This is a genomic window from Dolichospermum circinale AWQC131C, assembly GCF_000426905.1.
In the GTDB taxonomy this organism is placed as follows: domain Bacteria; phylum Cyanobacteriota; class Cyanobacteriia; order Cyanobacteriales; family Nostocaceae; genus Dolichospermum; species Dolichospermum circinale.
This window is the reverse complement of sequence record NZ_KE384592.1, coordinates 221-56919: the sequence shown is the minus strand read 5'-3', so window position 1 is coordinate 56919 and position 56699 is coordinate 221. Positions and strand designations below refer to the sequence as shown.

Genomic DNA, 56699 nt, shown 5'->3' with positions numbered 1-56699 from the left:
CAAGCCTCTGGAGTGGCAACTGTATAAACTGAGTGTTCAAACATCAGTAGATGATCGCCTACACCAATACCCAAAGCCCCACCGGATCCACCTTCACCAATCACTGTACAAATAATGGGTACGTCAAAGCAGAACATTTCTCGCAGGTTATAGGCGATCGCTTCTCCTTGTCCCTGGTGTTCGGCTTCTATGCCCGCCCAAGCCCCAGGAGTATCAATAAAGGTCAAAATTGGCATATTAAACTTATTGGCGTGTTCCATGAGCCGCAGAGCCTTACGGTAGCCTCCAGGCGCGGCCATACCAAAGTTTCGGGCAACGTTATCTTTGGTATCCCGACCTTTTTGATGTCCTAACATCATTACTGGTTGTCCAGCCAAACGGCCGACACCACCCACTAAAGCGGGATCATCTCCGCCACAGCGATCGCCATGTAATTCCATCCACTCATCACTGATAGACTGAATATAGTCTAAGGTGCTAGGGCGGCGAGGATGACGAGCTACTTGTAGTCGTTGGGATGGTGTCAGACTACTAAAAATCTCCTCCCGCAACTGCATAGCCCGTGCTTCCAGTTGGCGAATTTGTCCAGAAACATCAACGCCATTCTCTTCAGCTAGTTGGCGAATTTGTTCAATGCGAGTGGCCAATTCTGCTAAAGGCTTTTCAAAATCTAATAGTAGTGGTTTGCGCTCAGTTGTTGCCATATTAAGGTAATAGGGAATAGGGAATAGGGAATAGGGAATAGGGAACAGGGAACAGGGAATAGGGAACAGGGAATAGGGAACAGGGAATAGGAAAACGAGGAGAATATTTATCTTTGCTACTTGCCTCTTGCCTCTTACCTTTTGCCTTTTAACTAAACTACTAATGGTCTAAAACCGTGTTTAATAGACACTCGACCAATTTGCTCCATTTTGTCTACGGTAATCTGATTACGACCCCAAGAAAAGTTTGTATATAACTTCTCAAATTCCAGTAGCATTGATTCGGCAAAACAAGCAAATAATTGGCGGCCTGGTACATCCATATTGACAATTTTCATAATTTTCCAGTCAATATCTAGGGAATGCTCCACAATGCCACCATTTAACACATATACCCCCGGATGTTGGATTTTTGTGCCTAAGTTTTTAGGATAACCACCATCAATTAGTAGACAGGGTTGCTTTAATGTGGTTGGATCAATTTCTACGCCTTTGGGCATACTAGCCACCCAGACGACAATATCCGCTTGGGGTAGTGCCTCCTCTAACCGCATTATTTTACCCCGTCCTAGTTCTGCTTGTAGTTCTTGCAAACGTTCTTGATTTCTAGCAATTAATAGCAATTCTTGGACATCTGTTTTTTTATCTAACCAGCGGGTTACTGCGCTACCAATATCCCCCGTCGCTCCACACACGGCCACAGTTGCTTGGGATAATTCAATTCCTAGTTGTTTAGATGCTGCTTCTACTTGCTTGCAAATAATGTAAGCTGTATGAGTATTGCCTGTAGTAAAGCGTTCAAACTCTAGATTAATATTACGAACTTGTTTAAACTGTTCTAAATTGAAGTTTTCAAAGATAATTGAGGAAAATCCCCCCAAAGCTGTAATATCAATGCCATGCTTTTGTGCATGAGCCATAGCGTTCAGGATTTTGCGTGTTGCAGCTTTAATCCGCCTATTAGCCAGCATTTCCGGCAAAAAACAAGATTCTACATACTTTCCTTCTATTTTCTGCCCGGTAATACTGGTGACAGTGATATGATCAACTATTTGTGGCGGGGCGCTACACCAAAAGTCTAGCCCTTGATCGGCATATTCTGGATATCCCAATTCTTGAGCTACTGATTGAGCGTGTTCTAAACTAGTCAGATGTCCAATTAAACCAAACATGAATTGATATCTTAGGCGTGTGCTGTGGTGCAAAACTTGGGAATTATTCAGCAATCCTTTGGGGTAACGGAATTGTCACCCCTATGGTTAATATTTAAGCAGTTACGAGTCCGTAAGCAGAAAGACGCATGATGTCACGGGTGGTAAAGCCTATGTTACTTAATGCTTCACCATATTGAATCATGAAGTCTTCTACCAGAGCGTCTTTTTCCATTGCTAGAACTTTGGCATCATCTGCTACTTCATTCAGCATTTTCCAGACAATGGGCAGATTTTGACGGTTTGCTTGCTCTAATTCAGCTTTGAATTCTGTAAAGTTTTTTTGCAGCCACACCTCACCAAAGTTAAGATGACTGTATTCTTCTTTGACAACTCCTTCTGTAATTTTCTTGGCAAAGTCGTCAGCCACGGGAATATATATGTTATAGGCTGCGATCGCAAAACATTCAATAATTAAAGATTGAATTAGCAAACAAGTAACTATTTTACCTTCTTTTGCTGCGGTTTGGAAGTTTTTGTGCAATCCTGAGAAAAACTCCTTGGCAAATTCCAGATCTGGAGTTACTTTTAAATTCCTGCCACAGGCTTCAAATCCTTTTTTGTGACGACTTTCCATTTTTGACAGGCGAATTAATTCCTCTGCTTGTGCCGGTAATAGTTGAGATAATGTTATGTAATTTTCGTGAGCTTCTTGTTCCCCTTCAATGACGATAGCATTAATGCGGCTATAAGCATCTCTATATACTTCACTTTGGAAATCAATTTCTTTGACCTGGTCTAAAATCTGCTGCATAGTCTGTATTACTCCGTTAACCCTACTCATTGGATACAAAAACTTAACTTGCCCGATAAAATTGGGGATAATGATCACTGTGATTTAATTTAACTTAACAAGGAACTATAGTGATTAGATTAGTTTTTACTGATGTTTTAGTACCAGAAAAACAAATACATGAAGTCATAACCAATGTCCAAGCTAAATTGGAATCTCAAAAATGCCAATTTTTTAAGCCTGTTAGTGGTGCTAACAGGTGTATTTATCGTTTTCCTGCCGCTAATTGTCATTTTCTCCACATTTCTGGGAGGTTAGGTAACAAAAGCAGCGATTTTCCCCAGTAATTGGACTTTAGCCAATTATCGGGCGCTATGGAAAGAAAGTTTTGACTGGCCTTTACTAATTGTACCTTAGTAGCGATCGCAGTTTAAGTTAATTCGGATTTTATAGCCTTGACTATTTCAACTGCGATGTCAAAATAAGTAATTAAACGCAGATAAACGCAAATATGCGCGGATAAATCTGTATTTCAGCCAAATAGGAATTGACTAATTAGACATCTCCAGATCGGAGTTTTGATAAAAAATAGATTATTCTCTATACTGAGTTAAATATAATTTTATTTAAAAAAACATAAAATATGCAAAATCTAGGTTTAATTTTAATCATTATCTCATTTTCTCCCTGGTTAGCCATCGCTGTCATTGTACCATTTTTACCGATTTCCCTGGCTCAGAAAGCCCTATTAGTACCAGCTTTATTAGTCTTGGCCGAAGTTTTGTTTTGGCCAGGGGTGCTGTTGGTGGGAAAAGAAGTGGTGCGAGGGTATAGCCGTTATTTCAGTTTTCGCTATTTGCGAATATTACTCAAAAGATGGAAGCACAAAAATCGCCAAAGATGGTAATTAGATAGAATAGCGATTGATAAAATCCCTGTGTAGGTTAGGAAAATGGCAGCACGAAAATTGAACGAAACTGAACTAACACTAGCTCTCAAGAGTTTACCAGGATGGCAAATCAAAGATGGCAAATTGTACAAAGAATATAAATTTAACTCTTTTGCAACTGCCTTAGGTTGGATGGTTAGTGTCGGTATTTATGCGGAAAAAATGGGACATCACCCGGAATGGTTTAATGTTTACAACACTGTTATAGTTGATCTTACTACCCACGATATTGGTAATGCTATCAGTAATTTAGATGTTGAACTTGCTAAAAAAATGGATGAATTAGCAGCACCGCTGTTACCTTAAATAAGGAGAAATTGGTAACACCCGCAGCTAATTTGTTTCCTGAATTTGTAATCTAATTGTATGTTCTATTGCGCCACTTAATTGCAATTCCATCATTTCACCACCAAGGGGTTCTATACAAGTGAGGAGCGATCGCAGGTTAGGTGTACTTGCACCCGTATCTACGTACAATCTATCAGCTAAATTGCCAATTTTTTTCCAAGTCATATACAACTTGGCAATGTTTTGTTCAATTTGAGACGCTTGATTTACCAAGTCAGCAGCGATACTTAAACAACCGACTCTTTGGGCTTCTTCTAATGCGGTTTCAATATCTACATCTTCCGCTATTAACGCTTGTACCTGAGCAGCAGATTTGAGATATTTAGCTAATTGACGGGCTTCTGAAGTCGCTTGTTTAACAGTATCAACGTCAGGATTGGCGGCTATATCCCGTTGTAATGCCTTTTGGTGCAATTCGGGCAGTTTTTCCATTTCCTTGACTAGAGGGGCAATGTAACGCGGTGGGAGGCTGTTATCTGCGGCTTTTTCTCTCACCTCTTCTGGTAATAAATCTGATGTCATGGCAGTCCATTCGTCAGTAAGTTGACGGACTTCTCTCCGGGTAATGCGATCGCCTTTTTGCGCGGCTTCACTAACCATCTGTTGTACTTCTGGTACAGCTTTGGCCGTTTCCACAAAGGCCCGTTTACTAAAGTTATTAACTGTGTCTGGGTCGAGTTTGCCATCGGAAATCAGGGTATCAGCACTATTAGCTAATTGAATCCAACTGTAAGCCTGGGTTTTACTGATTTCCCGTTCTTTGAGCCATTTAAGAAAACCAGTACCGCGCCCATCTCCGCCTTTTTTTTCTCTGTCACGGATAGAACGTAAAATCCGGCCTCGCCAAATTTCTGTTTGCAAGTCAAAACGATCGCATACTTGCCATGCTACATCTAGTTGTTGTAAAAAGTCAGACTCAGGAATTTCCTCATCTTCTGGATCAGGTAGTTGAAAATCTAAATCTGCTGGCTGTTGCAGTGCAGCAGCTATGTCATTCATGGAGTCGGTATCTTGCACGATGGGTAAGTAGTTGGTGTATGCGATTTGTGCTTATATTCACATAACCTCCTATTGATTATTCTGGAAATTGGTGAATAAAGCAAGTTAGTATTTTACTGCAAAAAATTAAATTTTAGGGGACTGGGAAAATGAGAAAATGAATAAACAAAAGATCAGGATACAGACGAAAGATCAAAATCAAAACCTGTTACCTGTTTAGAGTTCCCTTCTTTATGAACAGACAAACAGCCAAAATCCTCGACGGTAAGGCATTAGCCGACAAAATTCAACAAGAACTGCGCCAGACTATTACCATAGCACAAGGCAAAATTGGCCGATGGCCTGGTTTGGCTGTACTCATGGTTGGTGATAACCCAGCTTCAGCCGCTTATGTCCGCAATAAAGAAAAATCCTGTGCTAAAGTTGGAATTACATCTTTCGGTAAACATTTCCCCACCCAAACCAGTCAAACTGAACTAGAGGAAGTGATTGCTGAACTTAACGAAGATGAAAGGGTAGATGGAATTTTGGTACAATTGCCCCTACCCAATCATTTAGATGCTGTTAGTCTACTACATCGAATTGCACCAGACAAAGACGCTGATGGATTACATCCGGTCAACTTAGGTAAACTTGTACGCGGTGAAATAGGTTTACGCAGTTGTACTCCCGCTGGTGTGATGCGGTTATTAGCGGAATACAAAATTCCTTTACAGGGTAAAAATGCAGTAGTGGTAGGGCGTAGTATTTTAGTAGGGAAACCGATGGCCTTGATGTTATTGGAGGCTAATGCTACAGTCACAATTGCTCATTCAAAATCTCAGAATTTACCGGATATTACCCAAAATGCTGATATTCTTATTGCAGCCACAGGTATTCCGGGAATGATTACCGCTGAGATGGTCAAACCGGGTGCGGTTGTGGTAGATGTAGGAATAAATCGAGTTACAGATAACAGTGGCAAAAGTCGTTTGGTTGGTGATATTCAGTTTGAAGCGATCGCTAATGTGGCAGAATATATTACCCCTGTTCCCGGTGGTATCGGTCCAATGACAGTTGCTATGTTATTACAGAACACTGTCTCTAGCTATTTACAAACAACAGGCAACTGATAAATAATTTTTATGAATGCAGGAGGATTAAAAATTTTGGACTGTGGATTTTAGATTTATTCCCCAAATGAATTTAGGGGCTTCAAACTCCTTGAGATTTTCAACTTGGAATCTCCAAGCCAAAATTTAAAATCTAAAATCTAAAATTCGGTGAGTGTTTCCGTCCCCAACCCCCGTAAAATTGTTATTGGGTTTGAATAACAAAAATATACAGATCGCAAACAACAGCCCCATATTTTGAACAGTGAAGAGGAATACAAAGCATGGTAGCAACGGATGAAAAATTGACAACCCCAAAAAAATCAGAGTCGGCTAGTTTTAACCTCGCTACCTATCTCAAAGAACGACAACAGCTTTGCGAACAGGCTTTGGATAATTCCATTACCGTCGTTTATCCAGAAAAGATTTATGAAGCCATGCGCTACTCCCTCTTAGCTGGAGGTAAACGAGTTCGTCCCATTCTCTGTCTAGCTACCGCCGACATGATTGGTGGTACTATAGAAATGTCCATGGCCACAGCTTGTGCAGTAGAAATGATTCATACCATGTCACTGATTCATGATGATTTACCCGCTATGGATAATGATGATTATCGTCGTGGTAAATTGACCAATCATAAGGTCTATGGTGAAGATGTGGCTATTTTAGCAGGAGATGGTTTATTGGCCTTAGCTTTTGAGTATGTGGCCGCCCAAACTCCTGAAAATGTACCCAAGGATAGGGTTTTACAAGTAATTATTCGTCTAGCTAAGGCCTTAGGTGCGGCTGGTTTAGTCGGTGGCCAGGTAGTAGATTTAGAATCGGAAGGTAAATCAGATATTTCCCTAGAAACTCTGAATTTTATTCATAATCACAAAACCGCAGCCCTGTTAGAAGCTTCCGTAGTTTGTGGAGGAATTATTGCTGGTGCATCTGCTCAAGATGTGCAAAAATTAACTCGTTATTCTCAAAATATTGGTCTCGCTTTCCAAATCATTGATGATATTCTAGATATTACTGCTACCCAAGAACAGTTAGGTAAAACCGCTGGTAAGGATCTGGCAGCTAAAAAAGTTACCTATCCTAGTTTGTGGGGAATTGAAGAATCTCGCGCTAAAGCTCAACAACTAGTTGCTGAAGCTTGTGCCGAATTAGAATTTTATGGTGAAAAAGCTATTCCTCTCCAAGCGCTCGCTCATTTTATCACCAGCCGCAATCACTAACCTCTATTTTGGATTTTGGCGGCTTGTATCCTCATTTTTCCTCCACACAACCACTACTCACACTTACTAACCTCACCAAAATACCATGCAGGACATAGGCATAGGCGAAATTATTAATAACCGGGTACTGTTGGTTGCGCTTGTAGCTTGTTTTGTGGCTCAAGGATTAAAGCTGATCGTTGAGTTAGTCAAACACCAAAAATTAGACGTGCGTGTCCTAGTCACGACTGGGGGTATGCCTAGCGCCCATTCAGCCCTAGTGACAGCCCTAGCAGACGGTGTAGGACAAACTTTAGGTTGGGCATCTCCAGAATTTGCTCTAGCTGCGGTTTTTGCTATTATTGTTATGTATGATGCTGCTGGTGTCCGTCAAGCTGCCGGTAAGCAAGCCCGGATACTTAATCAAATGATTGATGAATTATTTCATGAAAAACCGGACTTTTTCCAAGACCGTCTCAAGGAGTTATTGGGACATACACCGGTTCAAGTTATTGCTGGTTCGGTTCTGGGTGTAACTATTTCTTGGTTAGCTAGGGCAGCCTATTAGTCATTGGTAATTGCCCGGATTTCCCAGATGATCAACGTATTACAAATGGTGTTGGTTATGCTTTGTGATACAATAGTATGGCAAGTAGATACGCAGCAGATATGACAACCATACTTAGAGAAAAAGTATTAGTCCTTCTGCGTCAGGCGTTGAATAACCTAAACGCTGATTTTCGTGACGCACAATGGGAAGCTATAAGTAGGTGAACGGAAAAAAAACGACATCAGTAACGAAAAGTAAAGTTGCCCAAAACCTTTTCCCTGTTCCCTGTTCCCTGGTCATAAGGATTTAAGGATTGACACAATTTTATGGCATTTAGCAATTATAAAAGTATTAGTTCAGTCATTAAAAAATTTCAAATCAAGTATGTGCAATCTAATTTTATGTTGGAAGTAGAATTTCCGGCCAAGGAATCTTTTAAGGAGGAATTAGACTTGCTATTTACAGATGGAGTTATTGATAACTCCGAAGATGCTATTTGTGAAAATCTCATTTATCCAGTATTGAAAGAAGTATGGAAACCTTACCGAAGTAAATTAACTCTTTGGAGTCATGAAGCATTAGCTTATGATGAGGATTTATCAGGTATTCCTGATTATACTGTGGCACAGCGAAACTCTTTAAGTACAATTGTTTTTGATAAACCTTATTTTTTGATAGTTGAAGCTAAACAAGACAAATTTGAAGAAGGTTGGAGTCAGTGTTTAGCTGAAATGATCGCAGTTCAGAGAATTAATGATGATTTTGTTACTGATATTTTTGGAATTGTTTCTAACGGGAAAATATGGCAATTTGGAAAGTTGGTTGGTGATGTATTTACTCGAAATAAAAATCTGTATATGATTCAAGATTTAGATAAATTATTTGCTGCGGTGAATTATATTTTCCAACAATGTGAATTAAAAATCCAAAAACATTGATTATATTATACGAAATACCCCGAATTTCTCACCAAAGCATGGTGTTGGTTATCCTTTGTGATACAATAGTATGGTAAGTAGATACGCAGCATATATGACAACCATACTTAGAGAAAAAGCACTAGTCCTTCTGCGTCAGGCTTTGAATAACCTAAACGCTGATTTTCGTGATGCACAATGGGAAGCTATAGAAGAATTACTACTGAACAAATCGCGGTTACTGGTTGTTCAACGTACAGGTTGGGGAAAAAGTCTAGTTTATTTTTTAGCAACTCGCTTATTAAGAGATCAAGGTGCTGGTTGTACTCTGTTAATTTCTCCTCTTTTAGCATTAATGCGAAATCAAATTGCAGCAGCACAACGGATTGGAGTAAAAGCCGAAACAATAAACTCCAGTAATACTGATGAATGGAATCTTGTCAACACAAAGTTATTAACAAATCAAGTAGATGTTTTATTAATTTCCCCAGAAAGATTAGCGAATCAAGATTTTTATAATAATATTCTTTTACCATTATCTCAAAAAATCGGGTTATTTGTAGTTGATGAAGCTCATTGTATTTCTGACTGGGGACATGATTTTCGTCCTGATTATCGCCGAATTGTTAGAGTTTTACAGGGACTACCTCCCAATATTCCTGTTTTGGCCACAACAGCTACAGCTAACAACCGAGTAGTTGATGATATCAAAGCTCAATTGGGACAGAATTTGCGTATTTCTAGAGGTGATTTAACTAGAAAAAGTTTGCGCTTACAAAACATTTATCTTCCTAGTCAAACTACAAGGTTAGCTTGGTTAGCACAGCACCTCCCTCAGTTACCTGGAAGTGGTATTATTTACGCATTAACTGTTAGAGATGCTCAAAGAGTTGCTGATTGGTTAAACACTCAAGGTATTAATGCAAAAGCCTATTATAGCGAGTTAGATACTCAAGTTCGTATAGCATTAGAAGACGAATTACTCAATAATGAAATTAAAGCATTAGTCGCTACCACAGCTTTAGGAATGGGTTTTGATAAACCAGATTTAGGTTTTGTCATTCATTATCAAAGACCTGGTTCTGTTGTTCACTATTATCAGCAAGTAGGTAGAGCCGGTAGATCAGTAGAAACAGCTTATGGTATTCTCTTGAGTGGTGCTGAAGATGATCAAATTAATAATTACTTTATTAATACAGCATTTCCTCCAGAAATTCATACACAACAAGTTTTAAATGAACTAGAAAAAGCTGTTGATGGTTTTTCTGTTCCTCAATTAGAACAGCAACTCAATCTTTCCAGAGGACAAATTGATAAAGTTTTAAAAATTCTATCCCTTGAATCTCCTGCACCAGTAAGTAAACAAGGTTCAAAATGGTATGTCACAGCTATAAATTATCAATATAACAGGGAAAAAATTGAAGAGCTAACACAAATTCGCAGACGGGAACAAGAGCGAATGTTGGAATATATGAAAAGTCCACAATGTTTAATGGCTTTTTTAGCAACAGAATTAGATGATCCAAATCCACAAAAATGTGGTAGATGTGCAGTGTGTGTGGGTACACACTTATTACCAGAAACTGTGATCAATGCACGAGTAAATCAAGCAAATTTGTTTTTACGTCGTAGTAACCAAATTTTAGAACCGCGTAAACAATGGCCTTCACAAGCATTATTAACTTATAGATTTTCGGGAAACATCAGAACTAATTTAAGAGCAGAAACAGGAAGATCATTATCTTTATGGGGTGATGCAGGTTGGGGAGAATTAGTTAAAAAAGGAAAATATAGAGATAATCATTTTGATGATCAACTTGTACAAGCTACCTTGGAAATGATTCAAAATTGGAAACCTCAACCTTTTCCCACTTGGGTAACTTGTGTTCCTTCTTTAAATCGCCCCGAACTTGTACCTAACTTTGCCAAAAGACTAGCAGATAAATTAGGTTTACCATTTAAACCTGTTGTTCGCAAAATTCGTCACACTCAGTTGCAAAAAAATATGAGCAATAGTTATCAACAAGCTCATAATTTAGATGGAGCTTTTATAATTGAATCTTGGCAAGGAATGAGTGGTCATGTATTCTTAATTGATGATATGGTAGATTCCCGTTGGACTTTTACTGTAATTGCTGCACTTTTGCGTAATAATGGAAGTGGATTAGTTTATCCTCTAGCATTAGCTCTTAATTCATTGGGTCAAGAGGATTAGAAAATTATGTTTAATACTGTGTTTAATACTATGTCAAATCATATCCTACCACCAGATACTCAAGCAATTTTGCTATTGTGCGCTAGTTTTGGTCAAAATCGCCAAACTGAACCGTTACCTTTAACTCTAAGTGAATATAACTTGTTAACAGAATGGTTACGAGAAAATCAAATGCGTCCAGGATATTTACTGGAAACAACAGCCATAGAAAAAATAAAAACAATAACTATTAATAAACTTAATCCTGATAGACTTATAGCTTTATTAAAACGTAGTTTAATGTTAAGTCTGGCAGTAGAAAAATGGACAAGTCAGGGTTTATGGATATCAGGACGTAGTGATCGTGATCCTAAATATCCTAAACGTCTCAAGAAAATATTAAAAAAGTCATCACCACCAATTATTTATGGGGTGGGAAATGCAGAATTGTTATCTTCTGGAGGATTAGCAATTGTAGGTTCTCGTGATGTAGATGAGGAGATGATTCAATACACACAAAGAGTAGTAAAAACTTGTTCTCAACAAAATATACAAGTTATTTCTGGAGGTGCAAGAGGTATAGATCAAGAATCAATGTTAGGTATTTTAAATAATGGAGGAACTTGTGTTGGTGTATTAGCTGATAGCTTAACTAAAGCAGCAGTAAATAGTAAATATCGCTCTGGTATTCGAGAAGGTAGATTAACTTTAATTTCCAGTTATGATCCTGATGCTGCATTTAATAAAGGTAACGCAATGGGAAGGAATAAATATATTTATAGTTTAGCCGATTATGCTTTAGTTGTTAAGTCTGATTTAGAAAAAGGTGGGACTTGGAATGGTGCTGTAGAAGCATTATCTAAAATCAAAGAAATTCCTGTATTTGTCAACATGATATATCCAATTGCAGCAGGAAATCAAGAATTATACAATCGAGGTGCAAAACAGTTTCCTTTAGAATTTGATAATGGTAATTTGCAGGAAATGTTAGTAAAAACTATAGGTGATTTTGAAAGTATAAAAAAAGAAGTAATTACAACACAGCCAGAAGATAATGATAATACTATTTCACAAGGTTTAACCACTATTCCTAAAGATATTTATAATGTTGTTTTACCTGTAATTCTCAGTCATTTACAGCAACCAAAGGATGCAAAATCACTTGCGGACTCTCTACAAGTGAGAAAAGTACAAATGGATGATTGGTTAACAAGAGCTATAAATGAAGGTAAAGTAATAAAAACAAAAATAGAAAAGCGAGTTGCTTATGTGGTTAATCAAGCGGATACACAACTTTCTTTGTTGTAATATTAGCACCCCCAATTGACTGTCATATTCTCATTCTTTAAGAAAAATCCAGGTAGCTAGTTTTGGTCACTGATTAAAAAACAACTGACAACTGACAACTATCAACGCACAATTGAGCGCAGTAAGACCACTTTCCGACCATCTGCTAAAATGGCCACAAATCCGGTTTCACTGAGTTTTTTTAATGTATTGTATGCTTCCTTTTGATTGGTAGTATAAACTGCCAGTAAGTAAGGCCGTTGTCCATAGGATACAAAACCTACGTCACCTCCTACAGCCTTTCGCAAACTACTAACCATTTCTGGACGGTTAAAATAATCTACCAGAATTGCATAACCTTCCCCCAATATTTTGGGGTTGTAAGTGATTTTTGGAGTTTGTATATTTGGTATTGTTTGTGGTAGTTGGGTCGCTGGTTCTGTTACACGAGTGGTAATAGTGGCAGATAAACCAACTATATTTTGAATATACCTCGCCCAACGCTTGGCATCATCAATATTTGTAAAACCACCGACTCGCGTTACTATTTGGTTATTATCTTTACAAACAATTGTTTTTTGCTCGGTGGGTAATGCAGCACGCAACTGCTTTTGATTTTCCGGTGTCGGACTCAATACTAATAATAAATATTCGCCTACATTTGGTTGTTGACAATTAGCAAAATTTTGTTGAGCAATAACAGGATGAATATTGCTAATTAAGGGGGCAAATGCTAATAATAAAACACCCGATAAAGTTGGTAATTTTTGCATAATATCATAGATAATTGATAATTGGGGAAAAGGTGAAATTCTGATCTATTCCCTATTCCCTGTTCGCTATTAAGAAACGCTGCTAAGAGAGGCTATTGCATTAGGTATAGCCTGAGAAGGGGCTGAAAATTCTCCAGTAATGACATACTCTAATCGTAATTTTAGCCAGGTAATGAATTGGGCATTAGTGGAAATAATTGCTGCTGCTGGTTGAGGACATTTCTTTTTAATATCTTTCATTTCTGGTGCTTCTAAAAAAGCAGGTTGCTTAACTAACCAAAAATCAATTTCTTTTTCTTGTTCATGATAGTGACGAGTTCGTTCTTTGAGAACTTCATCTATTGGTTCTTCTTCTATGAGAAAGTGTTGACTGGCCAAAACGTAATAATATTTTTCCATTTTCTGTGTTTACTGACTAATTCATAATTCTATGGTAAGGCGTTAACATCCCCGACTTCTGGTATTGATTCATCATTCACTGACATCATGAAAAAAGAAGTCGAAGATGTAATAATGGTACAGTATTGACGCTGTACCTCGAACAATTAACTTTTCTTTAATCCCTGAAACCAAGAACCAAAGGGACAACCACTGCTTTTATTGTCACTATTTTCTATTTTGCCACCTGCTGTCAACTTTTCCAAGAACAGGGCATTATCAAAATAGTGTTCTAAGGAAACAATTTTTAAATCATCGGTAACATGGGCAACACTCATACCGATCATTTCTACTGTTTCCCCCGTTGGTGCATAATCTTTATATTTACCCTGAAAATGTCCCCAGTGTCGCCATTTGAATGTAACATGAGGCGGACCTGAATAAACTGCTAATACTTCCCAGGGAAATCCTTGGGGAAAGGTACTATGAAAGATATCATGGGATGATTCAAAACTTTCTTCAGAAGCTTTGTAATGTTCAGAGTCAGCCATAAATAAATTATAAGTACCTTTCGCGCCTAATTCAGCAGCGGTATATTCTTGGCCTCCATTGCTACTCACCCGGAATTTGTCATTAACGACAGATAACCACTGTTGGGGGTTGGTTTTCCATGAAACTTCCATTTCAAAGGTTCTGACTAGGTTTTCCACAATTGCTTCTAGTGTACCTTCTAAATGATGCTGAATACTCTCTTTAGCTAGGTTCTGCTGAGAACGGGTATAGTCAGGTGGCTTTTGATAGCGCCATTGAGCGTCTGTACTGGCTGCAATTACTTTAGCTCTGTCCTGTACCCATAGGGGTAAGTTATTCGGTGTAGAAGTCATAAAAGTTTCAAGTCTGACTTTAATTTAATTTACAGGATTTCGCAACTAATACTCCCCAGTAGCAACAGGTAAAAGATCAGAATTTTACCCAATTACCAATTACCTCCCATTGCTGCTTTCATTTCTCGAACTGCTCTTTCTATACCTACCAAAGCGGCTCGACTAATGATAGTATGACCAATATTGAGTTCTTCCATACCTGGAAGCGCGGCCACAGGGTAAACGTTCCAGTATGTGAGTCCGTGACCAGCATTTACCCTTAAACCGGCTTTAATGGCTTGTTCACAGCCTTGGGCTAATAAAGCTAGTTCCCGCTGACGAGTTGTTTCGTCTTTGGCTTCTGCATATTGTCCCGTATGCAGTTCAATAAATTTGGCTTTTACCTTGACAGATGCCTCGATTTGTGGTAATTCGGCATCAATGAACAAACTTACGGGAATGCCAGCATTTTGCAGTTTATCCACTATTGCCCCTATTCTAGCAGTTTGTCCGACAATATCTAAACCACCTTCTGTGGTCACTTCTTCCCGCTTTTCTGGTACTAGGGTAACATAATCAGGTTTAATGTCTAGGGCTATGGCTAACATTTCCTCGGTCGCAGCCATTTCTAAGTTTAGATGAGTTCTGACGGTTTGCCGCAATAGTCGCACGTCTCTATCTTGAATATGTCTTCTATCTTCGCGTAAATGGGCTGTAATACCATCTGCACCCGCTAGTTCTGCTAGTAATGCTGCTGCTATTGGGTCTGGTTCCACTGTGCGTCGAGCTTGACGGATAGTAGCAATATGATCAATATTTACACCGAGTGTAGGCACGTCTGGTTTCTCCTGCTTTACTGTCTTTTACTGTCTTTAAATGTTGATTTTAGCGGAAATACTAATAATTTTTAATTTTTTAATTTTTTAATTTTTTAATTCAATTCAGTCTTGACTCTATTTTATTAGACTAAAAGCTATGAAAAAGGAAATTTATTCCCCGGTGATTTATGGTAGAATTATAAAGCAAATTCACGCCCTAATTAAATAATTAGATCCCATCAAAAACATAAATTTATTTTTTTGAATCTTTCCCAAAAATAGTATATTATGTCATTGACCAATCATCCCACTATTTTCTCCTTTTTTTCCGGCTCAGGATTCCTGGATTTAGGCTTTGAAACCACAGGTTATAACATCGCTTATGTTAATGAAATTTTCCCACCATTTATGTCAGCTTATCGCTATTCACGGGAAATTCTTAAACTTCCCCAACCTGAATATGGATATCATCAAGGAGAAGCCGCAGACGTAAGCAAATTAGTAACAGGAACACCAGCACAACGACTAAATGAATTAGTCCAAGATTCCCGCAAATCAAATAATATCATAGGCTTTATTGGTGGTCCACCCTGTCCAGATTTTTCCGTTGGTGGTAAAAATAAAGGACATTTAGGGGATAATGGTAAACTTTCATCTGCTTATATCGAATTAATTTGTCAAAATTTACCCGATTTCTTTTTATTTGAAAATGTCAAAGGTTTATGGAGAACTACAAAACACCGTCTATTCTTTGAAGAGTTAAAAATCAAATTACAACAAGCAGGTTATATATTAACAGAACGTTTAATTAATTCCATAGAATACGCTGTACCTCAAGATAGAGAAAGAATTATTTTACTAGGTTTTAAAAATAATTTTCTCCAAAATATGAAAATCGAATATGAATTTACCTTTCCTTGGGAAAAATATATTTTATATCCTCAAAATCAAGTATTTGCTTATCCTTGGAAGCAATGGGAACTATTTCAAGAAAATTCCCTAATTCCTTGTCCCGAAAATATTCCTCAACAACTAACCGTTGAATATTGGTTTAGAAAAAATAACGTTATCAACCATCCCAATGCTCAACATTATTTTCAACCAAGAGCAGGTAAAATTAAATTTGCTACTATTGCAGAAGGAGATGATTCTAAAAAATCATTTAAACGTTTACATAGGTGGCGTTATTCTCCCACAGCTTGTTATGGTAATAATGAAGTACATTTACATCCTTATAAAATTAGGCGTATTTCTGTAGCAGAAGCTTTAGCAATTCAATCTTTACCCGCTAATTTTTCACTCCCAGAAAATATGTCACTTACGAATATGTTTAAAACTGTTGGTAATGGTGTACCATACTTAGCAGCAAAGGCATTATCTCAAACTATTATTGACTTTTTAAATACTGATTTTTCAGTCTAAAATACTCAGTTTCTCAGAGAAGTCGAGAATCTGGCAATATTATCATTTAAGATGACTATACATAGTCTAATATATAAGAAATACTTTAATTTTGATCATCAACTCTACACCAAAATAAAAACGATGGCACTAGACTATCCAAATATTGATATTGCACCATTTATTGACCACTCTCTGCTATTACCAATCGCCACTCCAGAACATATAAGTCAATGGTGCGATGAAGCATATAGATATAACTTTGCTTCCGTCTGTGTAAATCCCTGCTATGTCAAGCAAGCAGCGGAACTACTGTATAAAAAAAATCCTCGAATTTGTACGGTCATTGGCTTTCCCAATGGTGCAAATACCTCAGCCGTGAAATTATATGAAGCTAAAGAAGCAGTAGATAATGGCGCTACTGAATTAGATGTAGTTATTAATTTAGGGTGGTTAAAAGCCGGGAAAACAGACGAAGTTCACCAGGAAATTGCCACAATTTGCGAAGAAGCCGGACAGCCTGTTAAGGTAGTTTTGGAAACTAGTCTTCTTACTGATACTGAGAAAAAAATAGCAGCAGAATTGGCTATGGATGCCGGTGCAGCATTCTTGAAAACCAGTACAGGTTGGAATGGTGGTGCAACTGTAGCAGATGTTAAACTTTTAAAAGAGATAGCAAAAGATCGGGTAGGAATCAAAGCATCAGGAGGTATTCGTACACACAATGAAGCTTTAGAATTAATTATGGCTGGTGCGACTCGATTAGGCACATCCCGTGGTGTAGATTTACTTCGTCAACGTAATAACCCGGTCGAGGAATAGATAATATGAAAAATTTTTTACTAATGACCAGTAACTAATGAGTAAAACCTACAAAGCAACTGGTATCAATCTCAAAACTCAGCCCCTGGGCGAATCGGATAAAATAGTCACAATTCTTACCCAGGAATTTGGTTTAATTCGGGCAGTGGCGACGGGGGCGCGTAAACAAAATTCCAGTCTGGGCGGTAAAATGGGGATGTTTGTGATTAATGAATTACTAATTTCTCCAGGTAAAAATCTCGATATAATTATTGAGGCTCAAACTATTAAAAATTATCCGGGTTTATCTAAAAATTTGGGTAAATTAGCTGCTAGTCAATATTTAGCTGAAATAGTATTATGTCAATCTTTAAGCGAACAACCCCAAATAGAAATTTATGAATTATTTAATAAATATATTCAGCGTATAGAGGATATCCCCAGAACAGAGACGAAATGTGTAATTGCTTTTTTAGTTCAAGGTGTATTTCAGCTTCTAGATTTAGCGGGTCTAAGACCACAAGTAGAATTTTGTTGCTTAACACAGCGGTTTTTAACTCCAGACTGGAAAAATCCCCATTGGCAAGTTGGATTTAGTATTCCCTCTGGTGGGATAATTTGTTTAGAGGCCTGGAAAAATTTGCAACAGCAAATAGAGCAGGGAAAATGGGAAGATCGGAAAATGAACGGAAAAACAAAGACAAATGTTCCCAATACCCAATCCTTGGCCTCTGACCCTAGTGATAAAACGGTTTTCTATCAGCAGGAGTTACCAATTGTTTCTTACCTGTTGAACGGAAAGGAACTGTTTATGCTTCAACATCTCTCGGAAATAGAGATAATACAAATAGATGCAGCCGACTATTCTGGATGGTTAGCTGTTGAGCAAGTTTTACGTCAGTATGTCCAGTATCATTTAGGACAAGTTATTCACTCTGCCACTTTGATTGACTCTTATTTTGCCACTAACCATGATGCAATCGTCTGATTTAGATAGAAAAAGCCGAACTCACTCACCTAGCGAAGCTAAAAAAAACCATAGATCATCAGATCATAATGTTGCTTCTTCACCTAGACTGGGTCATATTCATAGTTCAGAAATGTCACTCAATAATATTTCTGAATCTGGAAATTTCACATCAGAAATTCCCTTGACTGATATCCCTAAATCACTAGAAATTACCCAGATAAATGATAAAATTAATTGTGATCAAGATCAGGACTCAGTAGCAACGGAAATAATACCAGAAACTCTACCATTAATGGATAGTGGTTCTGGAGGTCAAGATTCAGAAAATCATCAAAAATCGGGTTTTTTACCTGTATTAAAAAATCGGAATTTCCTCGCTCTTTGGGCAGGTCAAGTTTTTTGTCAATTAGCTGATAAAGTTTATTTAGTATTAATGATCGCTTTGATTAATAGTCAGTTTCAAGCTAGTGATCAAAGTATTAGCGGTTGGGTTTCCGCTCTAATGATGGCCTTTACAATTCCCGCCGTATTATTTGGTTCTCTGGCTGGGGTGTTTGTAGATCGTTGGTCAAAAAAAGTTGTTTTGGTAGCATCAAATATTTGGCGTGGTATTCTGGTTTTACTCATTCCTGCCTTATTATGGTTTACTCATAATTGGCAGCCTGTGGGAGTTTTACCAGTAGGTTTCTTGATTATTTTAGCTGTGACTTTTTTAGTTTCTACCCTAACACAATTTTTTGCACCAGCCGAACAATCCGCCATTCCTTTAATAGTAAAAGAACAAGATTTACTGTCTGCTAATTCTCTTTATACAACAACAATGATGGCTTCTGTAATTGTTGGTTTTGCAGTCGGAGAACCAGTTTTAGCATTAGCAGATAAACTGTGGATACAATTAGGTGGTAACGGTGGCTTGGGAAAAGAAATTTTGGTCGGTGGTAGTTATGCGATCGCTGGGTTAATATTATTATTAATCCAAACTAACGAAAAACCTCACCCCCCAGAAACAGAATTTCCTCACGTTTTCTTGGACCTACGCGACGGGTTACGTTATCTCCAAGAAAATCATCGCATCCGTAATGCTTTATTACAACTAATTATCTTATTTTCTGTCTTTGCAGCCCTCACTGTTCTGGCTGTTCGCATGGCGGAAATTATCCCTAATATCAAAGCCTCTCAATTCGGCTTCTTACTAGCCTCCGCAGGTGTTGGTGTTGCTGTGGGAGCGACAATTCTCGGCCAATTTGGTCAACGTTTTTCCTACAAACAACTCAGTTTTTGCGGTTGTATCGGCATGACAGCCTCTTTAATTGGTTTATCATTATTTACAACCCAACTCTTACCCGTACTCCTATTTATAGCCCTAGTGGGCGTATTTGGCTCTTTAGTCGGTATACCCATGCAAACCGCAATTCAAACCGAAACACCCCCAGCTATGCGCGGTAAGGTATTTGGACTGCAAAATAATGTGATTAATATTGCTCTATCCCTACCCCTGGCTTTAGCAGGTATAGCAGAAACTTTTATCGGTTTAAAAGCAGTATTTTTTACCCTAGCCGTCATCGTCCTATGCGGCTGTCTCTTTACCTGGTACAATGCTGGTACATCTGAGGATGCTAAATCATCAACAACTGCATCAAAATCATGAATTTATGCTATACTTAGTCCAGTCAAATAGAAAATATTTGCCTGGTTGAAAATAAACTCAATAATCAGTTGACTAAGTTGTGATAAAATAAATCTTTCATAACTTTTTAATATTTATCATCAATAAAGTTATTTATTGAATTTTTAATTTTACCGATTATTTAGTTTTTCAATTACCTGTAACTGAATTTTTATCATCACGAAAATTCTGTTATCACAACTGCATAATCAAAACAGTATAGTTGACACTCGCCTTTTTTATAGATAACCAAAAAATGCGTATAGCTTGGATTGGAAAAAAAACGCCCTTTTGTGGTAACGTCACCTACAGTCGAGAAATTACCAACGGCTTATTAGATAGAGGACATGAGGTTAGTTTTCTACACTTCGCTCAGGAAGAAGCCACCACGGACAACTGGCCGAATTTTCAAGAAGTTCCCCTACCATTTATCTACAAGTCCCAGGTTTACACTATTCCCTCTTTTAAAGCAACTAAAGTTTTGAAAGATTCCCTCAGAGAAATTAAACCCGATATAGTCCACGCTTCTCTGACTTTATCAACTCTTGACTTCGTTTTACCAGAAATTTGCGAAGAATTAAATTTACCCCTAATTGCAACTTTTCACACTCCATTTGCAGGTAAAGGAGCAAAACTATTATCTAGTACCCAACTCCTAGCTTATCAACTCTATGCCCCTTTTTTAGATCATTATGACCGCGTAATTATTTTTTCCCAAATTCAAAGAGAATTACTCTCAAATATGGGGGTACGAGAAAACAAAATTGCTGTAATTCCTAATGGTGTAGATACTATTAAGTATTCTCCAGGAGATTCCCAAATTAAAGCAGAATTTGGCGCTGAACGCTTATTTGTGTATCAAGGAAGAATAGCTCAGGAGAAAAACGTTGAATCTCTCTTGCGTGCTTGGAAACAGTCAGATATGGGAATTAATACAAAATTACTTATTGTCGGTGATGGTCCATTAAAACCTTCTTTAGAGTCATTTTATGGGATTGAATATGGGATCATCTGGTTAGGATTTATCGCTGACGAAAATCGCCGCATCGAAATTTTACGGGGATCTGATGTATTTATTTTGCCTTCTTTGGTAGAAGGTCTATCCCTATCCCTATTAGAAGCAATGTCCTGTGGTTTAGCGTGTTTAGCTACTGATGTCGGCGCTGACGGAGAAGTTTTAGAACAGGGAGCGGGTGTAGCAATTAATACTAGCAGCGTGCGATCGCAGTTAAAAACTCTCTTACCACTATTTCAAGATCATCCAGAACTAACAACATTGCTAGGACAAAAAGCCAGAAAGCGGGTATTGGAACGTTATACCCTGAATGATAACATCACCCAATTAGAACAGCTTTATTATCAAGTCCTCGCACAGCGACCTTTAACACTGAGTTGGGGTGTTTAGATAATGTCATTCATTATCCCCCCTTGACAATCAATAAACACCTCTAGCAGAGACGTTTCATGGAACGTCTCGACAATGGTTATAGAAAACTGCACCTAACTCTAGCTACTTCTAGAGGAGGAGGATATTTGTTATTTATTCATTTATGCTAAAAAACCATATTTAATCTATTTTGTCAAGTCGTAATTTCCATGTCTTTACAAAAATTAAGATTTCCGTTACATTACTTTACATAAAACCTAAGTTGATCATAAACATTTTTAACTTAAGTTTTCATAGCGACTAATAAACACATAATCTTGGAGATTCCAATTGTGGCATTAACTATCCAGTCTGCTCAAACTATTTTTTCTAATACTCAAGTTCCTAGTCCAATTCCCGCAACTATAGCCTTGTTTGATCAACTTAACGTTGATGATAAACTAGCTTATCTTTGGTACGCTTATACTGAAATGGGTAAAACTATTACTCCCGCAGCACCAGGAGCAGCACGTTTACAATTAGCCGATGGTTTGCTGAGTCAAATTAAGCAAATGTCCAGCGAAGAACAAACAAAAGTCATGCGGGATTTAGCTAGTCGCGCTGATACTCCTATTAGCCGTTCCTATGGTTTCTTCAGTGTAAATACTAAACTAGCATTCTGGTATGAATTAGGAGAATTGATGAAACAGGGAATTATTACTCCTATTCCCGTTGGTTATCAAATGTCTCCTGGTGTAAAATTTGTATTAGAAGCTACACAAAAACTTGATCCAGGTCAGCAAATTACCGTATTACGGAATACTGTAGTAGATATGGGATTTGATACTTCTGACCTCGGTCCTAGTAGTTATCCCAAAGCAGCTACAGAACCTGCTTTCCAACGCACAACTCCAGTCATTTCCTCGGTGAAAATTGACGGTATTACAGAACCCGCTGTGTTAGGCTATATTGAAGCCATGAATGCAGATAATTTTGATGCTGCTATTGCGCTATTTACTACCGACGGTGCGCTACAACCACCATTCCAAAAGCCCATTGTTGGACGGGAAGCGATCGCTAAATATATGCGCGAAGAAGCACAAGGACTAAACATGATGCCGCAACAAGGTATCTGTGAAGTGCAACCAGACGGTTCTAAGCAACTGAAAATCACAGGAATCGTTCAAACTCCTTGGTTTGGTGTTACTGTCGGTATGAATATTTCTTGGCGGTTTTTGATCAATCCTGAAGGAAAAATATTCTTTGTAGCCATTGATATGCTGGCCTCTCCTCAAGAACTCATGAACCTACGTCGAGTTTAATCAAATCAAGAGGCTGTTGACAATGAAGTTTGCACTAAACAGTTTTAACAGCCTCCAAACTGGCAAATTGTCAAGTATAAGGTATTGACACTAAGCGAAAAATCTGTTATCATAGAACCGACGAGGAAGAACTATCTTATAATATTCAATCTTTCCCCACAACAGACCAACCCAGGCCTGTAGATTGTTCATAAATCCGTTTCAAAGTATTTACATCCCTTACAGAAATCAACGGTGGGTTACGAACTTGAGAAAAATACATAGTATCAGTTGGTGACAAACTATGACCCCAAATTCCCAAAGCATGGCCAAGTTCATGACGGGCTGCGGACAATACATAATCACCAGTTTGACTAGGACTCAACAAAATTGTAAACCTGTGAGATAAAATATTATTTGCAGTATATAAATCAAAAGTCGTTAAAGCCGAACGCGCCCGTAATATCTTACCATTAGGTTCACGTTGTAAAGGTGGCACTTTACGAATAATTTTAATATCAGCAATATCAGATTTTTCTACTACCTGTAAAGGTAAATAAATACTCCATTCTTCAACTGCTTTTAAAACATTATTAACCCATATTTGTGATTGTTTTTCACCAATATCTTTTGGTGTTTCTATATTCACCTTCACCGGAAAACTTGACCAAATTAAATAACCAACTTTAGTAGATTTGACTTGATCAAAATAATCACCACTATTTGTTTTATCGTGCCATTTTACCAGAGTTGGTGGTAAAGAATGGTGTTTTTCAAGAACAGATAGAGAATTAGATAATTGAAAATTTCTCTCCTGTTCCCTGAAAACAGCATTAACTGAAAAATCAGTAAAAATAACTAACAGTCCTGTACTTATTGCTAAAATCAGAACTGCCATTAATCGTCGCCAAAATCGTTGATTTTGGGTAATTTTCCCCATTTTCCCCATTGTCATTTGCAACTACTTGGGCAACCAATTAGCACTTAAAACCACAGTCAAACCCAGAAAAACCACCGTTAACGCCCAAGTAACTCTATTTAAAGTATTTTCGGCACTTTTGGTACTTGTGAACAATTGTGCTTGTCCACCAATAGCACCAATTCCGTCACCTTTAGGACTATGTAACAAAACCAGAACAATTAAACCAAGGGCGGAAAATGCCCAAATACCTTGTACGATGTTAGTAATTGCCATATTAGAAATGTTGGTTATAAGAAGTCATCAGACAACAAGGGATTTAGCTAAATTGGCGGTTAGAAACCGCCAGGACTAAACCCCTAACATTTTACAATTTTACAAGCCCACCTGTACAGGAGTACGAGTTAATTGTAAATCATATTCTGCGGCTTTCAGTAATGATCGCCCGGTCATTTCTTGGGGTTGGGATATTTGTAAAATATCCAGAATAGTTGGGGCAATATCGGCTAATTTGCCATCATTTCTTAATTCCACATTTGTTCCATATCCCGGTATTTTGGCCTTTTCACCCTCTACCAAGATTAAAGGAACTGGGTTGGTAGTATGCGCTGTCCAAGGATTACCGCCTTCATCTAGCATATACTCAGCATTGCCGTGATCAGCAGTAATAATTGCCGTACCACCAGCTTTACCAATTGTATCAATCAGACGACCCAAACAACGATCCACCGTTTCAATAGCTGTTACTGTAGCCGGGATTTGTCCCGTATGCCCTACCATATCAGGGTTAGCATAGTTCATCACTACTAGAGAATAGATGCCCTTTTTAATAGCAGCGATCGCTACATCCGTCACAGCTTGTGCTGACATACCCGGAGCTTGATCATAAGTAGATACCATTGGACTACTGACTAATTCCCGGTCTTCTCCTACACAAGCATCCTCCATTCCTCCATTAAAGAAATAGGTGACATGAGCGTATTTTTCCGTTTCCGCAGTTCTAAACTGTCTTAAACCACGGTTAGCGATAACTTCACCCAGAATATTAGTCAGGTTTTGAGGCTCGAAAGCCACAGAAACAGGTAATTCTGGATCATATTGGGTAAAAGTTACAAAAGAAAGCGGCAAAATTGGCCGTCTTTCAAAACCGTTAAAAGTTGTACTGACAAAAGCTTGAGTTAGTTCTCTAGCACGGTCAGGACGGAAGTTAAAAAATATTACCCCATCACCCGATTCTATCGCCCCTGGTTGCAAACGGACGGGGAGAATAAACTCATCAGTAATACCTTCAGCGTAGGATGTTTGCAATATCTCTCCAGCCGAGAGTCCATTGCCCGTACCGTCTGTTGTCATTACATCGTAAGCGCGTTGAACTCGATCCCAGCGATGATCACGATCCATGGCATAATAGCGACCACTAATAGTAGTAATTTCACCAATACCAATATGCTCTATGTATTCTTCTAGTTGCTGGATGAACCTGATTCCATCTTTTGGTTTCGTGTCACGGCCATCAGTAATCGCATGAACACAAACTTGTGAAAGTTGCTGTTCCTTAGCTAAGTCAAGTAGTCCCAATAGATGGGTAATATGGGAATGCACCCCCCCATCAGAACAAAGTCCCACTAGATGCAACTTGCCACTAGTGGAACGGACTTCCTGGCAAATTTTCACCAGGGCTGGGTTTACCCTTAAAGAACCGTCTTCTACAGCATCTGAGATCCGTACCAGTTCTTGTGGTACGACTCGACCAGCGCCAATGTTCAAATGACCAACTTCCGAATTGCCCATTTGACCTTCTGGCAACCCTACGGCTTTTCCCGAGGTGCGAATGAGGGTGTGGGGATAGGCAGCCCATAAACTGTCCATAATCGGAGTTTTGGCAGCGCTAATAGCGTTTCCTCGCTTTTCCTCACAGTAGCCCCATCCATCTAGAATGACTAGCACCACAGGAGCAACAGGTGCTTTGGTCATAGTAAAATCGCCCTTTACTTTTTGTAATACTTGAATAATACCATTGCTAATCGTTTATGGAAGTTAAATTCTGTTGATCTTATCCCAGTCCCCGGTCAGCATTTACCAGTCAGCTTTTTAAAATTCTTGTCTCATCAGGATTTCACTTTATTTATTTAAAAGTAGATAATTTATCTATTGGGAACGGGAAACCTCTCAAAGAATAAAAGAGTCAATCCACTTTATATATATACACCTTACGGGTATAATTAATTTTGGATTAGCTTTCAGGAATAGATACCAAATGTACAGCAGTATGAGGTTGCAAACTCTATGGTATTTCTGTATTGGGCTGATACTTGTTATTTACTGCACTATATTAGGAGCAAATGCCAGTTCGACACCAGTAAACCTATACGTTTCTCCTATGGGAAACGATAACTGGTCAGGTGAGATTGCAGCCCCTAATCCAGAGAAGACCGATGGACCATTCCAGACACTTGAGCGGGTGCGCGATCAAATCCGTACTCTGAAGGTAGCAAATAAATTCCCTCAAGGCAGCGTTACTGTCTATCTACGTGGGGGTATTTATGAGCGTAAAGTACCATTTATCCTGAATGCAGAAGATAGTGGCACAAAGGATTCGCCTATTGTTTACCGTCCCTACTTAAATGAACAAGTTCGTCTCTCTGGAGGAAAACAGATCCGGGATTTCTACCCTGTTAATGATCAGAATATCCTCAAGCAGATGCAACCTGTCGCCCGTGGCAATATCCTACAAATCAATCTGAAAGCACAAGGGATTACTGATTACGGACAACTCTCACCACGGGGCTTCGGAAGACCCAATCATCCTTCTCCCTTAGAACTGTTTTTTGCAGACCAACCCATGCACATAGCACGCTGGCCTAACCAAGGTGATCTAAAAATCGCCGATGTGCCGGCGGGTAAAAACGGTGGTAAATTCACTTACAAGGGCGATCGCCCTCGTTTATGGAATAATATACAGGATATTTGGTTGCACGGCTACTGGACTTGGGACTGGGCGGACTCCTATGAAAAAGTCAAGCTGATCAACACACAGACTCACGAAATTGCTACTGAACCGCCCCACGGGGTCTATGGCTACACAAAGGGCAAGCGTTATTACGTCCTCAACCTCCTAGAAGAATTGGACACCCCCGGTGAATATTATTTGCATCGTCAAACTGGCATTCTCTATTTTTGGCCACCAAAGCCTGTGGAAAACAACCGGGCTATTGTTTCTATAATGGAAGAGCCACTGGTTTCCCTAAATGCTGCATCTTATATTACCCTGAGTGGTCTGATATTTGAAGGTTCCAGAGGTGCAGCCATTAGGATAGTTAAGGGTGAGAACGTCTTGGTTGCAGGCTGTCAAATTCGTAACCTTGGTACAAATGGAGTAGAAATTAAGGGAGGAATCCGCCACGGTGTCATTAGCAGCAATGTATATAATATTGGTGAAACGGGTATAGTCTTGAATGGAGGCGATAGCAAAACCCTGACACCAGCAAAGCACTATGCTATCAATAATCACATTTATAATTATGCTAGGTGGGTGAAGACCTACCGACCAGGCATTTCTGTTCAAGGTGTTGGTAATCTGATCTCACATAATTTGATTCATGACGCGCCCCACAATGCTATTCTTCTTAGCGGCAACGACCACATCATTGAGTTCAACAATATCCACCATGTTTGCTTAGAAACTGGTGATGCCGGGGCATTTTATATGGGTCGAGACTACACCCAGCAGGGGAACATCATCCGCTACAACTATTTTCACCACCTCTACGGACTTCAAAAGCAAAAAAGCTTTACAGAAGTTATGGCAGTGTACCTTGACGACGGTACTAGCGGTACAACAATCTATGGTAACCTATTCTATAAAGTGGAGCGGGGCGTGTTAATCGGTGGCGGACGTGATAACACGGTGGAGAACAACATCTTTGTTAAAAATAAGATTTCAATATCTGTAGATGCACGTATTTTAGGCTGGGCAAAAGCCAGTGCTGCTCGCGGAGGTAATTGGAGAATTGTGGAAAAGCTGGAAGATATGAACTATAAACATCCGCCCTACAGTATCCGCTACCCTCAATTGGTGAAAATTTTAGAAGATGAATATGGCGTTCCCAAAGGCAATAAAATTATACGTAACGTCTATTTTGGTGACGGATGGTTAAAGTTAGAGAACAAACTGACTGACAAGATTATTACTATCGAGGGAAATTTAATTAAGAACGATATCAGCTTTGCAGTCCCAGATGATGATCTCTTGCAACTAAAGTCCGACTCGGCTGCTTACAAGTTTGGATTTCAGCATCTGCCAATAAATAAAATCGGGTTATACAAGGATAAGTACCGTAAAGATGTTTCCTAACTCCTGAAAATGTGTAAAAGCAGCATATCCATTTGGTTTGGATAGATAGTTTTGATTATTGACTATACGCGAATTTGATAGCTTGTGTTTACCTCCAATTGAACCGCTAGAACCTCAACAAATTAAGCAACTTCGTGAATCATTTAATGTAAGCCAATCTGTGTTTGCTGCTATTTTAAACATCAGTTCATCAACTGTTCAAAAATGGGAAATTGGGCAAAAACGACCTACAGGCGCGGCTGTTAAATTACTGCATTTAGTCCGTGAAAAAGGTTGGGAAAGTTTAATGTATTAATCTAACCTGATTGCCAAATAAGTAAGAAATTGCAGTTTTCAATCGCCAGAATAATCTCCTAATTTTAATCTATGCAGGTGGGTTTTATTTATGTAGATCCGATTTCCAACCACCAGAATAATCTTTATTTAATCAGCAAGAAACATAATAATGGTACAATCAACCGTAAAACTAATCACAGTTAATGAATTTATTACTTAATAATCTTTTCCAACTTGCAACTAACAGCAAAACAATTATTTGCTTCCGTGTGTACTTTCAACTGAATATAGGAAACAAATTGATCAAATTTTTAAACTTACCATCGTCGTAGACTAGGTAATCTTCAAAAGTAAAATGCTTTAAAGTAAGTTGTTTGCATCATATATTCCTAGCTAGATTTGCACTTCATAACTCATCTATTTAATGTAAATTGCTAGTTAAAAAACAGGTGAAAGAAAGCCAGAATCACAATCAGTCACCCATCTACCGATATTACCTACTTTCGTTTTGCCCCAGCTTTAGCAGCTTTTGCCGCTTTTTTCGCGGCTTTTTCTGCTTCTGCTGCTGCCAATTCTGCTAATTCTTTTTCTTCGGCTTTCTTATCTAGGTAATAGTGATAATCCCCTAAATAAACTCGAAATTCACCATCACGAATTTCCACAATTTTGTTAGCTACTTGGGAAATAAAATAACGGTCATGGGAAACTACAAGGGCTGTACCATCATAATTTTGTAAAGCCTCTTCCATCATTTCCTTCGCTGGAATATCTAAGTGATTGGTAGGCTCATCTAAAATGATTAAATTCGCTGGACATAATAGCATTTTTGCTAATGCTAACCGAGCTTTTTCACCTCCACTTAATGCCCCAACTTTCTTAAATACAGTATCACCAGTAAATAAGAATCTTCCTAACAGTGTGCGAACTTCTTCATTTGTCCATTCGGGAACTTCATCATGAATGGTTTCCATGACAGTTTTATTTAGATCTAACGCTTCCGCTTGGTTTTGTTCAAAGTAACCAGGAATAACGTTGTGATCTCCTAATTTAACAATCCCTTCTGTGGGTTTTTCCACACCCATAATCATTTTCAAAAGTGTGGATTTACCCGCACCATTAGGACCTAGAAACGCTATTCTATCTCCTCTTTCTACTAACAGATTTGCCGATAAAAATAGAATTTTATCCCCATAAATATGGGTTAAGTCCTTAATTTCTACCACTTCTCTACCGCTACGAACAGCATCAGGAAAACGGAAATGTAGGGTTCTGACTCCCCCTATAGGCGCTTCGATGCGTTCAATTTTATCTAGTTGCTTTTCTCTACTTTTCGCCTGGGTACTGCGGGTAGCACTAGCGCGGAATTTATCTACAAATGCTTGTTGTTTTTCTAATTCTTTTTGTTGACGTTCATAAGCGTTCAACTGTGCCGATTGATTTTCAGCTTTTTGTTGTAAGTATGATGAGTAATTACCCAGGTAAGAACTAGAAACGCCCCGTTCAGTTTCCACAATTTGGTTACAAAGACGATCCAGAAATTCCCGGTCATGGGAAACTATCACCATCGGGGTAATTAAACCTCTGAGGTAATTTTCTAACCATTCAATAGTTTCTAAATCTAAGTGGTTTGTCGGTTCGTCCAACAGTAACAAATCGGGTTTTTGGAGGAGAATTTTACCTAAACTCATCCGCATTTGCCAACCGCCAGAAAAAGCACTCACTAGGCGATCGCCATCTTCCAATTGAAAACCCATTTCTGGTAATATCTTACCAATACGGGAGTCTAAGTTATATCCGTCCAAAGCTTCAAATTGCCGCTGCAACCTGTCTAATTTGTGAATTAATTCATCTAACTCTTCTGGATCAGCAGTTTCCATCTCACGAGGTATGTGAGACAAAGCCAACTGCACCTCGTTAGCTTCTTTAAATACAGTCCAAAACTCCTCCCTAACTGTGCGAGTGGGATCAACCTCAAACTCTTGGTTAAGATAAGCTATATGTAAACTAGCCGGACGAATAATTTCCCCAGCAGTAGGTTCAATCTCCCCAGAGATGATTTTCAATTGGGTAGATTTTCCCGCACCATTAACACCAACTAAACCAATACGATCTCCTGGTTTGACTTCCCAGTTGATATCTTTAAGAACTTCGCCTGTAGGATAAATTTTACTGATATGTTCTAGTCGTAGCATGAAGTGTCTCTTGGGTAGGAAAAGGGGCAAAACTAAAGCCGTATTCAATCTTAACAAAAATTAACGCAATATTTACAAGTTTTTTGACTATAAAAATAAATTTTCTCCTTGAGAATCCCCGACTAATGCCAGTTTTCGTCTTATTTGAACTATATTCTCCTTCTTGAGACATGAAATTCTAGCCGATCCTTCCAGATATGTGGTACATTTACTGGAAAATCATTATCAAAGTCCATATTTTAACTTGATTCTGGCAGCCAATACTCACGTAACTGACAGCATTTATTACATGATAAATATCCAGAATATTACTGATAGCCAGTGTGTCCTAGACCTAAACCTAATTATTGCTTATGGGTAATTCATTAATTACCCCCGGTTTTCTGGTTTTTTGCGTAAATTGTATATGATGAACTTTTGGATTAAATAATTTCTTAATCAAGAATTATAAATCCTAGATTTTCTTGGATTTGTTTTATTATTGCTGATTCTCAAATTATTTCTGGTTTAATCGCCAAATTGATAGTTAGTTATTTTTAGCATTAACCATTAAGATGGTAAAGTAACCATGACTAACATCTCAAACCAATAAAAATGGTCTCCAGATGTTGTATCTAATCATATTGACAATATTCACAGTTATAAAAAATTCTCTGCGTCCAATCTGGTAATCGTTAGTGGAGAAACTATGCACACAGTTGTTCTCGTTCTAGTTCAAGTGCTAATTGTTATTGGACTCTCAAGACTTGTAGGACTGGGATTTAAAGCAATTAAACAACCATTAGTAATTGGTGAAATATTCGCCGGGATTATACTTGGTCCATCATTATTTGGTTTAATTGCTCCTGATCTAGCACATCATCTATTTCCATTAGAAACAATGCCTTATTTGCACGTTTTATCGCAAATAGGGCTAATATTTTTCATGTTTTTAATTGGGTTAGAATTAAATCCCAAATATCTGAGTGGTAACTTAAAAACTGCCATTCTTATTTCCAATTTCAGTATTATTGTTCCTTTCGCGTCGGCATTTGTATTATCTTTCGTACTGTATCCTTTAGTTTCCAGTAGTAACGTCAATTTTGCCCCTTTTGCTTTATTTTTAGGGGCAGCAATGTCAATTACGGCCTTTCCTGTTTTGGCGCGAATTATTACCGAAAATAACTTACAGGGAACTCGTTTAGGCACATTGGCTTTAACTTGCGCCGCAGTAGATGATGTCACAGCTTGGTGTATTTTGGCAGTAGCGATCGCCTTTGCTCGTCATGGTAGCATTGATCAACAAGCAGTTCTCACTATTATTGAAAGTATTGTTTATATTGGCTTCATGTTCACCGTTGGACGTTGGTTTCTCAAACGTTTGAGTAAACATCATCATCGAACTGGACGCTTAAGTCAATTGGTTCTGGCTGTAATTTATATGGGAGTTGTTTCCTCTGCATTAATTACGGAATTTATCGGTATTCATCTGATTTTTGGCGCATTCCTATTAGGCGCAGTCATGCCCAAAGATGAGGAATTAGTCAGAGAATTAGCCATCAAAACTGAAGATTTTGTTCTCATCTTTCTGTTACCAATATTTTTCGCCTACAGTGGTTTAAAAACCCAAATTGGTTTACTCAACAGTCCTAAATTATGGCTATTGTCAGCCCTGATTTTATTAGTAGCAATTGGCGGTAAATATATTGGTGCTTATGTAGCAGCTAGGTTCAGCGGCATTGACAAACGAGAATCTTCCGCCCTGGGTTGGTTAATGAATACTCGTGGTTTAACTGAGTTAATCGTCTTGAATATCGGGTTAGAATTAAAAGTAATTACACCCTTGCTTTTCACCATGTTAGTAATTATGGCCTTGGTGACAACATTCATGACTTCGCCATTACTAGAATGGACATATCCCAAACGCCTGATTAGATTAGATATTGTTGAACCAGAAGCAGAAACTCCACCAGAAACCCCACCAGAAACCCCACCAGAAATTGAAATTAGTGAACCCTATTCATTACAATATCGGATTTTAGTCCCAGTAGCTAATCCCGACACCCAAAAAGGTTTGTTACAATTAGCAGCAGCGATCGCCATCAACAACCGACAACCCGCCGTAGTTTATCCCCTCAGTTTCATTGAACTAGAAGAAGACTATAGCTTTGAGAGTAGCCCCAACGAAGCCGATAGACTCATAGCCGAACGTCGTCAAAAACTAGAAGAATTAATCGCTACCCTAGAACCACCAGAAATACGCTCCTATATCCATCCCATAGTTCGGATATCTAGCAATGTCGCCAGAGAAACAGCACAAATAGCCGCCAAAATTGTCATGTCCGACTTAGTTATCGTTGGCTGGCATCGTCCCGCTTTTAGTAACAATCGTTTAGGAGGAAGAGTTGGACAAATTCTTAGCACTACACCAGTAGACGTAGCCGTATTTGTAGATAAAGGTGGAGAAACTAATGAAAGTTTATTAGTTCCCTACTCCGCCAACATTCATGACGATTTAGCCCTGATTATCGCTTTGAGAATGCTCATTAACCGTGATACTTGCATTTTACAAGTTTTACAGGTATTTAAAGGCCATCATACCCCAGAGGAACTAAGTTATGAACTTAACGCCATGATCGGGCAATTACCTAAGAGTGTCCGCGATCGCATTCAAATCAACACCGTCACCACCCCAGACCCAATGCGAACCGTAATTGCTGCCTCGAAAAATGTTGATTTAACTATTGTTGGTACTAGTCGTCTCTGGGGAATTGAACGTCAAACACTAGGAAGATACACAGATCAACTCGCCATTCAATGTCGTTCTTCTTTACTCATTACCCGTCGTTACAGTCAAATTACCTCACATCTGACCTCCCTCTTACCAGCAATTAATACCCAAGAAACAATGCCCTAAATCCTCAAAATCCCCCCAAAATCCCTCATTATTACCCAATTCACCCCTTCCTTCAATGTCTCCCCAGTCTTGAATCCACAAAAATACAGCGGTTTCCGATCTGATGAAGTACAAAGTTGAACCATGAAACTCTTGTGGTGCGGGCATCTTGCCCGCTAAATATATACCTCATAATACCGGGAAGTGCTGTAATTCCCAAAACAACCTACAGAAATTCCCATGATCGAATTTGCCCAATCCCTAGCCAAAAATTTATAAAATTTGTCAAAATAGAAATCAGCAGTTTCAATTTTTAGATATGAGCAATACAAGTAATTTTCCTGAAGCTTTCCGTAAAGCTGAAAATCAAGGAATTGTTGGACCAAATGTCATTGCTAACGCCCTCCCCTACGTCGGTGGTGGATTGGTACTAACTGCCCTGGGAACTTATGGTGGTTTAGGTATTATCCGCACTAATCCCGGACTGTTTTTTCCCACTTTTTTGGGAGCAGTAATTCTCGAATTAATTTTGTTCTTTGTTGCCCAAAATGTAGCATCAAAAGGTAACAAAGCCCTAGCTTTACCCCTGTTAGGTATTTATAGTCTATTATCTGGTTACACTCTCAGCGGCTTAGTCTTTGTGGCTTTGAAAACCCAAGGAGTAGGTATTCAAGGTATTGGTATTGCTGCTCTTAGTTGTGGTCTTACCTTCATTGTTGCCCGAAAAATCGGTTCTAACCTTTCGGAAGCAGACGGAATGGCGTTGACAAAAACTATCAATCTAGGCATTATTGCCTTATTGCTTGTTTGTCTTCTCCAATTTGTCTTTGCCTTATTTGGTGTTTACACACCCAGTTGGTTAGAAATCGGTATCTCTGGTTTAGGTGTATTTCTCTTTGCGGGAGCATCAGTAGTTGATTTTTACATCTTGCCTCGTACTTACCGCAATGATGAATATTTACCGGCTGCTTTGTCAATGTACCTCACCTACATCAACTTATTTGTTTTTATCTTACGTTTGCTTATTGCTATCAATGGTCGTGATTAAATATAAGTAGGTAGATAAGTAGGTAGAGGAAACTTAAACTTTGCAGAAAAGGGGAAAAGGGAAAGAAAAATCTTTCTCCTAACCCCTATATTTAAAATCTTTCCGTATCTTGAGGAGTTCCCACAGCCCCAGGTTGAGATAAAAAGAAATTTTGAGCCGATTCATTTTGATATATACATCTAATATCGGGCTTTTCACTGTTTAAGTCCCCTGTAAAGCCAAAGGTATTCAAACGATTTTTACATTCCCTGACCTGATCTGAAGTCACAAGTTTTTTATTTTCCAAAATTGCCCAGTTATTTTGACGAATTACACATCCAGGACGGATATTAGGCTGGGCAACATAAACATTAAAAGGATTAAGAGTGACAAATAATCTAGCATCCATCACCATTGCACTAGCTCCATACTGGACGCAAATCTCAGGATTTGGCGCTTTGGTGTCAATGAACTCCCGGGAGGCCACATTTGATGAACTCAATGTAGTTGTAGAACTAAATGCAATCCCAATTCCAATTCCCAAAATCAGCACCCCCCCAAAAATGGCAATGCTGGCGAAGTTAAAAATCGGAGATTGAAAAATAGAGGCTTTAGGGGTGTTAGTTGGTCTATTGTTAGAAGATTTACGTCTCATTTTCGCTTTATTACCTTCACGCCAAATTAGAAAGATTTGGTTGATTTTCCCTGATTCACTATATTGTTTTGATGTCACTCTTCCCCGCCAGCAGTCAGTCAAACGACAACTGACCACTGACCAGTGACTACCTAACTAGCTAACAGAGTCTTTTCCAGAGGTTTCCAGCGGAAAGTGCGATCTCCACCTCTCTCAATTACTACTTTAACCCTTGGTTCTAATTTGGGTAAATCCATTAAATACTCAACTTCCTGATCAGACAAAATATGTCCCTCAATGATCCACAATACTAACCCCTTAGACTTAGGAGGTAATTGTGCTAAATGAGAATCGAGTATTGGTGGTAAATAATATACATCACCCACCGCAGCACCACTACCAGTGCTTTTTTTACCCAAATGCGGCGGTCTCACACCATGAACCTGAGTCAGATACGCAGCCACGTCACCTAACCCTCTAGCAGTAATATGCAGGCCAACATAACCAGCAGCCCGCAAACGGCGCAAATAGCGACCTTCATAGCCTCCTTCTAGGGGAACATAAACACCCAACGCACCAAACTTCTCCAAATTGCGGATGAAACCGTTACCAGTGGTAATTAAGGCCATAGATTTTCTTCCTATCCCATCTCAGATATCTCTATTATTCACTCTCTACTAGTAGATTAAGTTAAATGAAACTGCATATTTTCAGCAACCTGGAGAATTTCAAACTAAAATCTAGGCCAAATCACCCCCCTATCGCCATCCTGTAATATATCTAAAAAAAATACTAGACAAAAAATGATTAATGGTTTACAATGTTAGATTGTGACCGAATAGTAAATTAGATAGCCATCTTATTTTAGAGTTACCAGCCAGTCCCACTATCTGATATTCTAGTTAGTTCCCTCAGAAGAATAAATTAGCTGATTCAGACCAGAGACTGCTAAACTAAAAAAGCTTCAGGTCAAACCAAGAGCCAAAATCTTATTTAAGCTCCCACAGCAAATCACTCCCGTAAATCCTAAAAAATTAGGCCAGACCTCAAACAATAGTTTAAACTATTAAGAGAAGTAGTTCCTGAACAATAATGTTGGTTTTATGGCATTATGTTGATGGTCAGGAAACGGATACTGAGGGTCAATGACCACTTAAGTCCCACTACAACGGTAGAGTGCCAGAGCAACTGCTTGGACGAAAGCATTGCTGCACACAGCGCAAAGCAATCAAACCTCGCATTAGGTAGAAGTAACACCTTCTCAATAGGGTAGGAAACTATTCCTGTGATGGTGATTAGATTAGGTAAGTGAAAATAAACAAATTCACTAAAACAGAAAGGGCAAGAATTGTTGCGGCGCCAAAAATTTGCACTGCTTAACACCAGTTCAAATTTCTGAAGGTATAGTTTACCCTCAAGCAACCGTGACAAAACTTCCAATTCGATTTCCATTAGTCAAATTAGGAAGGAGAACCAGTAACTGTGTCTGTAGGTATTCTCGGCACCAAGCTGGGCATGACCCAAATCTTTGATGAAGAAGGAGTATCTATTCCTGTCACCGTCATCCAAGCAGGTCCATGCACCGTTACACAAGTTAAAACAAAACAGACCGACGGTTATGCAGCCATTCAAGTTGGTTATGGTGAAGTTAAACCCAAGGCACTGAACAGACCATTGTTGGGACATTTGGCTAAATCATCTGCCCCGGCTGTCCGTCATTTGAATGAATATCGCACTGATAGCGCTGGTGATTATGCTTTAGGTCAAGAAATTAAAGCAGACATTTTTAGTGCTGGTGAAATTGTAGATGTAGTTGGCACAAGTATCGGTCGCGGTTTTGCCGGCAACCAGAAGCGTAACAACTTCGGTCGTGGACCTATGTCCCACGGTTCTAAAAACCACAGAGCGCCAGGTTCTATTGGGGCTGGTACAACTCCAGGCCGTGTTTATCCTGGTAAAAGGATGGCAGGACGTTTAGGTGGTACTCGGGTCACAATTCGCAAACTGACAGTAGTAAGAGTAGATACAGAACGTAACTTAATCATCATTAAGGGAGCTATTCCTGGTAAACCAGGAGCTTTAGTGAACGTTCTCCCAGCAAAGAAAGTTGGTAAAAAATAGTCATGGGTCATTAGTCATTGGTCATTGGCAAAAAAAGACAACTGACAACTGACAACTGACAAAGGGCAACTGACAAAGGACACAAAGATGGTAGAGAGTGTAATTAAAAATTGGCAAGGAGAGCAAGTTGGCGAAACCAGCTTTGACTTACGAGTTGCCAAAGAAACAACAGCGGCGCATATCGTACACCGCGCCCTAGTCAGACAAATGACCAATTCTCGCCAGGGAACTGCCAGCACTAAAACTCGTGCCGAAGTTCGTGGTGGTGGTCGTAAACCCTGGCGGCAAAAAGGCACAGGCCGCGCCCGTGCAGGTTCTATCCGTTCACCATTATGGCGTGGTGGTGGTGTGATCTTTGGACCTAAGCCCAGAGACTTTAACCTACAAATGAACCGCAAAGAACGCCGTTTGGCATTGCGGACAGCCTTTATTAGTCGTGCTGAAGACTTAATAATTGTTGAGGAATTTAGCAACGAGTTACAACGTCCTAAAACAAAGGAACTCGTGGCCGCATTAGCTAGATGGGGCGCTGCACCAGAACAAAAAACACTGTTGATTTTGTCGGAAATTGCAGAAAACGTGCTTTTATCAGCCCGGAACATTGAAAACTTAAAACTGATTCCTGCTAACCAGTTAAACGTTTACGACTTACTCCATGCTGACAAAATTATCGTCACATCATCAACCATAGACAAGATTCAGGAGGTCTACAGTGTCTAAGCTAGTTGCTACCCGTGACCTACCCGATTTAGTGCGTCGCCCCATTCTTACCGAAAAAGCGACCATGCTCATGGAGCAAAACAAATATACATTTGAAGTAACTCCTAAGGCCACCAAACCACAAATCAGAGCCGCCATTGAAGACCTATTTGCAGTTAAGGTCGTCAAAGTCAATACTGCTATTCCTCCACGCAAGCAAAAACGTGTAGGTAGATTTATTGGTTATAAGCCCCAATATAAGCGAGCTATTGTCACCGTTGCTCCTGGGGACGAAGAAAAAATTAGAAAAGTTCTCTTCCCAGAAGTCTAGAAATTTTAGATTAGAGATTTGAGATCAGAAACAATCTAAAATCTAAAATCTAAAATCCAAAATTGATTAATCCAAAATTCAAAATTCAACTATGGGTACTCGTTCTTATCGCCCTTATACCCCCAGTACTCGCCAAGTTACAATCTCCGACTTTGCTGAAATTACCAAAACTGAGCCAGAAAAATCATTAACTGAATCAGTTCATCGTCCCAAAGGTCGGAACAATCAAGGGCGGATAACCAGCCGTCGTCGGGGTGGCGGACACAAACAACTTTACCGCATTATTGACTTTAAGCGAGATAAGCGGAATATACCTGCGACAGTTACAGCCATTGAATACGATCCTAACCGGAATGCGCGGATCGCTTTGTTATTGTACGAAGACGGCGAAAAACGTTACATTTTGCAACCCAATGGCATGACTGTAGGCACAAAAGTGATTGCAGGACCTGATTCTCCCATTGAAGATGGTAATGCTTTGCCACTGTCAAATATCCCCCTGGGTAGTAATGTTCACAACGTGGAAATGACTCCAGGTAAGGGCGGTCAAATCGTCCGTGCTGCTGGTGCAACAGCCCAAGTTGTCGCTAAAGAAGGTAACTATGTAACTTTGAAATTACCTTCAGGTGAAGTCCGCTTAATTCGCCGTGACTGCTACGCCACCATTGGCCAAGTCGGTAATACAGACGCGAGAAACCTGAGTGCTGGTAAAGCTGGACGGAATCGCTGGAAAGGCCGTCGTCCCAAGGTTAGAGGTAGCGTCATGAACCCTGTGGATCACCCCCATGGTGGTGGTGAGGGCAGAGCGCCTATCGGTAGGTCCGGTCCTGTAACACCTTGGGGTAAACCTACATTAGGTGCTAAGACCCGTAAGCGCAAAAAAGCCAGCACTAAGCTAATTATCCGTCGTCGCCGCAAATCCTCTAAACGTGGACGTGGTGGTCGTCAGTCCTAGAATTTTAGATTTTAAATTTTGGATTTTAGATTGGGTCTATTTTTAAGCTTTCAAAGTTTTTGAAGCCTAATATGGGACAGCTTAGTTATCCAAAATCCAAAATTCAGAAATTGAAAATCCAAAATCCAAAATCCAAAATTGCACTATGGGTCGTTCTTTAAAAAAAGGTCCTTTTATTGCTGATCATCTCCTCAAAAAAATTGAGAAGTTGAATGCAAAAAATGAAAAACAAGTGGTTAAAACCTGGTCGAGAGCTTCGACAATTTTACCCTTGATGGTAGGTCATACTATCGCCGTTCACAATGGACGGCAGCACGTTCCTGTATTTGTCAATGAACAAATGGTAGGTCATAAATTGGGAGAATTTGCTCCTACTCGTACCTACAGAGGTCATGGCAAAAGTGACAAAAAATCAGGGAGATAATCGCATAAATTATGGCAACTGATACTACTGAAGTGAAAGCGATCGCCCGTTATATACGCATTTCTCCCTATAAGGTGCGCCGTGTACTTGATCAAATTCGCGGGCGTTCCTACCGAGAAGCACTAATCATTCTCGAATTTATGCCCTATGGTGCTTGTGAACCAATATTAAAAGTTCTCAGAAGTGCCGCAGCTAATGCCGAGCATAATGCTGGACTAGACCGGGGTGACTTGGTAATTAGTCAAGCCTACGCTGATCAAGGTCCAGTGCTAAAACGGTTTCAACCCAGAGCGCAAGGTCGAGCTTACCAAATTCGTAAGCCAACTTGTCATATAACTGTTGCGGTTTCCGCCAGCGCTACTGCTGACTAAACAGCTATATAGGCACAAGAAAATTGCGTACAGTCAGAAATTTTAGAGGAAGCATTTGTGGGACAGAAAATTCATCCAGTCGGCTTTCGACTGGGTATAACACAAGAACACCAATCCCGTTGGTTTGCAGAACCTGACCGTTATCCAGAACTTCTACAAGAAGACTACAAACTCCGTCAATACATTGAACAAAAACTAGGTAGATACGCGCAAAATAACGCCGGTATTTCCGAAGTGAGAATCGAGCGCAAAGCCGACCAAATTGACCTAGAAGTGCGGACAGCCAGACCAGGTGTGGTTGTAGGTCGTGGTGGTCAAGGTATTGAATCATTACGGTTGGGACTGCAAGGGGCATTGGGTGGTAATCGCCAAATTCGCATTAACGTAGTCGAAATCCAACGAGTTGATGCTGATGCCTATCTAATTGCTGAATACATTGCCCAACAATTAGAACGTCGCGTTTCCTTCCGTCGAGTTGTCCGTCAAGCAATTCAACGGGCGCAAAGAGCAGGAGTACAAGGAATTAAAATCCAAGTCGGTGGTCGCCTCAACGGTGCAGAAATTGCCCGGACAGAGTGGACCCGTGAAGGCAGAGTTCCTCTCCATACCTTGCGTGCTGATATTGACTACTCTGGCTGCACAGCTAAGACAATTTACGGGATTCTCGGTATTAAGGTTTGGGTATTTAAAGGAGAAATTATTCCTGGTCAAGAACAGGCTCCCGTCCAACCAGCTAGAGAACGTGACCGTGACCGTGACCGTGACCGTGGAGACCGTGAACGCGAACCCCGTCGCCGGCAACAACAACGTCGCCGTCAACAGTTTGAAGACCGCTCTAATGAAGCCTAGTAATGGTCAAGAGGCAAGAGGCAAGAGGCAAGAGAAAAATCAATATCTCCCTATTACCTATTACCTAACAACTGACAACCGACAACTGACAAATCATGTTAAGTCCTAGAAGAACTAAATTCCGCAAACAACAACGCGGACGTATGGAAGGTCTGGCCAGCCGTGGCAGTACCCTCAACTTTGGGGACTTTGGACTCCAAGCCCAAGAACCATCTTGGATTACCTCACGGCAAATCGAGGCCTCACGTCGAGCAATGACTCGTTATATTCGCCGGGGTGGTAAAATCTGGATTCGGATTTTCCCAGACAAACCAATCACCATGCGTCCTGCTGAAACCCGGATGGGTTCTGGTAAAGGTAATCCAGAATTTTGGGTAGCCGTAGTCAAACCAGGCCGGATTATGTTTGAAATCGCTGGCGTTGCTGAAGAAATTGCCCGCGAAGCTATGCGCTTGGCTGACGCTAAGTTACCAATTAAGACCAAATTCATTGTACGCTCTCAACCACAGGAGCAGGAGTAGGTTATGCCTCTTCCCAAAATTGCGGAAGCTAGAGAACTAAATGACGAACGACTGGCTGAGGAAATTGTTGCCGTTAAAAGACAACTATTCCAGTTGCGCTTGCAAAAGGCCACCAGACAACTAGAAAAGCCTCACCAGTTCAAACACGCACGCCACCGACTCTCCCAATTGCTGACAGTAGAAGGAGAACGGAAACGGGCAGCAAGTCTTTCAGACCAAGAGCAAAAGTAGAAGATTATGGCAGTCAAAGAACGAGTTGGCTTGGTAGTGAGCGATAAAATGCAGAAAACTGTGGTAGTAGCCATAGAAAACCGCGCTCCTCACCCCAAGTACGGCAAAATCGTAGTTAAAACCCGCCGCTATAAAGTTCACGACGAAGAAAATACGTGCAAAATAGGCGACCGGGTGCGGATTCAAGAAACTAGACCCCTGAGCAAAACTAAGCGTTGGCAAGTTACGGAAATCCTGAACACCAAAGCTAAAGCGTAAACAGTTGTGTTATAAAATACAACAACCCCAAAAGAGAGACCAGTTGTGATTCAACCCCAATCTTATCTGAATGTCGCAGATAATAGCGGTGCTAAGAAACTAATGTGCATCCGCGTATTAGGTGCAGGTAACCGCCGTTATGGTGGCGTAGGTGATAGAATTATCGCCGTTGTTAAAGAGTCTTCACCCAACATGGCTGTGAAAAAGTCTGATGTTGTAGAAGCAGTAATTGTACGTACACGCAAGGCTATTAATCGGGACAGTGGCATGACCATCCGTTTCGATGATAACGCGGCAGTGATTATCAACAAAGAAGGTAATCCTAGAGGAACACGGGTATTTGGTCCGGTGGCTAGAGAACTGCGCGATAAAAACTTCACTAAAATTGTTTCTCTCGCTCCGGAGGTGCTGTAATGGCAAAGCAGCCACAACCCAAAGTTTTTTATAAAATGCACGTCAAAACTGGTGACACTGTGCAAGTCATCGCCGGCAAAGACAAAGGTAAAGTTGGTGAAGTGATTAAAGCACTACCACAACTGAGCAAAGTTCTTGTCAAAGGTGTCAACATAAAAACTAAGCACGTGAAACCCCAGCAAGAAGGGGAATCAGGGCAAATAGTCACGACTGAGTACCCCATTCATAGCTCTAATGTGATGCTCTATTCTACCAAACAAAATGTTGCCAGTCGCGTCTGCTACACTTTCACCGCCGAGGGTAAGAAAGTGAGAATGCTCAAAAAAACAGGTGAGATTCTTGATAAATAGTTATTAGTTATTAGTCATTCGTCATTAGTAAACAACAACTGACAACTGACAACTGACAACTGACAAAGAACTTTCCCTGACCAAGCCCAGGGAATATAAGGACAAACACTATGGCAACCACAAGACTCAAAACCGTATATCAAGAGACAATTACTCCCAAGTTGATTAGTCAGTTTCAATACACCAATGTACATCAAGTGCCAAAGGTGACTAAGATAACTGTAAATAGAGGTTTGGGAGAAGCTGCTCAAAACGCTAAATCACTAGAGGCATCCCTCAGCGAAATTGCCCTGATTACTGGACAAAAACCCGTAGTAACACGGGCAAAGAAAGCGATCGCAGGCTTTAAAATTCGTCAAGGTATGCCCGTGGGGATTATGGTGACACTCAGAGGCGAACGGATGTACGCCTTCTTAGATCGTCTGATTAACCTCACACTACCTAGAATTAGAGACTTTCGCGGTGTCAGCCCCAAAAGCTTTGACGGCCGTGGTAACTACACTCTAGGTGTGCGCGAACAGCTAATTTTTCCAGAAGTGGAATACGACAAAATTGACCAAGTCCGAGGTTTAGATATTTCTATTATCACCACGGCAAAAACCGACGAAGAGGGCCGCGCCTTATTAAAGGAAATGGGAATGCCCTTTCGTGATCAATAAGTTCATCTAAAGAGGGAACGATGGCGGCTAACGACACAATTGCAGATATGCTAACGCGCATCCGCAATGCCAATATGGCAAAACATCAAACTACGCAAGTACCAGCTACAAAGATGACTCGGAGTATTGCCAAGGTATTGCGGGAAGAAGGCTTTATTGCGGAAGTTGAAGAAGCAGGAGAAGGGGTAAAGCGTAACCTAGTTATTTCCCTGAAATACAAAGGTAAAAATCGCCAACCATTAATTACTGCCCTCAAGCGAGTCAGTAAACCCGGTTTACGAGTTTACTCCAACAAAAAAGAATTACCAAGAGTGCTAGGCGGTATCGGTATTGCCATTATTTCTACATCCAGTGGGATTATGACTGACCGCGAAGCACGCCGCCAAAATCTAGGCGGTGAAGTGCTTTGCCACGTTTGGTAATCGTCATTGGTCATTGGTCATTGGTCAGTGGCAAAACAACGAACAACTGACAAGTGACAACTAACAACTGACAATAGACAAAGAACAAAAAATCATGTCTCGTATTGGTAAACGTCCAATTACCGTCCCCGCCAAAGTTCAAGTGGCGATTGATGGTGTCAAAGTAGTGGTAAAGGGTCCTAAAGGTGAACTTTCCCGACAACTACCTAACAATGTCATCGTCTCCCAAGAAGGAGAAACATTGCTAGTTACCCGTCGTGATGAAACCCGGACCTCTAGACAAATGCACGGTTTGAGCCGCACCCTAGTGGCCAACATGGTAGAGGGAGTATCCCAGGGTTTTCAACGTCGCTTGGAAATCCAAGGGGTCGGTTATCGCGCTCAAATTCAAGGGCGTAACCTAGTTTTAAACATGGGTTATAGCCATCAAGTCCAAATTGAACCACCAGAGGGAATTCAATTTGCGGTAGAAGGTACTACTAATGTCATAGTCAGTGGCTATGACAAGGAAATTGTCGGCAACACAGCCGCGAAAATTCGCGCCGTTCGTCCACCTGAACCCTATAAAGGCAAAGGTATTCGCTATGCCGGTGAAGTGGTCAGACGCAAAGCTGGTAAGACTGGTAAGGGTGGTAAGAAGTAAATATGAAACTTACTCGTAGAGAATCAAAACAGCGTCGTCATCGGCGCGTTCGTGGTAAGGTTAACGGTTCGGCCGAACGTCCCCGTCTGGCTATATTCCGATCTAATGAGCATATTTACGCTCAGGTGATTGATGATACCAAACAAGAAACTATAGTAGCGGCATCAACCGTAGAACCAGAATTAAAATCCAATATCGCTTCTGGTGCTAATTGTGAAGCATCAGTGCAAGTTGGTAAATTAGTAGCCGTACGCGCCCTAGAGAAAGGCATCACTAAGGTCGTTTTTGACCGGGGTGGCAACCTCTATCATGGTCGCATTAAAGCCCTAGCCGAGGCGGCACGCGAGGCTGGTTTAGATTTCTAAGTCCGTCAGTAGTCAGTAGCAACTGACAACTGACAACTGACAACTGACAACTAAAAGAGAACATTGATTATGGTAACCGGTCGTCGTAAAGCAAGCCGTGCGAAAAAAGAAGAAACCAACTGGCAAGAGCGAGTTATCCAAATCCGCCGGGTGAGTAAAGTCGTCAAAGGTGGTAAAAAACTTAGCTTCCGCGCCATTGTCGTCGTCGGTAATGAACGTGGACAAGTTGGAGTCGGAGTTGGCAAGGCCTCAGATGTAATTGGTGCAGTGAAAAAGGGTGTCGCTGATGGTAAAAAACATCTAATTGACATCCCGATCACTAAATCCAATTCTATTCCTCACCCCATTGATGGTATTGGTGGTGGAGCTAAAGTCATGATGCGTCCAGCCGCACCAGGTACAGGCGTAATTGCCGGGGGTGCTGTACGGACTGTATTGGAGTTAGCAGGAATACGTAATATTCTGGCTAAACAATTAGGTTCAAACAATCCCTTGAACAACGCTAGAGCCGCAGTTAACGCTCTATCTACCCTGCGGACATTAAGTGAAGTTGCTGAAGATCGCGGTATCGCCATTGAGAAACTCTATATTTAGTCGCCCTTTGTATCAGATTCTCAATCTCAAATCTCAAATCTAAAATCCCCAATCACAATGAGACTGAACGATGTTAAGCCTCAAAAAGGCTCGAAAAAACGCCGTAAGCGCGTAGGTAGAGGTATTTCTGCTGGACAAGGCGCTAGTGCTGGTCTAGGGATGCGTGGTCAAAAATCCCGTTCTGGGAGTGGCACAAGACCAGGTTTTGAAGGTGGTCAACAGCCATTGTACCGCCGGATACCTAAACTCAAGGGATTCCCTCTCGTTAATCGGAAGACTTACACGATCATTAATGTAGAGAAGTTAAATGGTTTACCTGCTAACTCAGAAGTAACTCTGGAATCTTTAAAAGAGGCTGGTATTTTAACCGCTGCTAAGGGTCCATTGAAAATTTTGGGAAATGGGGAATTAAATGTTCCTCTCCAGGTAAAAGCCGCTGCTTTCACAGGCCAAGCTCGTACCAAAATTGAAGCTGCTGGTGGGAGTTGTGATAGCGTATCGTGGCGTAAAGCCACAGCTGCATAAAAGATGAAGGATGTGGGATGAAGTACAAAAGATCAAACACCTCATACTTCACACCTCATACTTCACACCTCATACTTAAAAGGTAAAACTCTATGATCAGTCGAGACAAAGCCCCAACGGCTCAAGAAACTTTTATGCAAATGGCGCAAGCAGCCGGACTGAGAGGTAGGCTGCTTGTTACCGTAGGTATTTTAATTTTAGTTCGTCTGGGCATCTTTTTACCTGTACCAGGAATTGATAGACCTAAGTTTGCTGAAGCTATATCGGGCAATAATTCCATCTTCGGCTTGTTGGATATATTCTCTGGACGAGGACTCTCTACTTTGGGGGTCTTTGCTTTGGGGATTTTGCCCTTTATTAATGCTTCCATTATCATCCAATTGCTCACCGCCGCTCTGCCCTCTTTAGAAAATTTACAGAAAAATGAAGGGGAAGCAGGTCGGCGGAAAATATCACAAATTACCCGCTATGTGACTGTAGGTTGGGCAATTATTCAAAGTGTGGCTTTTTCGGCATTATTCCTCCAACAATTCGCCCTCAACCCAGGTCCGATATTTGTGGCAGAAACGGCAATTGCTCTCACTGCTGGTTCAATGTTCGTGATGTGGGCATCAGAACTAATTACGGAACGGGGTATTGGTAATGGTGCATCTTTGCTGATTTTTGTCAACATTGTTGCTTCTTTACCCAAGGCTCTCGGTGATACCATTGACTTGGTACAGGTGGGTGGACGGGAAATTGTCGGCCGTGTCATTGTTCTTGTACTAGTTTTTATGCTCACTATTGTGGGTATTGTGTTCGTACAAGAGGGTATGCGCCGCATCCCTATTATTTCTGCCCGTCGTCAAGTGGGTAGAAAGGTTTTAGCAGAACAGCGCAGTTATTTACCCCTACGTCTTAATTCTGGGGGGGTAATGCCAATTATTTTCGCAGCAGCAATCCTAAGTTTGCCGCTTTTAATCGCCAATTTTACTAAAAATCCCGAATTAGCAAACATTGTTAATACTTACCTGAGTCCTGGTGGTTCTGCACCTTGGGTATATGCCCTCGTTTACTTAATTTCCATTGTTTTCTTTAGTTACTTCTACTCTTCGTTGATTCTCAACCCTGTAGATGTGGCTCAGAATTTGAAAAAAATGGGTTCTAGCATTCCCGGTATTCGTCCCGGTAAGGCTACTAGTGAGTATATTGAACGGGTGACAAATCGCCTCACTTTTTTAGGTGCTATCTTTTTGGGTTTGGTGGCAATTATTCCTACCGCAGTGGAAAGTGCTTTGAAAGTACCAACTTTTAAGGGGCTAGGTGCAACATCTTTGTTAATCTTGGTCGGCGTGGCAATTGATACTGCTAAACAAATTCAAACTTATGTTATATCTCAGCGATATGAAGGAATGGTGAAACAATAGTGACGCGATTAATCTTCTTGGGACCACCGGGAGCAGGTAAAGGAACTCAAGCTAAAATCTTGGCTGAATTTTTACAGATTCCCCATATTTCTACAGGTGACATTTTACGCCAAGCTATTCAGGAGAAAACAGATTTGGGTATCCAAGCCCAAGCTTATATGGATAAAGGCGAATTAGTCCCCGATAAATTAGTAGAAGATATGGTTGAGGAACGTCTGAAAAAATCAGATACTAAATCAGGTTGGATTTTAGACGGCTTTCCCCGTAAAGTTACACAGGCAGAGTTTTTGGCCAAATTACTCGAAAATTTAGGACAGGGTGGTGAAAAAGTAGTCAATCTGGATGCACCAGATGAAATTGTTGTGGGTCGCTTACTCGGACGCGGACGCAAAGATGATACTCAGGAGGTGATTCGTCGCCGCCTAGAGGTTTATCGTGATGATACTGCACCCTTGATTAATTACTACAGCCAGCGGGAAAAAATCCTCACCGTCAACGGTAATCAGTCCCAAGAAGAAGTTTTTTCTGCCTTGAAGAATATCATAGCTGCTTAGAGGCAATCAGGGGCTGGAGCGGTAGCGATAAAAAACCCAATTTTTTTAGCCTATTATCTCTCCCCTATCTTCCAAGCCAGGCGCAAGTCAATTTTAGCTAAGATATATTAATAAACCTGTTGATATTTTTCTCTAACTGTGTTCTCTATGCCCATGCTACAAGAACAATAGGAGATTGTTGAGTTGAGGAAAAAACTTGTCTAAGCAAGATCTAATTGAAATGGAAGGGACTGTCACCGAATCTTTGCCTAATGCAATGTTTCGTGTTGACTTAGATAACGGCTTTAATGTCCTAGCACACATTTCTGGGAAAATTCGCCGTAATTACATTAAGATCTTACCTGGCGATCGCGTCAAAGTTGAATTAACGCCCTACGACTTAACCAAAGGTAGAATCACCTATCGTCTGCGGAAGAAATAAATCTATGTCGAGAATTCTACCATAAATCAATTGGTCTTTTTCTAGTTACATAACTGAAATATTTCTTCTAGAAATGCTATAATCTACTATTTGGAGTCAAATTTAAAAGGCATGAAAGTCAGAGCCTCAGTTAAGAAGATTTGTGAGAAATGTAGCGTGATCAAGCGTCGTGGTCGCGTTATGGTGATTTGTGAAAATCCCAAACACAAACAACGTCAGGGATAGATCCAAATCTATCAAAGTTGAAAACGGGACTAAAGGCTTGAGGCCAGATCACGTTTTACTAACTGCAATTACGAAAACAATAGGGAGAAATTCATTGTGGCACGCATTGCCGGAGTAGACCTTCCCCGCGATAAGCGCGTTGAAATCGGTCTAACATACATTTACGGAATTGGTTTAACTAGATCACATCAAATTCTCGCGGCTACTGGTGTAAATCCAGATACCCGCGTCAAAGACCTAAGTGATGCTGATGTCACAGCCCTCAGAGGCGAAATCGAAAGCAACTATCAAGTTGAAGGGGATTTACGTCGTTTAGAAGGGCTAAATATTAAGCGTCTAGTTGATATCGGCTGTTACAGAGGTCGTAGACACCGCATGGGCTTACCTGTACGGGGACAAAGAACTCGGACCAACGCCAGAACCAGACGTGGTAGAAGACAGACAGTTGCTGGGAAGAAAAAAGCTCCTGGTAAATAATTTTTCTGAACTTGCGGCTATGGGCAAGTTGTACCTTAAATTTACTCAACAAATATGGCCAGACAACCAACCAAAAAAACCGGGAGCAAAAAACAGAAACGGAACGTTCCCAACGGCATTGCCTACATTCAATCTACTTTCAACAATAGCATTGTCACGATTACCGATCAAAAAGGAGATGTCATCTCCTGGGCAAGTGCTGGTTCTAGTGGATTTAAAGGGGCAAAAAAAGGAACTCCCTTTGCGGCACAAACCGCTGCTGAAAGCGCGGCTAGACGAGCCACAGACCAAGGAATGCGGCAAATCGAAGTTATGGTTAGTGGACCTGGTGCCGGCAGAGAAACTGCTATTCGGGCGCTCCAAGGTGCAGGACTGGAAATTACACTCATTCGGGATATTACCCCAATTCCCCACAACGGTTGCCGTCCACCCAAGCGCCGTCGAGTTTAAACAAAACTATTTTGGCACGAAAGCCTGTAGGTTGAAGCTCGGGAAAATAATCAGCAATACCCTGTATGGCTGGTAATTTTGAACTATTTTCCCCAAGGGAGTACCTATGCAATTTAGACCCATGGGGTAAATAAGTTCGCGTCAAAAAGCGATAATCAGCTTTTCCCCCAGGTTGATCAACTTTGTGGAAACCAAAAACAATACCTGTAGGCTAAATTAAGATATCAAATTTAGGCGATAATTGCCAACCGTCAATTGTCAACTGGAAAACGAGGCAATTAATTTACCTTCTAGCAGCACCTTAAAAAGGGAGGCTACTCCATGGCGCAGTTTCAAATTGAATGTGTAGAATCTAATGCTGAGGAAAGTCGGAGCTATTACAGCAAGTTTGTTCTCGAACCTCTAGAGCGAGGACAAGGAACAACTGTTGGTAATGCGTTGCGACGGGTGTTACTTTCTAATTTAGAAGGAACATCAGTAACAGCAGTGAGAATTGCTGGTGTCACTCATGAGTTTGCAACAGTTCCGGGTGTACGGGAAGATGTACTGGAAATTCTCATGCGAATGAAGGATGTCATTCTCAAGAGTTATTCCGCTCAACCCCAAATTGGTCGCTTAGTCGTGAATGGACCTGCTACGGTAACGGTGGCACATTTCGACTTACCTAGCGAAGTAGAAGTGATTGACCCAACCCAGTATATCGCCACCGTCGCTGAAGGTGGAAAACTGGAAATGGAATTTCGCATTGAGAGAGGCAAAGGTTATCGCACTGTAGAACGAGGCAGAGAAGAAGCCACATCTTTGGATTTTCTGCAAATTGACTCAGTGTTTATGCCTGTACGGAAGGTCAACTATAGTGTGGAAGAAGCTCGTGGCGATGGTTCTTTGAAAGACCGACTCCTGTTGGAGGTATGGACTAATGGTAGCATCTCTCCCCAAGAGGCACTATCATCAGCCGCCGGTATTTTGGTAGATTTATTCAACCCTTTGAAAGATATCTCCCTAGAACTAACGGATATAGGTTCAGACTACCCAGATGACCCCACAGCCCAAATCCCAATTGAAGAGTTACAGTTGTCTGTAAGAGCTTACAACTGTCTAAAACGCGCCCAAGTCAATTCTGTAGCGGACTTATTGGATTATACCCAAGAAGACCTTTTAGAAATCAAAAACTTTGGTCAAAAGTCAGCAGAAGAAGTAGTAGAAGCTCTACAGCGACGCTTGGGTATTACCCTGGCTCCAGAAAGAAGCTCCAAAAGTAGCTAAAGCAAAACTCAATAAATAAAACTTCATTAGTGCATTATTATGCGTCATCGTTGCCGAGTAAAACAACTTAGTAAGCCAGCAGACCAACGTCGCGCTCTCCTCAGAGCTTTGACAACAGAGTTGGTACGCCATGGTCGGATTACTACAACTTTAATCAGAGCTAAAGTTGTCCGCAGTAAGGTAGATAAAATGATCACTTTAGCAAAAGATGGTTCTCTAGCAGCCCGTCGTGAAGCTTTAGGTTATATCTACGACAAAACCCTGGTTCATGCACTATTCGAGCAAGCTCCTACTCGGTATGCTAACCGTCAAGGAGGCTATACTCGTATTCTCCATACCGTACCCCGTCGCGGTGATCATGCTCAAATGGCGATTATTGAACTAGTTTAAGGTTATTGGTTATTAGTCATTGGTCATTGGTCATTAGTCAGTAGCCAAGAAAAACCACTGACAACTGACAATTGACAACTGACAACTGACAACTGACAAACAACTATGTTAGAAAGCCGCCAGCATTATCCCACTCAGCGAGTAGCCTTAGTTATTCAGTATCTAGGTACTCATTTTCACGGCTGGCAAAGACAAAAAGGACAGCGCACTGTCCAAGAAGAGATAGAAACAGCTATAGCTACTGTTTTAGGGTATCATGTAGCACTCCACGGCGCAGGTAGAACTGATTCTGGAGTCCATGCCGCCGCTCAAGTCGCTCATTTTCAAGCTACAGGTTTAATTCCCGCACATAAGTGGGCAAAAGTTATTAACAGCTATTTGCCCCCGGATGTATTGATTAGGGCATCAGCAGCTGTAAGTGAAAGTTGGCACGCTCGTTTTAGCGCAGTTTACCGACGATATCGCTACACGATATACACCGAAGAATTACCGAATTTATTCGTAAAACCCTTCAGTTGGCATTATTATTATGCAGCCTTAGATGAATCCTTAATGACATCTGCCCTCCAACCACTGCTGGGAAAACACCATTTATCTGCCTTTGAGCGGGCTGGGTCGGTGCGATCGCATTCCTGGGTAGAAATACAAGCAGTAGAATGTCGTCGTAGCGAATCCTTTATCCATATTGAAATTCAAGCGAATGGATTTTTATATGGCATGGTAAGGCTGTTAATAGGCATGATAGTAGAAGTAGGTTCTAGACAACGGACAGTAGAGAATTTCACCGAAATTTGGCAACAAGAACGGCGAGAAGAAGTGAAATATTCTGCACCCGCTCACGGACTATGCTTATTGAGAGTCGGTTATCCCGATTTTCCCTTTCCACCAAAAATATGGTATGACACCCAACCATACTTAGTCATGAATAATGACAACTGACAACTGACAAAGGACAAAGGACAAAAAATGAGTAGTAAAACCTACCTTCCCCCTCAAGCATCTCTTGAGCGTGATTGGTACTTAGTAGACGCTACAGATAAGCGTCTGGGAAGACTAGCCAGCGAAGTCGCTATGATTCTCAGAGGGAAGAAAAAAGCCGAATATACTCCCCATTTAGATACAGGGGATTTTGTGATTATTATCAATGCTGAGAAAGTAGCAGTTACAGGTAAAAAGCGCACCCAAAAACTTTACCGTCGTCATTCTGGCCGTCCCGGTGGCATGAAAACAGAAACCTTCGCTAAGTTGCAACAGCGCTTACCAGAAAGAATCCTCGAACACGCCATTAAGGGTATGTTACCTAAAAACAGTTTGGGCAAACAATTATTTACCAAACTAAAAGTCTATGCCGGACCTACCCACCCTCATGCAGCACAACAACCTAAAGAAATCACCATTAGTACAATTCCTGGAGAAAATTAATGCAGGTAGCAGAAGTTAATAGCGGTCGCGCCGTTTACTGGGGTACTGGTCGTCGTAAATCATCAGTCGCCAGAGTTCGTCTAGTTCCTGGTGCGGGTAAAATGACTGTTAATGGTAAGGATGGAGAATTGTATTTCCAATTCAATCAGAACTATTTAGGAGCTATTAAAGCACCTTTAGAAACATTGGGGTTGGAAAATGAATACGACATCGTTGTTAAAGCTGAAGGTGGTGGCTTAACTGGACAAGCTGATTCTATCCGTCTAGGAGTAGCCCGTGCTTTATGTGAGCTTGACCCGGATAACCGTTCACCTCTGAAAACAGAAGGGTATTTAACTCGTGACCCACGAGCTAAAGAACGGAAGAAATACGGTTTACATAAAGCCCGCAAAGCACCTCAATACTCCAAACGTTAATCACTTTTGGATTTTGGATTTGGGGTTTTTCTCCACCAGCGCAGCAATATATATTGTCTATGAGGGGATAATAGAGATATATAATAGCAAGGCATAGTCTAAGTCCTGGGATTTATCTCACAATCTAAAATCTAAAGTGTCAAAATTTATATAGATTCACAAGACAAAAAACAATGGCTAAACCTGATATTCACCCTCAATGGTATCCAGACGCTAAAGTCTACTGTAATGGTCAAGTAGTTATGACCATTGGCTCTACTAAGCCTGAACTCCACGTAGATGTTTGGTCTGGAAATCACCCCTTTTACACTGGTACTCAGAAAATGATTGATACTGAAGGCCGTGTAGAACGCTTTCTCCGTAAATATGGTATGTCCAGCGCTCAAACTGGTGACGATAATCAAAAGTAGCGGGTTGGCTATAGCTGTTTAAGCGAGTGCATGGCGGAAGCCATAGACGACCCCGCACAGCGCTGGGTCGCTTCTCATTTTATGCTTGAGCCAACTTGTTATTTTTTAGGAGCATTTATAGTCATCATGGCAGAATTATACTTACTGGAGAAACTTAAATCCGTTGAACAAACCTTTAATGAATTAACACGCCGTTTAGCTGATCCTGATACCGCTAGTAATCCTGATGAGTATCAAAAAATTGCTAAGTCTCGTTCTTCTTTGGAAGAGGTAGTTAATACCTATGAAACTTGGAAAACAGCCCAGGATGAATTGGTAGGGTCCCGTCAAATACTCAAAGAGTCTAATAGTGACCCAGAGTTGCATGAAATGGCCGCATTGGAAGTTAGCGAACTAGAAGAAAAGCTAGAATATTTAGAAAGTCGCTTAAAGGTATTGCTGTTACCCCGTGACCCCAACGATGATAAAAACATTATGTTGGAAATCCGCGCTGGTACGGGTGGTGACGAAGCAAGTATCTGGGCAGGAGATTTGATGCGAATGTATTCCCGGTATGCTGATACCCAAGGTTGGAAGGTGAAGTTAGTCAGCGAGTCCTTTGGGGAAATGGGCGGTTATAAAGAGGTAATTCTAGAAATTCAAGGTGATAGTGTTTATAGTAAACTCAAGTTTGAATCTGGTGTACATCGTGTACAGCGCGTACCAGCAACGGAATCTGGGGGAAGGGTTCACACTTCTACCGCTACTATAGCGATTATGCCGGAAGTGGATGAAGTGGAAGTCCATATTGATCCGAAAGATATTGAAATGAGTACAGCCCGTTCTGGTGGTGCGGGTGGACAAAACGTGAATAAGGTGGAAACAGCCGCTGACTTATTTCACAAACCTACAGGTATTCGTATTTTCTGTACAGAAGAACGTAGTCAGTTACAGAATAAAGAACGGGCGATGCAAATTCTCCGGGCTAAATTGTATGAATTAAAACTGCGAGAACAACAGGATGCTGTAACTTCCATGCGGAGATCCCAAGTAGGTACAGGTTCTCGTTCGGAAAAGATTCGTACCTACAATTATAAAGATAATCGGGTGACTGACCACCGTTTAGGTCAAAATTTTGGCCTTAATCCTGTCTTGGAGGGTGATATAGAAACCGTGATACAGTCTTGTATATCTCAAGACCAACAAGAACGGTTAGCAGAATTAGCCGCCTCCGGTTCTAGCAGCTAACTATCACAGGAAACAGGAAAAATAGATACTTAACTGTTCTCAGGTTTAAGGGCTAAATACCTTAAACCACTTATTTAAAACTGTATTAATTGTTTGTTTAATTTGATGGTTGCGATTCCATCTTTGAAAAGCGATTTCGTAATCTTCACCTTTAGTTTGAAAAGTATTCCAAATATCTAAAGATATGGCTAATGCAGAAGCGACTAAGATATAAACTGACCAAGAAATACCGCCACTTAGGGAATCCATGGCTAGGAAAAAAATGTTAATAATTGCGTAATTTCCGAGACGTTTTTTCAATTTACTGCGACGATAAAGATTAAAAGCTTGACGCTGTTCGACTTCGCTTTGTTTAACCAACCAATCTCGTTCCGCTTGTTGGAGATTATCAGGTGATATTTGTAACTCTTTAGCAATTTCCAATATCTGTTGATAGGAAAATTCTTGATTATTTTCATTGACTTGACGAGAAATCGCTAATTGTAGGATTTGCTGTACATCCTCTTGAGTATAGGAACGCAGGGTATGAGAATTAAATTCTGTCATAATTCTTGCTCAAATAAACGTTTTCATAGAGAACCACACTACCATCAGCAATATTGGTACTACTTCCAGGTTAGCAAATTTAAATCTATTCTGGTTTAGTTCTTTCCTGTGTGTTCTAGAGTGCTATTTGTGGTTAGATGAAGATTTGAAGAATAATTAACCGCAGATTAACGCAGATGAACACTGATGAATTTATAATTTTGTACAGTTTTGTATAAAATTGGCTTGAGATAACTCCATAAACAAGATGAACTACTTGCAGCAGATTAATCACTGACGATATAGTTCATCGTTGTATTGCCTTTTTCCAATTACCAATTACCCATTACCAGCCTCAACAGATATGATAAGTGTTCAACCGGACATGATATAACAGCAATACCCAGTTAAATTACCAAGAATTTAAAAAATTCCATCCTTCTTTTTCTCCTGTTTCGGGTATTTCTCCTGTTTCGGGTGTGTTCATATTTTCATCTTCAATTAAATGATTATATGCTCCCGAATCAACCCATTTTAATAATTCACCAGTTCGCATCACTAACCAAGAAAGATGAGATTCTGAATAGCTTAATATTTTCGTAACTTGATCTAGATTATCAACACTATTAGCAGTAAATTCGCGGGATTGAATCAGGAAATCTTCGATGACATTAGGGGTTAAATACTCTTCTGGTAAACCCGCAAGTTTCATTAATGCGGTAGTTGCAACATCAATATTTTGACAAGCTAATAAACCTGCACGGTCTGCTGTAAATTTTGCCATCATTACCCAATTATATAACGCTAATTCCACACCACTAGCGATTAATCCTCCTAATCCTAATGTGGTACTACTTAACCATACTTTCAATGCCGGCATGACAATTGATATTTGATGATAAATCATATGTTGACTTTTAATTCTAGCAATTTCGTATCCAAAAATAAATAGTAATTCATCATAGTTTAACCATTCCATTGCTTCAATATTAATCCCAATAATAGGTTTTTCTACGCCAATAATATAGGTTTTAATATGTCCTGTGCCTCGAAACAAATACAGTTCAGGAATAGTCGTCACATCTAGAATTTGACAAGCTTCTAACAATGGTTGATATAATTGAGGAAAATTCCGAGGTGTAACTCTGATTTCACTAGCAATACTTTGTAATCTCAGTAAACGATCAATACCATATTCATTGACTTTTTTCAGTAAAGGAGAAATACCGGGCATATTTTGTAAAGAAGCCAAAGCTTTCCGATCAAAAGGGTGTTCGTAAACTGTAGAACTGATTCCAGTTAATATTTTTCTGGTCATAGATAGTGAGTTAATTTGGTAATATTATTAATATAATTAAATTATATAGCTACTCTAGACGAAAGTTAAAAAAATCCCCTTCAAAATCCAAATATATTCGTAGGTTGGGTTGAGTAATGAAACCCAACATTTTTGAGTTCTCATCTAAATGTTTTGTTGCTCATGTATATTTTACATACTATACTCTGTAAAAATTTTTAGCCAGAATTTCTTCTATTCTAACTTGACTTTGTGATTTTACCAGAGCGATCGCTTCTAAAAAAATCCCTTCTAAAAAAACTCTGATCATCTCCAAAAATTCTCAGAAGCATTCACAGCAGTTCCTATCCCAGTAGCCATTAACTCCAAGTCTCATCACAACCTGCTAAATACGTTCATTGCTTACCTTAATGAACTTGAGTATATTGAAAGTAATTTACATAGAGACAGTAATAATCCACTACCTTAGAAATATTTAGCTAAATTTTACACATTATAAGCGCTAGTGATATCTTTTCATAAATCATCATAATTGTGCCATAAAAATCTATCTAAAGATAGATGACAATAGTTGTTTTGTTTTTTGGTGCCAAAATTACTTATCAACTCATGAAGTAATGTTAATTTACATGAATTAAGTACCTAAATGAATACACCTTTAGGTAGAATTAAGAGTGTCAGG

Annotated in this window: 67 protein-coding genes (1 of these 67 cut by a window edge); 51 read left to right on the top strand and 16 right to left on the bottom strand. The window is 40.2% G+C overall.

Annotated features, from left to right (window positions below; genetic code table 11):
* The 3 genes from ACIR131C_RS0103365 to ACIR131C_RS0103355 all read right to left on the bottom strand — a co-directional run.
* Positions 1-704, bottom strand: partial view of an acetyl-CoA carboxylase carboxyltransferase subunit alpha gene (locus tag ACIR131C_RS0103365; RefSeq protein WP_028089061.1) — the 5' portion only. The gene continues 277 nt to the left of window position 1, outside the view; the window shows 704 of its 981 coding nt (coding positions 1-704); it begins with the start codon at positions 702-704; its stop codon lies beyond the left edge, outside the window.
* Positions 705-856: 152 nt separating this feature from the next.
* Positions 857-1876, bottom strand: a complete 1020-nt coding sequence (locus ACIR131C_RS0103360) for a long-chain acyl-[acyl-carrier-protein] reductase (protein WP_028089060.1) — start codon at positions 1874-1876, stop codon at positions 857-859.
* Positions 1877-1970: 94 nt separating this feature from the next.
* Positions 1971-2669: an aldehyde oxygenase (deformylating) gene (locus ACIR131C_RS0103355; protein ID WP_028089059.1), complete on the bottom strand. Its 699-nt coding sequence runs from the start codon at positions 2667-2669 to the stop codon at positions 1971-1973.
* 110 nt (positions 2670-2779) lie between these two features.
* Between ACIR131C_RS0103355 and ACIR131C_RS0103350 the strand changes: the two genes are divergently transcribed.
* From ACIR131C_RS0103350 to ACIR131C_RS0103340, 3 genes are all read left to right on the top strand, one after another.
* Positions 2780-2995, top strand: coding sequence for a hypothetical protein (locus ACIR131C_RS0103350; RefSeq protein WP_028089058.1), 216 nt, complete (start codon positions 2780-2782; stop codon positions 2993-2995).
* A gap of 296 nt (positions 2996-3291) precedes the next feature.
* Positions 3292-3555 (top strand): transporter suffix domain-containing protein, encoded by a 264-nt coding sequence (locus ACIR131C_RS0103345; RefSeq protein WP_028089057.1) that lies wholly within the window; start codon positions 3292-3294, stop codon positions 3553-3555.
* 45 nt (positions 3556-3600) lie between these two features.
* Positions 3601-3903 (top strand): 4a-hydroxytetrahydrobiopterin dehydratase, encoded by a 303-nt coding sequence (locus ACIR131C_RS0103340; RefSeq protein WP_028089056.1) that lies wholly within the window; start codon positions 3601-3603, stop codon positions 3901-3903.
* Between the two features lie 27 nt (positions 3904-3930).
* Here ACIR131C_RS0103340 and ACIR131C_RS0103335 read toward each other — a convergent pair whose 3' ends face one another.
* Positions 3931-4944 carry a hypothetical protein gene (locus ACIR131C_RS0103335; RefSeq protein ID WP_035371450.1) on the bottom strand — a complete coding sequence of 338 codons (1014 nt, stop codon included), beginning with the start codon at positions 4942-4944 and terminating at the stop codon, positions 3931-3933.
* A 233-nt stretch (positions 4945-5177) separates the two neighbouring features.
* Here ACIR131C_RS0103335 and folD point away from each other — a divergent pair, with 233 nt between their 5' ends.
* From folD to ACIR131C_RS0103300, 7 genes are all read left to right on the top strand, one after another.
* Positions 5178-6056 (top strand): bifunctional methylenetetrahydrofolate dehydrogenase/methenyltetrahydrofolate cyclohydrolase FolD, encoded by an 879-nt coding sequence (folD, locus tag ACIR131C_RS0103330; protein WP_028089054.1) that lies wholly within the window; start codon positions 5178-5180, stop codon positions 6054-6056.
* A 263-nt stretch (positions 6057-6319) separates the two neighbouring features.
* Positions 6320-7258 carry a geranylgeranyl diphosphate synthase CrtE gene (gene crtE / locus ACIR131C_RS0103325; RefSeq protein WP_028089053.1) on the top strand — a complete coding sequence of 313 codons (939 nt, stop codon included), beginning with the start codon at positions 6320-6322 and terminating at the stop codon, positions 7256-7258.
* Between the two features lie 85 nt (positions 7259-7343).
* A complete protein-coding gene (locus ACIR131C_RS0103320) occupies positions 7344-7805 on the top strand; it encodes a divergent PAP2 family protein (RefSeq protein ID WP_028085284.1) in 462 nt (153 codons plus the stop codon).
* Between the two features lie 77 nt (positions 7806-7882).
* Positions 7883-8011 carry a hypothetical protein gene (locus ACIR131C_RS27065; protein ID WP_269208799.1) on the top strand — a complete coding sequence of 43 codons (129 nt, stop codon included), beginning with the start codon at positions 7883-7885 and terminating at the stop codon, positions 8009-8011.
* Between the two features lie 102 nt (positions 8012-8113).
* Positions 8114-8725 (top strand): hypothetical protein, encoded by a 612-nt coding sequence (locus ACIR131C_RS0103310; protein WP_028089052.1) that lies wholly within the window; start codon positions 8114-8116, stop codon positions 8723-8725.
* 94 nt (positions 8726-8819) lie between these two features.
* Positions 8820-10919, top strand: coding sequence for a RecQ family ATP-dependent DNA helicase (locus ACIR131C_RS0103305; RefSeq protein WP_028089051.1), 2100 nt, complete (start codon positions 8820-8822; stop codon positions 10917-10919).
* Positions 10920-10949: 30 nt separating this feature from the next.
* On the top strand, positions 10950-12206 hold the full coding sequence (locus ACIR131C_RS0103300; RefSeq protein WP_028089050.1) for a DNA-processing protein DprA: 1257 nt from the start codon (positions 10950-10952) through the stop codon (positions 12204-12206).
* A 101-nt stretch (positions 12207-12307) separates the two neighbouring features.
* Here ACIR131C_RS0103300 and ACIR131C_RS0103295 read toward each other — a convergent pair whose 3' ends face one another.
* The 4 genes from ACIR131C_RS0103295 to ACIR131C_RS0103280 all read right to left on the bottom strand — a co-directional run bounded on the left by ACIR131C_RS0103295 (position 12308) and on the right by ACIR131C_RS0103280 (position 15035).
* Complete coding sequence (locus tag ACIR131C_RS0103295) at positions 12308-12958, bottom strand: hypothetical protein (protein ID WP_028089049.1); 651 nt, start codon at positions 12956-12958, stop codon at positions 12308-12310.
* A gap of 69 nt (positions 12959-13027) precedes the next feature.
* Entirely contained in the window at positions 13028-13357 is a 330-nt protein-coding gene (locus ACIR131C_RS0103290) for an MgPME-cyclase complex family protein (RefSeq protein ID WP_028085281.1), read from the bottom strand.
* Between the two features lie 146 nt (positions 13358-13503).
* Complete coding sequence (locus ACIR131C_RS0103285; protein WP_028089048.1) at positions 13504-14220, bottom strand: nuclear transport factor 2 family protein; 717 nt, start codon at positions 14218-14220, stop codon at positions 13504-13506.
* A 92-nt stretch (positions 14221-14312) separates the two neighbouring features.
* Positions 14313-15035 carry a pyridoxine 5'-phosphate synthase gene (locus tag ACIR131C_RS0103280; RefSeq protein ID WP_028089047.1) on the bottom strand — a complete coding sequence of 241 codons (723 nt, stop codon included), beginning with the start codon at positions 15033-15035 and terminating at the stop codon, positions 14313-14315.
* Positions 15036-15305: 270 nt separating this feature from the next.
* Here ACIR131C_RS0103280 and ACIR131C_RS0103275 point away from each other — a divergent pair, with 270 nt between their 5' ends.
* The 6 genes from ACIR131C_RS0103275 (at position 15306) to ACIR131C_RS0103250 (ending at position 22543) form a co-directional block, all read left to right on the top strand.
* Positions 15306-16439 carry a DNA cytosine methyltransferase gene (locus ACIR131C_RS0103275; RefSeq protein WP_035371448.1) on the top strand — a complete coding sequence of 378 codons (1134 nt, stop codon included), beginning with the start codon at positions 15306-15308 and terminating at the stop codon, positions 16437-16439.
* Between the two features lie 123 nt (positions 16440-16562).
* A complete protein-coding gene (gene deoC / locus ACIR131C_RS0103270) occupies positions 16563-17240 on the top strand; it encodes a deoxyribose-phosphate aldolase (RefSeq protein WP_028089045.1) in 678 nt (225 codons plus the stop codon).
* A 37-nt stretch (positions 17241-17277) separates the two neighbouring features.
* A complete protein-coding gene (recO, locus tag ACIR131C_RS0103265; RefSeq protein ID WP_028089044.1) occupies positions 17278-18207 on the top strand; it encodes a DNA repair protein RecO in 930 nt (309 codons plus the stop codon).
* Complete coding sequence (locus ACIR131C_RS0103260; RefSeq protein ID WP_028089043.1) at positions 18191-19837, top strand: MFS transporter; 1647 nt, start codon at positions 18191-18193, stop codon at positions 19835-19837. Before recO ends, ACIR131C_RS0103260 begins: the two co-directional genes overlap by 17 nt.
* 274 nt (positions 19838-20111) lie before the next feature.
* Positions 20112-21260: a glycosyltransferase family 4 protein gene (locus tag ACIR131C_RS0103255; protein WP_028089042.1), complete on the top strand. Its 1149-nt coding sequence runs from the start codon at positions 20112-20114 to the stop codon at positions 21258-21260.
* 314 nt (positions 21261-21574) lie between these two features.
* Complete coding sequence (locus ACIR131C_RS0103250) at positions 21575-22543, top strand: orange carotenoid protein N-terminal domain-containing protein (protein WP_028089041.1); 969 nt, start codon at positions 21575-21577, stop codon at positions 22541-22543.
* Between the two features lie 145 nt (positions 22544-22688).
* Here ACIR131C_RS0103250 and ACIR131C_RS0103245 read toward each other — a convergent pair whose 3' ends face one another.
* The 3 genes from ACIR131C_RS0103245 to gpmI form a co-directional block, all read right to left on the bottom strand.
* On the bottom strand, positions 22689-23462 hold the full coding sequence (locus ACIR131C_RS0103245) for a peptidase (RefSeq protein ID WP_035371457.1): 774 nt from the start codon (positions 23460-23462) through the stop codon (positions 22689-22691).
* Positions 23463-23483: 21 nt separating this feature from the next.
* Positions 23484-23717 carry a preprotein translocase subunit SecG gene (gene secG, locus ACIR131C_RS0103240; RefSeq protein ID WP_028089039.1) on the bottom strand — a complete coding sequence of 78 codons (234 nt, stop codon included), beginning with the start codon at positions 23715-23717 and terminating at the stop codon, positions 23484-23486.
* A gap of 99 nt (positions 23718-23816) precedes the next feature.
* Entirely contained in the window at positions 23817-25415 is a 1599-nt protein-coding gene (gpmI, locus tag ACIR131C_RS0103235; RefSeq protein WP_028089038.1) for a 2,3-bisphosphoglycerate-independent phosphoglycerate mutase, read from the bottom strand.
* A 406-nt stretch (positions 25416-25821) separates the two neighbouring features.
* Here gpmI and ACIR131C_RS0103230 point away from each other — a divergent pair, with 406 nt between their 5' ends.
* Positions 25822-27795 carry a right-handed parallel beta-helix repeat-containing protein gene (locus tag ACIR131C_RS0103230; RefSeq protein WP_196811715.1) on the top strand — a complete coding sequence of 658 codons (1974 nt, stop codon included), beginning with the start codon at positions 25822-25824 and terminating at the stop codon, positions 27793-27795.
* Between the two features lie 58 nt (positions 27796-27853).
* The gene (locus ACIR131C_RS21790; RefSeq protein WP_051347482.1) at positions 27854-28090 is read left to right on the top strand and encodes a helix-turn-helix domain-containing protein; all 237 of its coding nucleotides are present in this window, start codon (positions 27854-27856) and stop codon (positions 28088-28090) included.
* A gap of 478 nt (positions 28091-28568) precedes the next feature.
* Here ACIR131C_RS21790 and ACIR131C_RS0103220 read toward each other — a convergent pair whose 3' ends face one another.
* Complete coding sequence (locus ACIR131C_RS0103220; RefSeq protein WP_028089036.1) at positions 28569-30263, bottom strand: ABC-F family ATP-binding cassette domain-containing protein; 1695 nt, start codon at positions 30261-30263, stop codon at positions 28569-28571.
* A 688-nt stretch (positions 30264-30951) separates the two neighbouring features.
* Here ACIR131C_RS0103220 and ACIR131C_RS0103210 point away from each other — a divergent pair.
* Both ACIR131C_RS0103210 and ACIR131C_RS0103200 read left to right on the top strand, forming a co-directional pair.
* Positions 30952-33159 (top strand): cation:proton antiporter, encoded by a 2208-nt coding sequence (locus ACIR131C_RS0103210; RefSeq protein ID WP_028089034.1) that lies wholly within the window; start codon positions 30952-30954, stop codon positions 33157-33159.
* Positions 33160-33457: 298 nt separating this feature from the next.
* On the top strand, positions 33458-34186 hold the full coding sequence (locus ACIR131C_RS0103200; protein ID WP_028089032.1) for a Bax inhibitor-1/YccA family protein: 729 nt from the start codon (positions 33458-33460) through the stop codon (positions 34184-34186).
* Between the two features lie 91 nt (positions 34187-34277).
* On the opposite strand, the gene ACIR131C_RS0103195 is transcribed toward ACIR131C_RS0103200, so the two are convergent.
* Both ACIR131C_RS0103195 and ndhN read right to left on the bottom strand, forming a co-directional pair.
* Complete coding sequence (locus ACIR131C_RS0103195) at positions 34278-34820, bottom strand: DUF3172 domain-containing protein (protein WP_028089031.1); 543 nt, start codon at positions 34818-34820, stop codon at positions 34278-34280.
* Positions 34821-34951: 131 nt separating this feature from the next.
* Entirely contained in the window at positions 34952-35428 is a 477-nt protein-coding gene (gene ndhN / locus ACIR131C_RS0103190) for an NAD(P)H-quinone oxidoreductase subunit N (RefSeq protein WP_028085262.1), read from the bottom strand.
* Between the two features lie 853 nt (positions 35429-36281).
* Here ndhN and rplC point away from each other — a divergent pair.
* From rplC to prfA, 31 genes are all read left to right on the top strand, one after another.
* Entirely contained in the window at positions 36282-36920 is a 639-nt protein-coding gene (gene rplC, locus ACIR131C_RS0103185) for a 50S ribosomal protein L3 (protein ID WP_028085261.1), read from the top strand.
* A gap of 87 nt (positions 36921-37007) precedes the next feature.
* Positions 37008-37640, top strand: coding sequence for a 50S ribosomal protein L4 (rplD, locus tag ACIR131C_RS0103180; protein ID WP_028089030.1), 633 nt, complete (start codon positions 37008-37010; stop codon positions 37638-37640).
* Entirely contained in the window at positions 37633-37950 is a 318-nt protein-coding gene (locus ACIR131C_RS0103175; protein ID WP_028089029.1) for a 50S ribosomal protein L23, read from the top strand. The genes rplD and ACIR131C_RS0103175 overlap by 8 nt, the downstream gene beginning before the upstream one ends.
* Positions 37951-38041: 91 nt before the next feature.
* A complete protein-coding gene (rplB, locus tag ACIR131C_RS0103170) occupies positions 38042-38905 on the top strand; it encodes a 50S ribosomal protein L2 (RefSeq protein ID WP_028085258.1) in 864 nt (287 codons plus the stop codon).
* A gap of 145 nt (positions 38906-39050) precedes the next feature.
* On the top strand, positions 39051-39329 hold the full coding sequence (gene rpsS / locus ACIR131C_RS0103165) for a 30S ribosomal protein S19 (RefSeq protein WP_028085257.1): 279 nt from the start codon (positions 39051-39053) through the stop codon (positions 39327-39329).
* A gap of 11 nt (positions 39330-39340) precedes the next feature.
* Positions 39341-39700: a 50S ribosomal protein L22 gene (gene rplV, locus ACIR131C_RS0103160; protein ID WP_028089028.1), complete on the top strand. Its 360-nt coding sequence runs from the start codon at positions 39341-39343 to the stop codon at positions 39698-39700.
* Positions 39701-39757: 57 nt separating this feature from the next.
* The gene (gene rpsC / locus ACIR131C_RS0103155; RefSeq protein WP_028089027.1) at positions 39758-40549 is read left to right on the top strand and encodes a 30S ribosomal protein S3; all 792 of its coding nucleotides are present in this window, start codon (positions 39758-39760) and stop codon (positions 40547-40549) included.
* Between the two features lie 95 nt (positions 40550-40644).
* Positions 40645-41070 (top strand): 50S ribosomal protein L16, encoded by a 426-nt coding sequence (rplP, locus tag ACIR131C_RS0103150; protein ID WP_028085254.1) that lies wholly within the window; start codon positions 40645-40647, stop codon positions 41068-41070.
* A 3-nt stretch (positions 41071-41073) separates the two neighbouring features.
* Positions 41074-41301, top strand: a complete 228-nt coding sequence (rpmC, locus tag ACIR131C_RS25000) for a 50S ribosomal protein L29 (RefSeq protein WP_027402099.1) — start codon at positions 41074-41076, stop codon at positions 41299-41301.
* A gap of 6 nt (positions 41302-41307) precedes the next feature.
* A complete protein-coding gene (gene rpsQ / locus ACIR131C_RS24995; protein WP_028085252.1) occupies positions 41308-41559 on the top strand; it encodes a 30S ribosomal protein S17 in 252 nt (83 codons plus the stop codon).
* Positions 41560-41604: 45 nt separating this feature from the next.
* Complete coding sequence (gene rplN / locus ACIR131C_RS0103135) at positions 41605-41973, top strand: 50S ribosomal protein L14 (RefSeq protein ID WP_028085251.1); 369 nt, start codon at positions 41605-41607, stop codon at positions 41971-41973.
* Complete coding sequence (rplX, locus tag ACIR131C_RS0103130) at positions 41973-42323, top strand: 50S ribosomal protein L24 (protein WP_028089026.1); 351 nt, start codon at positions 41973-41975, stop codon at positions 42321-42323. Before rplN ends, rplX begins: the two co-directional genes overlap by 1 nt.
* A 110-nt stretch (positions 42324-42433) precedes the next feature.
* On the top strand, positions 42434-42982 hold the full coding sequence (rplE, locus tag ACIR131C_RS0103125; protein WP_028085249.1) for a 50S ribosomal protein L5: 549 nt from the start codon (positions 42434-42436) through the stop codon (positions 42980-42982).
* Between the two features lie 20 nt (positions 42983-43002).
* Positions 43003-43404, top strand: a complete 402-nt coding sequence (rpsH, locus tag ACIR131C_RS0103120) for a 30S ribosomal protein S8 (protein ID WP_028085248.1) — start codon at positions 43003-43005, stop codon at positions 43402-43404.
* A 94-nt stretch (positions 43405-43498) separates the two neighbouring features.
* A complete protein-coding gene (gene rplF, locus ACIR131C_RS0103115; protein ID WP_028085247.1) occupies positions 43499-44047 on the top strand; it encodes a 50S ribosomal protein L6 in 549 nt (182 codons plus the stop codon).
* A 2-nt stretch (positions 44048-44049) separates the two neighbouring features.
* Complete coding sequence (rplR, locus tag ACIR131C_RS0103110) at positions 44050-44412, top strand: 50S ribosomal protein L18 (protein ID WP_028089025.1); 363 nt, start codon at positions 44050-44052, stop codon at positions 44410-44412.
* Between the two features lie 69 nt (positions 44413-44481).
* Positions 44482-45006, top strand: coding sequence for a 30S ribosomal protein S5 (gene rpsE, locus ACIR131C_RS0103105; RefSeq protein WP_028089024.1), 525 nt, complete (start codon positions 44482-44484; stop codon positions 45004-45006).
* Between the two features lie 57 nt (positions 45007-45063).
* The gene (rplO, locus tag ACIR131C_RS0103100) at positions 45064-45531 is read left to right on the top strand and encodes a 50S ribosomal protein L15 (RefSeq protein WP_028089023.1); all 468 of its coding nucleotides are present in this window, start codon (positions 45064-45066) and stop codon (positions 45529-45531) included.
* Positions 45532-45623: 92 nt separating this feature from the next.
* Entirely contained in the window at positions 45624-46937 is a 1314-nt protein-coding gene (gene secY / locus ACIR131C_RS0103095) for a preprotein translocase subunit SecY (RefSeq protein ID WP_028089022.1), read from the top strand.
* On the top strand, positions 46937-47491 hold the full coding sequence (locus ACIR131C_RS0103090; protein WP_028089021.1) for an adenylate kinase: 555 nt from the start codon (positions 46937-46939) through the stop codon (positions 47489-47491). Before secY ends, ACIR131C_RS0103090 begins: the two co-directional genes overlap by 1 nt.
* A 196-nt stretch (positions 47492-47687) precedes the next feature.
* Positions 47688-47912: a translation initiation factor IF-1 gene (gene infA / locus ACIR131C_RS0103085; protein WP_006276978.1), complete on the top strand. Its 225-nt coding sequence runs from the start codon at positions 47688-47690 to the stop codon at positions 47910-47912.
* A 111-nt stretch (positions 47913-48023) separates the two neighbouring features.
* The gene (rpmJ, locus tag ACIR131C_RS24255) at positions 48024-48137 is read left to right on the top strand and encodes a 50S ribosomal protein L36 (RefSeq protein WP_015079193.1); all 114 of its coding nucleotides are present in this window, start codon (positions 48024-48026) and stop codon (positions 48135-48137) included.
* A 96-nt stretch (positions 48138-48233) separates the two neighbouring features.
* Positions 48234-48614 carry a 30S ribosomal protein S13 gene (gene rpsM / locus ACIR131C_RS0103080; protein WP_028089020.1) on the top strand — a complete coding sequence of 127 codons (381 nt, stop codon included), beginning with the start codon at positions 48234-48236 and terminating at the stop codon, positions 48612-48614.
* Positions 48615-48668: 54 nt separating this feature from the next.
* A complete protein-coding gene (gene rpsK / locus ACIR131C_RS0103075; protein ID WP_028089019.1) occupies positions 48669-49064 on the top strand; it encodes a 30S ribosomal protein S11 in 396 nt (131 codons plus the stop codon).
* Positions 49065-49385: 321 nt separating this feature from the next.
* Positions 49386-50330, top strand: coding sequence for a DNA-directed RNA polymerase subunit alpha (locus tag ACIR131C_RS0103070; RefSeq protein WP_028085240.1), 945 nt, complete (start codon positions 49386-49388; stop codon positions 50328-50330).
* Positions 50331-50369: 39 nt separating this feature from the next.
* Positions 50370-50720: a 50S ribosomal protein L17 gene (rplQ, locus tag ACIR131C_RS0103065; protein ID WP_028085239.1), complete on the top strand. Its 351-nt coding sequence runs from the start codon at positions 50370-50372 to the stop codon at positions 50718-50720.
* Between the two features lie 105 nt (positions 50721-50825).
* A complete protein-coding gene (gene truA, locus ACIR131C_RS24990; RefSeq protein WP_028089018.1) occupies positions 50826-51659 on the top strand; it encodes a tRNA pseudouridine(38-40) synthase TruA in 834 nt (277 codons plus the stop codon).
* Positions 51660-51686: 27 nt separating this feature from the next.
* Positions 51687-52142, top strand: a complete 456-nt coding sequence (rplM, locus tag ACIR131C_RS24985; RefSeq protein ID WP_028089017.1) for a 50S ribosomal protein L13 — start codon at positions 51687-51689, stop codon at positions 52140-52142.
* Complete coding sequence (gene rpsI, locus ACIR131C_RS0103050; RefSeq protein WP_028089016.1) at positions 52142-52558, top strand: 30S ribosomal protein S9; 417 nt, start codon at positions 52142-52144, stop codon at positions 52556-52558. The genes rplM and rpsI overlap by 1 nt, the downstream gene beginning before the upstream one ends.
* 173 nt (positions 52559-52731) lie before the next feature.
* A complete protein-coding gene (gene rpmE, locus ACIR131C_RS0103045) occupies positions 52732-52968 on the top strand; it encodes a 50S ribosomal protein L31 (protein ID WP_028089015.1) in 237 nt (78 codons plus the stop codon).
* A 126-nt stretch (positions 52969-53094) separates the two neighbouring features.
* Positions 53095-54195, top strand: coding sequence for a peptide chain release factor 1 (gene prfA / locus ACIR131C_RS0103040; RefSeq protein ID WP_028089014.1), 1101 nt, complete (start codon positions 53095-53097; stop codon positions 54193-54195).
* A 45-nt stretch (positions 54196-54240) separates the two neighbouring features.
* Here prfA and ACIR131C_RS0103035 read toward each other — a convergent pair whose 3' ends face one another.
* On the bottom strand, positions 54241-54741 hold the full coding sequence (locus tag ACIR131C_RS0103035) for a 2TM domain-containing protein (RefSeq protein WP_028089013.1): 501 nt from the start codon (positions 54739-54741) through the stop codon (positions 54241-54243).
* Between the two features lie 391 nt (positions 54742-55132).
* Positions 55133-56038, bottom strand: a complete 906-nt coding sequence (locus ACIR131C_RS0103030) for a M48 family metallopeptidase (protein WP_028089012.1) — start codon at positions 56036-56038, stop codon at positions 55133-55135.
* Positions 56039-56699 lie beyond the last annotated feature (661 nt).

Coding starts and splice junctions, on each gene's coding strand:
- rplB (WP_028085258.1), top strand. CDS start 38,042: ATGGGTACTCGTTCTTATCGCCCTTATACCCCCAGTACTCGCCAAGTT.
- gpmI (WP_028089038.1), bottom strand. CDS start 25,415: ATGACCAAAGCACCTGTTGCTCCTGTGGTGCTAGTCATTCTAGATGGA.
- rpsI (WP_028089016.1), top strand. CDS start 52,142: ATGCAGGTAGCAGAAGTTAATAGCGGTCGCGCCGTTTACTGGGGTACT.
- rplP (WP_028085254.1), top strand. CDS start 40,645: ATGTTAAGTCCTAGAAGAACTAAATTCCGCAAACAACAACGCGGACGT.
- secY (WP_028089022.1), top strand. CDS start 45,624: ATGATCAGTCGAGACAAAGCCCCAACGGCTCAAGAAACTTTTATGCAA.
- rpsQ (WP_028085252.1), top strand. CDS start 41,308: ATGGCAGTCAAAGAACGAGTTGGCTTGGTAGTGAGCGATAAAATGCAG.
- rplQ (WP_028085239.1), top strand. CDS start 50,370: ATGCGTCATCGTTGCCGAGTAAAACAACTTAGTAAGCCAGCAGACCAA.
- ACIR131C_RS0103245 (WP_035371457.1), bottom strand. CDS start 23,462: ATGGGGAAAATTACCCAAAATCAACGATTTTGGCGACGATTAATGGCA.
- rpmE (WP_028089015.1), top strand. CDS start 52,732: ATGGCTAAACCTGATATTCACCCTCAATGGTATCCAGACGCTAAAGTC.
- ACIR131C_RS0103275 (WP_035371448.1), top strand. CDS start 15,306: ATGTCATTGACCAATCATCCCACTATTTTCTCCTTTTTTTCCGGCTCA.
- rplF (WP_028085247.1), top strand. CDS start 43,499: ATGTCTCGTATTGGTAAACGTCCAATTACCGTCCCCGCCAAAGTTCAA.
- recO (WP_028089044.1), top strand. CDS start 17,278: ATGAGTAAAACCTACAAAGCAACTGGTATCAATCTCAAAACTCAGCCC.
- deoC (WP_028089045.1), top strand. CDS start 16,563: ATGGCACTAGACTATCCAAATATTGATATTGCACCATTTATTGACCAC.
- rplO (WP_028089023.1), top strand. CDS start 45,064: ATGAGACTGAACGATGTTAAGCCTCAAAAAGGCTCGAAAAAACGCCGT.
- rpmC (WP_027402099.1), top strand. CDS start 41,074: ATGCCTCTTCCCAAAATTGCGGAAGCTAGAGAACTAAATGACGAACGA.
- ACIR131C_RS0103070 (WP_028085240.1), top strand. CDS start 49,386: ATGGCGCAGTTTCAAATTGAATGTGTAGAATCTAATGCTGAGGAAAGT.
- ndhN (WP_028085262.1), bottom strand. CDS start 35,428: ATGGCCTTAATTACCACTGGTAACGGTTTCATCCGCAATTTGGAGAAG.
- ACIR131C_RS0103210 (WP_028089034.1), top strand. CDS start 30,952: ATGCACACAGTTGTTCTCGTTCTAGTTCAAGTGCTAATTGTTATTGGA.
- ACIR131C_RS0103345 (WP_028089057.1), top strand. CDS start 3,292: ATGCAAAATCTAGGTTTAATTTTAATCATTATCTCATTTTCTCCCTGG.
- ACIR131C_RS0103300 (WP_028089050.1), top strand. CDS start 10,950: ATGTCAAATCATATCCTACCACCAGATACTCAAGCAATTTTGCTATTG.
- ACIR131C_RS0103220 (WP_028089036.1), bottom strand. CDS start 30,263: ATGCTACGACTAGAACATATCAGTAAAATTTATCCTACAGGCGAAGTT.
- ACIR131C_RS27065 (WP_269208799.1), top strand. CDS start 7,883: ATGGCAAGTAGATACGCAGCAGATATGACAACCATACTTAGAGAAAAA.
- ACIR131C_RS0103310 (WP_028089052.1), top strand. CDS start 8,114: ATGGCATTTAGCAATTATAAAAGTATTAGTTCAGTCATTAAAAAATTT.
- rpsE (WP_028089024.1), top strand. CDS start 44,482: ATGGTAACCGGTCGTCGTAAAGCAAGCCGTGCGAAAAAAGAAGAAACC.
- ACIR131C_RS0103355 (WP_028089059.1), bottom strand. CDS start 2,669: ATGCAGCAGATTTTAGACCAGGTCAAAGAAATTGATTTCCAAAGTGAA.
- ACIR131C_RS0103255 (WP_028089042.1), top strand. CDS start 20,112: ATGCGTATAGCTTGGATTGGAAAAAAAACGCCCTTTTGTGGTAACGTC.
- ACIR131C_RS0103305 (WP_028089051.1), top strand. CDS start 8,820: ATGACAACCATACTTAGAGAAAAAGCACTAGTCCTTCTGCGTCAGGCT.
- rplX (WP_028089026.1), top strand. CDS start 41,973: ATGGCAAAGCAGCCACAACCCAAAGTTTTTTATAAAATGCACGTCAAA.
- ACIR131C_RS0103230 (WP_196811715.1), top strand. CDS start 25,822: ATGGGAAACGATAACTGGTCAGGTGAGATTGCAGCCCCTAATCCAGAG.
- truA (WP_028089018.1), top strand. CDS start 50,826: ATGTTAGAAAGCCGCCAGCATTATCCCACTCAGCGAGTAGCCTTAGTT.
- rplV (WP_028089028.1), top strand. CDS start 39,341: ATGGCAACTGATACTACTGAAGTGAAAGCGATCGCCCGTTATATACGC.
- ACIR131C_RS0103340 (WP_028089056.1), top strand. CDS start 3,601: ATGGCAGCACGAAAATTGAACGAAACTGAACTAACACTAGCTCTCAAG.
- ACIR131C_RS0103290 (WP_028085281.1), bottom strand. CDS start 13,357: ATGGAAAAATATTATTACGTTTTGGCCAGTCAACACTTTCTCATAGAA.
- rpmJ (WP_015079193.1), top strand. CDS start 48,024: ATGAAAGTCAGAGCCTCAGTTAAGAAGATTTGTGAGAAATGTAGCGTG.
- ACIR131C_RS0103260 (WP_028089043.1), top strand. CDS start 18,191: ATGATGCAATCGTCTGATTTAGATAGAAAAAGCCGAACTCACTCACCT.
- ACIR131C_RS0103030 (WP_028089012.1), bottom strand. CDS start 56,038: ATGACCAGAAAAATATTAACTGGAATCAGTTCTACAGTTTACGAACAC.
- rpsH (WP_028085248.1), top strand. CDS start 43,003: ATGGCGGCTAACGACACAATTGCAGATATGCTAACGCGCATCCGCAAT.
- ACIR131C_RS0103200 (WP_028089032.1), top strand. CDS start 33,458: ATGAGCAATACAAGTAATTTTCCTGAAGCTTTCCGTAAAGCTGAAAAT.
- rplM (WP_028089017.1), top strand. CDS start 51,687: ATGAGTAGTAAAACCTACCTTCCCCCTCAAGCATCTCTTGAGCGTGAT.
- prfA (WP_028089014.1), top strand. CDS start 53,095: ATGGCAGAATTATACTTACTGGAGAAACTTAAATCCGTTGAACAAACC.
- rplE (WP_028085249.1), top strand. CDS start 42,434: ATGGCAACCACAAGACTCAAAACCGTATATCAAGAGACAATTACTCCC.
- ACIR131C_RS0103335 (WP_035371450.1), bottom strand. CDS start 4,944: ATGAATGACATAGCTGCTGCACTGCAACAGCCAGCAGATTTAGATTTT.
- rpsK (WP_028089019.1), top strand. CDS start 48,669: ATGGCCAGACAACCAACCAAAAAAACCGGGAGCAAAAAACAGAAACGG.
- ACIR131C_RS0103320 (WP_028085284.1), top strand. CDS start 7,344: ATGCAGGACATAGGCATAGGCGAAATTATTAATAACCGGGTACTGTTG.
- rplD (WP_028089030.1), top strand. CDS start 37,008: ATGGTAGAGAGTGTAATTAAAAATTGGCAAGGAGAGCAAGTTGGCGAA.
- secG (WP_028089039.1), bottom strand. CDS start 23,717: ATGGCAATTACTAACATCGTACAAGGTATTTGGGCATTTTCCGCCCTT.
- ACIR131C_RS0103285 (WP_028089048.1), bottom strand. CDS start 14,220: ATGACTTCTACACCGAATAACTTACCCCTATGGGTACAGGACAGAGCT.
- rpsS (WP_028085257.1), top strand. CDS start 39,051: ATGGGTCGTTCTTTAAAAAAAGGTCCTTTTATTGCTGATCATCTCCTC.
- ACIR131C_RS0103035 (WP_028089013.1), bottom strand. CDS start 54,741: ATGACAGAATTTAATTCTCATACCCTGCGTTCCTATACTCAAGAGGAT.
- ACIR131C_RS0103295 (WP_028089049.1), bottom strand. CDS start 12,958: ATGCAAAAATTACCAACTTTATCGGGTGTTTTATTATTAGCATTTGCC.
- rplR (WP_028089025.1), top strand. CDS start 44,050: ATGAAACTTACTCGTAGAGAATCAAAACAGCGTCGTCATCGGCGCGTT.
- ACIR131C_RS0103360 (WP_028089060.1), bottom strand. CDS start 1,876: ATGTTTGGTTTAATTGGACATCTGACTAGTTTAGAACACGCTCAATCA.
- folD (WP_028089054.1), top strand. CDS start 5,178: ATGAACAGACAAACAGCCAAAATCCTCGACGGTAAGGCATTAGCCGAC.
- crtE (WP_028089053.1), top strand. CDS start 6,320: ATGGTAGCAACGGATGAAAAATTGACAACCCCAAAAAAATCAGAGTCG.
- ACIR131C_RS0103195 (WP_028089031.1), bottom strand. CDS start 34,820: ATGAGACGTAAATCTTCTAACAATAGACCAACTAACACCCCTAAAGCC.